General features: G+C 63.5%; 58 protein-coding genes, 1 tRNA gene and 2 pseudogenes (1 of these 61 running past the window's edge). 43 read left to right on the top strand and 18 right to left on the bottom strand.

Annotation, left to right across the window (positions count from 1 at the left end; genetic code table 11):
• The 4 genes from KVY23_RS06025 to KVY23_RS06010 form a co-directional block, all read left to right on the top strand.
• A protein-coding gene (locus KVY23_RS06025) for an ACP S-malonyltransferase (protein WP_230555697.1) crosses the window boundary here: on the top strand, positions 1-514 show its 3' portion. 395 nt of this gene lie to the left of the window's left edge; the window shows 514 of its 909 coding nt (coding positions 396-909); its start codon lies beyond the left edge, outside the window; it ends in the stop codon at positions 512-514.
• A gap of 175 nt (positions 515-689) precedes the next feature.
• Positions 690-992, top strand: a complete 303-nt coding sequence (gene acpM, locus KVY23_RS06020; protein ID WP_075840447.1) for a meromycolate extension acyl carrier protein AcpM — start codon at positions 690-692, stop codon at positions 990-992.
• 8 nt (positions 993-1,000) lie between these two features.
• Positions 1,001-2,251 (top strand): KasA/KasB family beta-ketoacyl-ACP synthase, encoded by a 1,251-nt coding sequence (locus KVY23_RS06015; protein ID WP_075840446.1) that lies wholly within the window; start codon positions 1,001-1,003, stop codon positions 2,249-2,251.
• Positions 2,252-2,363: 112 nt separating this feature from the next.
• Positions 2,364-3,797, top strand: a complete 1,434-nt coding sequence (locus KVY23_RS06010) for an acyl-CoA carboxylase subunit beta (RefSeq protein WP_230555696.1) — start codon at positions 2,364-2,366, stop codon at positions 3,795-3,797.
• Positions 3,798-3,861: 64 nt separating this feature from the next.
• Here the strand turns inward: KVY23_RS06010 and KVY23_RS06005 are convergent, their stop codons facing one another.
• The 4 genes and pseudogenes from KVY23_RS06005 to KVY23_RS05990 form a co-directional block, all read right to left on the bottom strand.
• A complete protein-coding gene (locus tag KVY23_RS06005) occupies positions 3,862-4,290 on the bottom strand; it encodes a cold-shock protein (RefSeq protein ID WP_230555695.1) in 429 nt (142 codons plus the stop codon).
• A gap of 69 nt (positions 4,291-4,359) precedes the next feature.
• Positions 4,360-4,872: a DUF3145 domain-containing protein gene (locus KVY23_RS06000; protein WP_230555694.1), complete on the bottom strand. Its 513-nt coding sequence runs from the start codon at positions 4,870-4,872 to the stop codon at positions 4,360-4,362.
• A gap of 147 nt (positions 4,873-5,019) precedes the next feature.
• Positions 5,020-5,832, bottom strand: a complete 813-nt coding sequence (locus KVY23_RS05995) for a serine hydrolase (RefSeq protein ID WP_230555693.1) — start codon at positions 5,830-5,832, stop codon at positions 5,020-5,022.
• A gap of 109 nt (positions 5,833-5,941) precedes the next feature.
• Positions 5,942-7,068 (bottom strand): annotated as a pseudogene (locus KVY23_RS05990) (NDMA-dependent alcohol dehydrogenase).
• A gap of 205 nt (positions 7,069-7,273) precedes the next feature.
• Between KVY23_RS05990 and KVY23_RS05985 the strand changes: the two are divergent.
• Together KVY23_RS05985 and KVY23_RS05980 are read left to right on the top strand one after the other, a co-directional pair.
• Positions 7,274-9,454 (top strand): molybdopterin-dependent oxidoreductase, encoded by a 2,181-nt coding sequence (locus KVY23_RS05985; protein ID WP_230555692.1) that lies wholly within the window; start codon positions 7,274-7,276, stop codon positions 9,452-9,454.
• Positions 9,455-9,482: 28 nt separating this feature from the next.
• Positions 9,483-9,556: transfer RNA gene (locus KVY23_RS05980), tRNA-Ile, on the top strand.
• 124 nt (positions 9,557-9,680) lie between these two features.
• On the opposite strand, the gene KVY23_RS05975 is transcribed toward KVY23_RS05980, so the two are convergent.
• Positions 9,681-10,964, bottom strand: a complete 1,284-nt coding sequence (locus KVY23_RS05975; RefSeq protein WP_230555691.1) for a site-specific integrase — start codon at positions 10,962-10,964, stop codon at positions 9,681-9,683.
• Positions 10,965-11,196: 232 nt separating this feature from the next.
• Here KVY23_RS05975 and KVY23_RS05970 point away from each other — a divergent pair, with 232 nt between their 5' ends.
• The 10 genes from KVY23_RS05970 to KVY23_RS05925 all read left to right on the top strand — a co-directional run bounded on the left by KVY23_RS05970 (position 11,197) and on the right by KVY23_RS05925 (position 17,074).
• Positions 11,197-11,391, top strand: coding sequence for a helix-turn-helix domain-containing protein (locus tag KVY23_RS05970; protein ID WP_094704636.1), 195 nt, complete (start codon positions 11,197-11,199; stop codon positions 11,389-11,391).
• A gap of 71 nt (positions 11,392-11,462) precedes the next feature.
• Positions 11,463-11,654, top strand: a complete 192-nt coding sequence (locus KVY23_RS05965) for a hypothetical protein (RefSeq protein WP_230555690.1) — start codon at positions 11,463-11,465, stop codon at positions 11,652-11,654.
• Positions 11,655-11,881: 227 nt separating this feature from the next.
• On the top strand, positions 11,882-12,187 hold the full coding sequence (locus KVY23_RS05960; RefSeq protein ID WP_230555689.1) for a hypothetical protein: 306 nt from the start codon (positions 11,882-11,884) through the stop codon (positions 12,185-12,187).
• Positions 12,187-13,560, top strand: a complete 1,374-nt coding sequence (locus tag KVY23_RS05955; RefSeq protein WP_230555688.1) for a phage/plasmid primase, P4 family — start codon at positions 12,187-12,189, stop codon at positions 13,558-13,560. The genes KVY23_RS05960 and KVY23_RS05955 overlap by 1 nt, the downstream gene beginning before the upstream one ends.
• A 371-nt stretch (positions 13,561-13,931) precedes the next feature.
• Complete coding sequence (locus tag KVY23_RS05950; protein WP_230555687.1) at positions 13,932-14,996, top strand: hypothetical protein; 1,065 nt, start codon at positions 13,932-13,934, stop codon at positions 14,994-14,996.
• Positions 14,993-15,286 carry a hypothetical protein gene (locus KVY23_RS05945; RefSeq protein ID WP_230555686.1) on the top strand — a complete coding sequence of 98 codons (294 nt, stop codon included), beginning with the start codon at positions 14,993-14,995 and terminating at the stop codon, positions 15,284-15,286. The genes KVY23_RS05950 and KVY23_RS05945 overlap by 4 nt, the downstream gene beginning before the upstream one ends.
• Before the next feature lie 381 nt (positions 15,287-15,667).
• Positions 15,668-15,835 (top strand): hypothetical protein, encoded by a 168-nt coding sequence (locus tag KVY23_RS05940; RefSeq protein ID WP_179278352.1) that lies wholly within the window; start codon positions 15,668-15,670, stop codon positions 15,833-15,835.
• Positions 15,836-15,840: 5 nt separating this feature from the next.
• Positions 15,841-16,221 carry a hypothetical protein gene (locus KVY23_RS05935; protein ID WP_230555685.1) on the top strand — a complete coding sequence of 127 codons (381 nt, stop codon included), beginning with the start codon at positions 15,841-15,843 and terminating at the stop codon, positions 16,219-16,221.
• Positions 16,221-16,511, top strand: coding sequence for a hypothetical protein (locus KVY23_RS05930; protein WP_230555684.1), 291 nt, complete (start codon positions 16,221-16,223; stop codon positions 16,509-16,511). The genes KVY23_RS05935 and KVY23_RS05930 overlap by 1 nt, the downstream gene beginning before the upstream one ends.
• Positions 16,508-17,074 (top strand): hypothetical protein, encoded by a 567-nt coding sequence (locus KVY23_RS05925; protein ID WP_230555683.1) that lies wholly within the window; start codon positions 16,508-16,510, stop codon positions 17,072-17,074. The genes KVY23_RS05930 and KVY23_RS05925 overlap by 4 nt, the downstream gene beginning before the upstream one ends.
• 200 nt (positions 17,075-17,274) lie before the next feature.
• On the opposite strand, the gene KVY23_RS05920 is transcribed toward KVY23_RS05925, so the two are convergent.
• On the bottom strand, positions 17,275-18,036 hold the full coding sequence (locus KVY23_RS05920; protein ID WP_230555682.1) for a zinc ribbon domain-containing protein: 762 nt from the start codon (positions 18,034-18,036) through the stop codon (positions 17,275-17,277).
• Positions 18,037-18,074: 38 nt separating this feature from the next.
• Here KVY23_RS05920 and KVY23_RS05915 point away from each other — a divergent pair, with 38 nt between their 5' ends.
• The 8 genes from KVY23_RS05915 (at position 18,075) to KVY23_RS05880 (ending at position 27,271) form a co-directional block, all read left to right on the top strand.
• Positions 18,075-18,479, top strand: a complete 405-nt coding sequence (locus KVY23_RS05915) for a hypothetical protein (RefSeq protein ID WP_230555681.1) — start codon at positions 18,075-18,077, stop codon at positions 18,477-18,479.
• A gap of 4 nt (positions 18,480-18,483) precedes the next feature.
• Positions 18,484-19,590: a CBASS cGAMP-activated phospholipase gene (locus KVY23_RS05910; RefSeq protein ID WP_230555680.1), complete on the top strand. Its 1,107-nt coding sequence runs from the start codon at positions 18,484-18,486 to the stop codon at positions 19,588-19,590.
• Positions 19,587-20,582, top strand: coding sequence for a cyclic GMP-AMP synthase DncV-like nucleotidyltransferase (locus tag KVY23_RS05905; RefSeq protein WP_230555679.1), 996 nt, complete (start codon positions 19,587-19,589; stop codon positions 20,580-20,582). The genes KVY23_RS05910 and KVY23_RS05905 overlap by 4 nt, the downstream gene beginning before the upstream one ends.
• Positions 20,579-22,333, top strand: a complete 1,755-nt coding sequence (locus KVY23_RS05900) for a ThiF family adenylyltransferase (protein WP_230555678.1) — start codon at positions 20,579-20,581, stop codon at positions 22,331-22,333. The genes KVY23_RS05905 and KVY23_RS05900 overlap by 4 nt, the downstream gene beginning before the upstream one ends.
• A 153-nt stretch (positions 22,334-22,486) precedes the next feature.
• Complete coding sequence (locus KVY23_RS05895) at positions 22,487-22,873, top strand: sulfate permease (RefSeq protein WP_230555677.1); 387 nt, start codon at positions 22,487-22,489, stop codon at positions 22,871-22,873.
• Positions 22,874-23,061: 188 nt separating this feature from the next.
• Complete coding sequence (locus KVY23_RS05890; protein ID WP_230555676.1) at positions 23,062-25,626, top strand: AAA family ATPase; 2,565 nt, start codon at positions 23,062-23,064, stop codon at positions 25,624-25,626.
• Positions 25,627-25,762: 136 nt separating this feature from the next.
• Positions 25,763-26,236 (top strand): hypothetical protein, encoded by a 474-nt coding sequence (locus tag KVY23_RS05885; RefSeq protein ID WP_230555675.1) that lies wholly within the window; start codon positions 25,763-25,765, stop codon positions 26,234-26,236.
• A 36-nt stretch (positions 26,237-26,272) separates the two neighbouring features.
• Positions 26,273-27,271: a hypothetical protein gene (locus KVY23_RS05880; RefSeq protein ID WP_230555674.1), complete on the top strand. Its 999-nt coding sequence runs from the start codon at positions 26,273-26,275 to the stop codon at positions 27,269-27,271.
• A gap of 229 nt (positions 27,272-27,500) precedes the next feature.
• Here KVY23_RS05880 and KVY23_RS05875 read toward each other — a convergent pair whose 3' ends face one another.
• Positions 27,501-27,653: a hypothetical protein gene (locus tag KVY23_RS05875; RefSeq protein ID WP_230555673.1), complete on the bottom strand. Its 153-nt coding sequence runs from the start codon at positions 27,651-27,653 to the stop codon at positions 27,501-27,503.
• Between the two features lie 525 nt (positions 27,654-28,178).
• Between KVY23_RS05875 and KVY23_RS05870 the strand changes: the two are divergent.
• The 5 genes and pseudogenes from KVY23_RS05870 to KVY23_RS05850 form a co-directional block, all read left to right on the top strand.
• Positions 28,179-28,376: pseudogene (locus KVY23_RS05870) on the top strand (TetR/AcrR family transcriptional regulator); the annotation flags it as partial.
• Positions 28,377-28,436: 60 nt separating this feature from the next.
• Positions 28,437-28,817 carry a TetR family transcriptional regulator C-terminal domain-containing protein gene (locus KVY23_RS05865; protein ID WP_230555723.1) on the top strand — a complete coding sequence of 127 codons (381 nt, stop codon included), beginning with the start codon at positions 28,437-28,439 and terminating at the stop codon, positions 28,815-28,817.
• Positions 28,818-28,989: 172 nt separating this feature from the next.
• Positions 28,990-30,198 carry an MFS transporter gene (locus KVY23_RS05860; RefSeq protein WP_230555672.1) on the top strand — a complete coding sequence of 403 codons (1,209 nt, stop codon included), beginning with the start codon at positions 28,990-28,992 and terminating at the stop codon, positions 30,196-30,198.
• A gap of 148 nt (positions 30,199-30,346) precedes the next feature.
• The gene (locus tag KVY23_RS05855; RefSeq protein ID WP_230555671.1) at positions 30,347-30,805 is read left to right on the top strand and encodes a cupin domain-containing protein; all 459 of its coding nucleotides are present in this window, start codon (positions 30,347-30,349) and stop codon (positions 30,803-30,805) included.
• A gap of 108 nt (positions 30,806-30,913) precedes the next feature.
• Positions 30,914-31,636 (top strand): GAF and ANTAR domain-containing protein, encoded by a 723-nt coding sequence (locus tag KVY23_RS05850; protein WP_230555670.1) that lies wholly within the window; start codon positions 30,914-30,916, stop codon positions 31,634-31,636.
• On the opposite strand, the gene KVY23_RS05845 is transcribed toward KVY23_RS05850, so the two are convergent.
• Complete coding sequence (locus KVY23_RS05845; RefSeq protein ID WP_230555669.1) at positions 31,629-33,125, bottom strand: MFS transporter; 1,497 nt, start codon at positions 33,123-33,125, stop codon at positions 31,629-31,631. The two genes, KVY23_RS05850 and KVY23_RS05845, sit on opposite strands and share 8 nt — an antisense overlap.
• Complete coding sequence (locus KVY23_RS05840) at positions 33,122-33,730, bottom strand: PadR family transcriptional regulator (RefSeq protein ID WP_230555668.1); 609 nt, start codon at positions 33,728-33,730, stop codon at positions 33,122-33,124. Before KVY23_RS05840 ends, KVY23_RS05845 begins: the two co-directional genes overlap by 4 nt.
• A gap of 208 nt (positions 33,731-33,938) precedes the next feature.
• Here KVY23_RS05840 and KVY23_RS05835 point away from each other — a divergent pair, with 208 nt between their 5' ends.
• The 5 genes from KVY23_RS05835 (at position 33,939) to ehuA (ending at position 41,452) form a co-directional block, all read left to right on the top strand.
• Positions 33,939-38,075, top strand: a complete 4,137-nt coding sequence (locus KVY23_RS05835; protein ID WP_230555667.1) for a bifunctional nitrate reductase/sulfite reductase flavoprotein subunit alpha — start codon at positions 33,939-33,941, stop codon at positions 38,073-38,075.
• Positions 38,076-38,358: 283 nt separating this feature from the next.
• Complete coding sequence (locus KVY23_RS05830) at positions 38,359-39,258, top strand: ectoine/hydroxyectoine ABC transporter substrate-binding protein EhuB (RefSeq protein WP_230555666.1); 900 nt, start codon at positions 38,359-38,361, stop codon at positions 39,256-39,258.
• Positions 39,259-39,298: 40 nt separating this feature from the next.
• Complete coding sequence (ehuC, locus tag KVY23_RS05825) at positions 39,299-40,030, top strand: ectoine/hydroxyectoine ABC transporter permease subunit EhuC (RefSeq protein ID WP_075840440.1); 732 nt, start codon at positions 39,299-39,301, stop codon at positions 40,028-40,030.
• Positions 40,027-40,671, top strand: a complete 645-nt coding sequence (gene ehuD, locus KVY23_RS05820; protein WP_075840439.1) for an ectoine/hydroxyectoine ABC transporter permease subunit EhuD — start codon at positions 40,027-40,029, stop codon at positions 40,669-40,671. Before ehuC ends, ehuD begins: the two co-directional genes overlap by 4 nt.
• Positions 40,672-40,690: 19 nt before the next feature.
• A complete protein-coding gene (gene ehuA / locus KVY23_RS05815; protein ID WP_206508675.1) occupies positions 40,691-41,452 on the top strand; it encodes an ectoine/hydroxyectoine ABC transporter ATP-binding protein EhuA in 762 nt (253 codons plus the stop codon).
• 16 nt (positions 41,453-41,468) lie between these two features.
• Here ehuA and KVY23_RS05810 read toward each other — a convergent pair whose 3' ends face one another.
• Both KVY23_RS05810 and KVY23_RS05805 read right to left on the bottom strand, forming a co-directional pair.
• Positions 41,469-41,858: a VOC family protein gene (locus tag KVY23_RS05810; protein ID WP_075840670.1), complete on the bottom strand. Its 390-nt coding sequence runs from the start codon at positions 41,856-41,858 to the stop codon at positions 41,469-41,471.
• Complete coding sequence (locus KVY23_RS05805; protein ID WP_075840669.1) at positions 41,855-42,163, bottom strand: helix-turn-helix transcriptional regulator; 309 nt, start codon at positions 42,161-42,163, stop codon at positions 41,855-41,857. The genes KVY23_RS05810 and KVY23_RS05805 overlap by 4 nt, the downstream gene beginning before the upstream one ends.
• 152 nt (positions 42,164-42,315) lie before the next feature.
• On the opposite strand from KVY23_RS05805, the gene KVY23_RS05800 reads away from it, so the two are divergent.
• From KVY23_RS05800 to KVY23_RS05790, 3 genes are all read left to right on the top strand, one after another.
• On the top strand, positions 42,316-43,362 hold the full coding sequence (locus KVY23_RS05800) for an ABC transporter substrate-binding protein (protein ID WP_230555665.1): 1,047 nt from the start codon (positions 42,316-42,318) through the stop codon (positions 43,360-43,362).
• 74 nt (positions 43,363-43,436) lie between these two features.
• Complete coding sequence (locus tag KVY23_RS05795; RefSeq protein ID WP_268994792.1) at positions 43,437-44,429, top strand: iron chelate uptake ABC transporter family permease subunit; 993 nt, start codon at positions 43,437-43,439, stop codon at positions 44,427-44,429.
• On the top strand, positions 44,426-45,238 hold the full coding sequence (locus tag KVY23_RS05790) for an ABC transporter ATP-binding protein (RefSeq protein ID WP_230555664.1): 813 nt from the start codon (positions 44,426-44,428) through the stop codon (positions 45,236-45,238). Before KVY23_RS05795 ends, KVY23_RS05790 begins: the two co-directional genes overlap by 4 nt.
• Here KVY23_RS05790 and KVY23_RS05785 read toward each other — a convergent pair.
• A complete protein-coding gene (locus KVY23_RS05785; RefSeq protein ID WP_075840668.1) occupies positions 45,212-45,778 on the bottom strand; it encodes a hypothetical protein in 567 nt (188 codons plus the stop codon). The genes KVY23_RS05790 and KVY23_RS05785 overlap by 27 nt on opposite strands.
• 235 nt (positions 45,779-46,013) lie before the next feature.
• Here KVY23_RS05785 and KVY23_RS05780 point away from each other — a divergent pair, with 235 nt between their 5' ends.
• The gene (locus KVY23_RS05780; protein WP_206508612.1) at positions 46,014-47,132 is read left to right on the top strand and encodes a class I SAM-dependent methyltransferase; all 1,119 of its coding nucleotides are present in this window, start codon (positions 46,014-46,016) and stop codon (positions 47,130-47,132) included.
• Between the two features lie 154 nt (positions 47,133-47,286).
• Here the strand turns inward: KVY23_RS05780 and KVY23_RS05775 are convergent, their stop codons facing one another.
• Both KVY23_RS05775 and KVY23_RS05770 read right to left on the bottom strand, forming a co-directional pair.
• The gene (locus tag KVY23_RS05775; protein WP_230555663.1) at positions 47,287-47,832 is read right to left on the bottom strand and encodes a hypothetical protein; all 546 of its coding nucleotides are present in this window, start codon (positions 47,830-47,832) and stop codon (positions 47,287-47,289) included.
• The gene (locus KVY23_RS05770; protein ID WP_230555662.1) at positions 47,829-48,431 is read right to left on the bottom strand and encodes a hypothetical protein; all 603 of its coding nucleotides are present in this window, start codon (positions 48,429-48,431) and stop codon (positions 47,829-47,831) included. Before KVY23_RS05770 ends, KVY23_RS05775 begins: the two co-directional genes overlap by 4 nt.
• 386 nt (positions 48,432-48,817) lie before the next feature.
• Between KVY23_RS05770 and KVY23_RS05765 the strand changes: the two genes are divergently transcribed.
• The 5 genes from KVY23_RS05765 (at position 48,818) to KVY23_RS05745 (ending at position 53,097) form a co-directional block, all read left to right on the top strand.
• Positions 48,818-49,426: a hypothetical protein gene (locus KVY23_RS05765; RefSeq protein WP_230555661.1), complete on the top strand. Its 609-nt coding sequence runs from the start codon at positions 48,818-48,820 to the stop codon at positions 49,424-49,426.
• 161 nt (positions 49,427-49,587) lie between these two features.
• On the top strand, positions 49,588-50,217 hold the full coding sequence (locus KVY23_RS05760) for a hypothetical protein (protein WP_230555660.1): 630 nt from the start codon (positions 49,588-49,590) through the stop codon (positions 50,215-50,217).
• A 193-nt stretch (positions 50,218-50,410) separates the two neighbouring features.
• Positions 50,411-51,703, top strand: a complete 1,293-nt coding sequence (locus KVY23_RS05755) for a competence/damage-inducible protein A (protein WP_230555659.1) — start codon at positions 50,411-50,413, stop codon at positions 51,701-51,703.
• A 72-nt stretch (positions 51,704-51,775) separates the two neighbouring features.
• Positions 51,776-52,327: a YceI family protein gene (locus KVY23_RS05750; protein ID WP_230555658.1), complete on the top strand. Its 552-nt coding sequence runs from the start codon at positions 51,776-51,778 to the stop codon at positions 52,325-52,327.
• 38 nt (positions 52,328-52,365) lie between these two features.
• Positions 52,366-53,097, top strand: coding sequence for an SIMPL domain-containing protein (locus KVY23_RS05745; protein ID WP_230555657.1), 732 nt, complete (start codon positions 52,366-52,368; stop codon positions 53,095-53,097).
• A gap of 211 nt (positions 53,098-53,308) precedes the next feature.
• On the opposite strand, the gene KVY23_RS05740 is transcribed toward KVY23_RS05745, so the two are convergent.
• The 4 genes from KVY23_RS05740 to KVY23_RS05725 all read right to left on the bottom strand — a co-directional run bounded on the left by KVY23_RS05740 (position 53,309) and on the right by KVY23_RS05725 (position 57,080).
• Positions 53,309-54,064, bottom strand: coding sequence for a trans-aconitate 2-methyltransferase (locus KVY23_RS05740; protein ID WP_230555656.1), 756 nt, complete (start codon positions 54,062-54,064; stop codon positions 53,309-53,311).
• 419 nt (positions 54,065-54,483) lie between these two features.
• The gene (locus KVY23_RS05735) at positions 54,484-55,215 is read right to left on the bottom strand and encodes a hypothetical protein (protein WP_230555655.1); all 732 of its coding nucleotides are present in this window, start codon (positions 55,213-55,215) and stop codon (positions 54,484-54,486) included.
• A 743-nt stretch (positions 55,216-55,958) separates the two neighbouring features.
• Positions 55,959-56,111: a hypothetical protein gene (locus KVY23_RS05730; RefSeq protein ID WP_230555654.1), complete on the bottom strand. Its 153-nt coding sequence runs from the start codon at positions 56,109-56,111 to the stop codon at positions 55,959-55,961.
• A 168-nt stretch (positions 56,112-56,279) separates the two neighbouring features.
• On the bottom strand, positions 56,280-57,080 hold the full coding sequence (locus KVY23_RS05725) for a hypothetical protein (protein WP_230555653.1): 801 nt from the start codon (positions 57,078-57,080) through the stop codon (positions 56,280-56,282).
• Between the last annotated feature and the right edge of the window lie 163 nt (positions 57,081-57,243).

Genomic DNA, 57,243 nt, shown 5'->3' with positions numbered 1-57,243 from the left:
GGTTCTCGGCGGCGACGAGGCTGTCGTGCTCGCCCGTCTCGAAGAACTCGGCCTCGAACCTGCCAACATCAACGCTGCCGGCCAGATCGTCGCCGCTGGTCTACTCACCGCACTGGCCGAGCTGGCCGCGAACCCGCCGGAGAAGGCTCGCGTGCGTGCACTTCCCGTTGCGGGCGCATTTCACACCCGCTTCATGGCGCCCGCCCAGGAAGCAGTCACTGCTGCCGCGGCATCGATCACGCCGAACGAACCCGTCCGGACTCTGCTCTCCAACTCCGACGGCAACGCTGTGGCATCCGGCGCAGACGCGCTTGCCAAGTTGGCAGCTCAGGTGACCAAGCCGGTCCGCTGGGATCTGTGCACCGCCTCGCTGCGCGAGCGCGCGGTCTCCGCTGTGGCAGAGCTGCCTCCGGCGGGAACACTGATCGGAATCGCCAAGCGCGAAATGCGTGGCACCCCGAACCTCGGGCTCAAGAAGCCCGAAGATATTGCAGCATTGGCCGAGCTGACCTAGCTTTACGAAACTCCCGTGACCACCTGCGTCACGGGCTCGACGTGCCCACCTCGCGGAATCGGTGGCGCACACGAAGGACCGTTCGTGGGATAGCGCAGTGGCAAAAGACTTCGGGGCGTCGATTCACGACGCACCGACCCGCAAAAGATCGACCGAAAAGAAGGGAGCCACTCAAGTGGCCAGCCAGGAAGACCTCATCGCCGGACTTGCAGAGATCATCGAGGAGGTCACGGGTATCGAGCCCTCCGAGGTGACCATCGAGAAGTCCTTCGTGGACGACCTCGACATCGACTCCCTGTCGATGGTGGAGATCGCTGTTCAGACCGAGGACAAGTACGGCGTCAAGATCCCCGACGAGGACCTCGCAAGCCTGCGCACCGTCGGTGACGCTGTCTCGTACATCCAGAAGCTCGAAGCCGAGAACCCCGAAGCTGCCGAGGCAATCAAGGCCAAGCTCGACGACTCCGCGAGCGAGTGAGTCCAACCGTGACCAACCCATCCACCAACAACGGACGCTTCCCGAGTGTCGTCGTCACCAGCCTTGCTGCGACCACGTCCATCGCCGGTGACGTGGACGCCACGTGGAAGGGTCTGCTGAACGGCGAGAGCGGCATCGGTGTGCTCGAGGACGACTTCGTCTCCGAGTACGGCCTGCCCGTTCGAATCGGCGGTCACCTCGCAGTGAGCCCGACGACTCTGCTCAGCCGAGTGGAGATTCGTCGCCTGAGCTATGTGGAGCAGTTGTCCACTGTGCTCGGCCGCGAGGTGTGGAAGAACGCCGGTAGCCCCGAGGTGGACCCGCTCCGTCTCGGAGTGTCCATCGGCACCGGTCTCGGTGGCGGCGATGCACTTATCGACGCCAACGACAAGATGAAGGCCGGCGGCTACCGCAAGGTGTCCCCGCTTGCCGTTCAGATGGTCATGCCCAACGGCCCCGCAGCGGTCGTCGGGCTGGAACTGAAGGCACAGGCCGGCGTCATCACGCCGGTGTCGGCCTGCTCCTCGGGATCGGAAGCCATCGCGCATGCGTGGCGGATGATCGTCATGGGTGACGCCGATATGGTCGTCACCGGTGGCGTCGAGGGATACATCGACGCGGTGCCGATCGCGAGCTTCTCCATGATGCGCGCGATGAGCACCAACAATGACGACCCGAAGGGTGCATCGCGTCCTTTCGACAAGGATCGCGACGGATTCGTCTTCGGCGAGGCAGGCGCGCTCATGGTCATCGAGACCGAGGAGCACGCGAAGGCTCGCGGAGCAACGATTCACGCACGTCTGCTCGGCGCCGGTATCACCTCCGACGGTTTCCACCTGGTGGCACCCGATCCGGAAGGCACCGGAGCTGCCCGCGCGATGTCGCGGGCCATCGAGACCGCAGGGTTGCAGAAGTCCGACATCACGCATGTGAACGCACACGCCACGGCCACACCGATCGGTGACACGGCCGAGGCGCTCGCGATCAACAAGGCGGTCGGCAACCACGCGGCTGTATATGCACCGAAGTCTGCACTGGGCCACTCGATCGGCGCTGTCGGCGCTCTCGAGTCGGTGTTGACGGTGCTTGCAGTGCGAGAGGGAATCATCCCTCCCACGCTGAATTTGGAGAACCAGGATCCGGAGATCGATCTCGACGTCGTCAAGGGTGAAGCCCGCGCCGGACAGATCGACTACGCGATCAACAACTCGTTCGGATTCGGTGGGCACAATGTGGCGCTCGCCTTCGGTCGGGCCTGATAGCCACCGTCAGGTGACTTTTCAGCCCTGAGCACTCGAACCCGGGTGGGGGTCTTCATCGACCTCCGCCCGGGGATCGCCCCGCATCCGGGGCACGCAGAAGGAGAAGGCGATGACCATTCTGTCCCCCCTCACCCGTTCGGGTAGTTCCACCGATCCTCGCGATCCGGTCGCGCGACTGGAAAAGCTCTTCGATGCCGGAACCATGGTTCCGCTGCACGACCGTGACAAGTCCGGTCTGCTCGCCGCCGCCGGTGATATCGACGGCGTGCACACCGTCGCCTATTGCTCCGACGCCACCGTCATGGGCGGCGCCATGGGAGTCGACGGGTGCAAACACATCGTCTCGGCCATCGACACCGCGCTCGACCGCGGCGCGCCCATTGTCGGAATCTGGCATTCCGGCGGAGCTCGGCTCGCCGAGGGTGTCGAAGCACTCCACGCCGTCGGCCTGGTGTTCGAGGCGATGGTTCGCGCTTCGGGTGTCGTCCCACAAATTTCTGTCGTTCTCGGTTTCGCAGCCGGTGGCGCCGCATACGGTCCTGCTTTGACCGATGTCGTCATCATGGCTCCCGAGGGACGTGTCTTCGTCACGGGTCCCGACGTCGTCCGCAGCGTCACCGGCGAGCAGGTCGACATGGCATCTCTCGGTGGACCCGATACGCACCACAAGAAGTCGGGCGTCTGCCACATCGTCGCGGACAGCGAACTCGACGCACTCACCCGTGCTCGCCGGTTGGTGTCGATGTTCAGTGAGCAGGGCACGTTCGATATCGCGGCCGCCGAGCATGGTGACACCGATCTCCGTGCTCTGCTGCCGGAGTCGAATCGCCGGGCCTACGACGTCCATCCGATCATCGACGAACTGCTCGACAACGTCGAGGGCGAATCGACCTTCGAGGAATTTCAGGGCGGCTGGGCGCGCAGCATCGTCGTCGGGCTCGGGCGGTTGAGCGGGCGGACCGTCGGCGTCATCGCCAACAACCCGATCCGTCTCGGTGGGTGCCTCAACTCGGAGAGTGCAGAGAAGGCGGCCCGCTTCGTTCGGCTGTGCGACGCCTTCGGTATCCCGCTCGTCGTTGTGGTCGACGTTCCCGGATACTTGCCGGGAGTCAGCATGGAATGGGAAGGCGTCGTTCGCCGCGGGGCGAAACTGCTGCACGCCTTCGCCGAAGCCAAGGTCCCCCGCGTCACCCTGGTCACACGCAAGATCTACGGCGGCGCCTACATCGCCATGAATGCCCGCGCTCTCGGAGCCACCGCGGTGTACGCGTGGCCGGGTTCAGAGGTCGCCGTGATGGGCGCCAAGGCTGCTGTGGGGATCCTGCACAAGAAGGCTCTGGCTGCGGCGCCCGAGGGTGAGCGCGAGGCCCTGCACGATCGTCTCACCGTCGAACACGAGACCATTGCCGGCGGGGTGGACCGGGCCGTGGCCATCGGCGTCGTCGATCAGGTCATCGAGCCGGCGAGCACACGCTCGACCATCGCAAAGGCTCTTGCCGGGGCGCCTGCGCTCCGCGGCAATCACAAGAACATTCCCCTCTGAGCAACTGAGACGACTGTGCCCCGGTGACTGGTCACCGGGGCACAGTCGTTTTCGAGCTACGCGGTCAGTTCTCGAGCCACCTGTGTGAGTGCGCGAGCCGGATGACCACTTGGCGCACGTCGAGAATCTGCTCGGCGGTGAGGCCACGATTCGCGCGCAGCAATGCCTCGGTCAGTTCGTTGGAGAACTCGTGCGGTGAAAGAACATCGCTGCCGACATCGTCGTAGTCGGCCGTCTCGGCGTCGGGAACGACAGCCGGCACCGCGGCGCGGGTAACCGGCTTCGGCGAATCGATGATCTGCACCTGGCCCGCTTTGAGTCCGCGGTCGCCCTCCTCGGCTACGTACTCGACGCGAACACCGGGAGCGAGAAGACGCTTGTCGAAATCCAGATCGTTGACGTGGATGAACACGTCCTCGCCGCCCTCGTCCGGAGCGACGAAACCATATCCCTTGAACTCGTCGAATCGAATGACCCTACCGGTCGACAACATGACACCACCCATTCCACACACCAGCCCACATGCCTACCCTGGCACGGGACCGACGATACTGGATGGCGCTCAACCTGCGTTGCGGCTGAGCCAGGAGGCGTCGAATTCTGCGCTGCAACTGCGGTACGGCTCGAGCGCTTCGTCCCAGGGGGCGCCGAGGGCGTAGTCGATCTCGGCCGCGAGCGAGGACGAGTTACCTGCCATCATCGCTTTGAGGCGCATTTCACCGAGGATGACATCACCGTTGGCGCTGGTGCAGCCGCGCCACAGGCCGAGTCCGGGCACGTGTGCGAAACGTTCACCGTCCACGCCCTCACTGGGATCCTCGGTGACCTCGAAACGCAGCATTCGCCACGGACGTAGCGCTTCGGCGAGTTTGGCACCCGTGCCCACCGGCCCCACCCAGTTGGTGGTTGCACGCACATGGCCGTCGGACGACGGCTGCGCCGACCAGGCGAGCTTCGCACGACTGTCGAGCACGTCGGACAGCGCCCATTCCACGTGCGGGCACAACGCAGTGGGCGACGAGTGGATGTACACAACACCCGCCGTCGCATCCGCGAATTGATTCGATGCGCGCATTCGATAACACCTCCAGCTTCGACGAGGGACGTCTTCCCCAACGACCTCGACATGCGCTGATTTTCAGATGCTGCCTTCACACGCGTACCTGTACTAGTGTGCCCCGAGTTACCCCTGTTACGCCAGTGCACTCCTGAATCTATCGGCTCACCTGGTGTTGTTGCCGATGATCTCGTCCGACAATTCGGGCCACAGGGGCTTGGCCCACTCACCGAACGCCATATCCGTCAGCACAACGGTGGCAAGACGAGCGTCGGGATCGACCCACAGAAACGTCCCCGACTGCCCGAAGTGACCGAAGGTGCGCGTCGAATTGCGGAGACCGGTCCAATGCGGCGATTTCGAGTCCCGCAGCTCGAAACCAAGCCCCCAGTCGTTCGGCTTCTGCGAGCCGTAACCGGGAAGAACGCCGGCCAACCCTTCGAATTGCACGGTGACGGCCGAGTTGACCGTATCGGCGGCCAGCAGCTGTGGGTCGAGCAGTTCGGCGGCGAACGCCGACAGGTCGTTCGCCGACGAGCGGGCGCCGTGCCCGGCCGGGCCGCCCAATACCGAGTTCGTCATCCCCAGCGGGTGGAACACCGCCTCGGCGAGGTAGTTCTCGAAAGCTATTCCGGTCTCCGCGGCGATCGTGTCCGCCAACACCTCGAACCCGGCACTCGAGTAGATCCGTCTGGTGCCGGGCTTTGCCTGCACCTGCTGATCGGCGAACGCGAGCCCGGAAGTGTGTGCGAGCAGGTGCCGCACCGTCGACCCTTCAGGGCCTGCGGGTTGATCGAGCGCGATGGCCTCTTCCTCGATGGCAACCAGCGCCGCATACGCGACGAGAAGTTTGGTCACCGATGCCAGCTCGTAGACGCGATCGAGGTCGCCGTACCGATCGACCACACCGGAATCGGACACCACCGTCGCCGACGCGTTCTCCACGGGCCAACCAGCGATCAAATCAAGACTGTGCACGTCGTCAACCCTAGTCGTGGCCCCCCTTCGCTTGAATGGTCCTCCCGCGTGCCATCTGATCGTATGGATGCGCCATTCAAGCGATAGTGGGCTACCGGAATTGCGTGAACTACCGGTCGGAGTCGGTGTACTTGATGACGCCGCGGATGTTCTTGCCGTCGAGCATGTCCTGATAGCCGGAGTTGATGTCGTCGAGGGTGTAGGTGTTGGTGATCATGTCGTCGAGATTGAGCTGCCCGCTCTTGTACATCGACAGCAGCAGAGGGATGTCGTGACGCGGGTTGCCGCCGCCGAAGATCGCGCCCTGCAGATCCTTCTGCAGCATGGTGAACAGGAACAAGTTCAGCTTGACGTCCATGTCCTCCATTCGGCCCATTCCGGTGACGACGCATCGTCCGGCTTTGGCCGTGAGGAGCAGCGCCTCCTCGATGTTTTCACCCTTGATCTCGCCGACCGTGATGATGGTCTTCTCCGCCATCCTTCCCTCGGTGAGTTCCATGATCGGCATCAATGCCTCTGTTGCGCTGGAGAATACGTGGGTCGCGCCGAACTTCAACGCCTGATCTCGTTTGAACGGAACAGGATCGATGGCAATGACCTTGGTGGCACCCGACTGGACAGCGCCCTGCAGTGCACTCAGGCCCACTCCCCCGACGCCGATGATCACGACGGTTTCACCCGGGGTCACCTTGGCGACATTGGTGGCGGACCCCCACCCGGTGGGCACGCCGCAGCCGACGAGTGAGGCCACATCGAAGGGGATGTCGTCGTCGATCTTGATGGCGGAGGTCTCATGCACCGTCATGTACGGAGAGAAGGTTCCCAGCAGGCACATCGGAATGACGTTCTGGCCTCGCGCCTGAATCCGAAAGGTGCCGTCGCTGATGGCCATTCCGCTGAGCAGTCCCATACCGAGATCGCACAGGTTCTGATGTCCGTTGGCGCAGGCGGGGCAGTGACCGCACGACGGAATGAAGGACAGGACGACGTGGTCGCCCTCTTTCAGGGTCTTCACTTCCGGTCCCACCTTGGTGATGACCCCGGAACCTTCGTGGCCACCCATGACCGGATACGACGGCATCGGTGTGGCACCGGTGACGATGTGGTGGTCGAGTGGCACATTCCTGCCGCCTCCATGCGGATCTGGACCTCACCGGCCACCGGATCCCCGACTTCGATTTCCTCGACCGACCACGGCTCGTTGAGACCCCACAGCACAGCGCCCTTGGTTTTCATCGCGACTCGCCTTTCGCACGCAGCTCGGCTCGCTGGTCGAGCCGATCGCAGTGCAACCGACGATAGTCACACAAGTCCAAAATTGGAACACGTTCTAGTAATTGATTGATGTGAATGCAACTCGACGCGATGAGACTCGTGCGGATCAGCGGGCAACGCACCCACCCCGCGCTACGCTCGGAGCAAATCGAGGGGAGATCTTCCAATGACGGTGGAATACGGATCGTGCAACCTGTGCGAGGCGATGTGTGGACTGGAATACACGGTCGAGAACAACACCGTCACAGCCATTCGCGGGGACAAGAAGGACCCACTTTCACGTGGGCACATCTGCCCCAAGGCGCTGTCGCTGATCGATCTGCATGCAGACCCGGATCGGCTGACTGCACCCGTGCGCCGAACGCCGACCGGCTGGAAAGAGATCGGATGGGACGAGGCCTACGATCTCGTCGTCGACGGCCTGGTCTCCACCCGCGAAAAGCACGGGGCCAACTCCGTCGGCATCTACCAGGGCAACCCCAACGTGCACAGCGTGGGAGCACTGACGCACGGCGTCCCCTTCACCTCCATGTTGCGGACCAAGAACAGATACTCGGCCACCTCGCTGGACCAACTGCCACATCAGTTGGTCAACTATCTCCTCTACGGCCACCAGCTGGCGCTGCCGATCCCCGACATCGACCACACCGACCTCTTTCTCGTCCTGGGCGGAAACCCGATGGTCTCCAACGGATCGATGATGACGGTCCCCGATTTCGCGCACCGTGTTCGTGACCTCCAAGCGCGCGGCGGCACCATGATCGTGGTCGACCCGCGCAAGACCGAAACCGCCGATGTCGCCAACGAGCATCACTTCGTCCGTCCGGGGACCGACGCACTGCTGCTGCTGGCGATGATCAACGTCGCCCTCGGCCTACCCACCCGAATCGCCGACTACGTCGACGGCGCGGATGACGTCGCCGCACTCGTGGCCGATTTCACCCCCGAGGCCGTCGCCCCTGCGGTCGGCATCTCCGCCGCCGACATCACCTCGCTCGCCGAGCGGTTCGCCGGGGCAAACTCCGCCGTCGCCTACGGACGCATGGGTGTGTCCACGCAACGCTTCGGCAGCGTGTGCCAGTGGGCGATCCAGGTACTGAACATCATCACCGGCAATCTCGACCGCGTGGGCGGGGCGATGCTGACCAGTCCCGCGATCGACCTCATCGGGAAGAAGGTGGTCGGAAGGGGTCATTTCGACGCCTGGCGATCCCGCGTTCGAGATCTTCCGGAGTTCTCCGGAGAGTTCCCGAGCTCGACGCTGGTCGACGAGATGACCACGCCGGGCGAGGGCCGAATTCGCGCCATGGCGGTGTTCTCGGGCAATCCCGTCCTGTCCATGCCTGGTGGTAAGAAACTGGACGAGGCGTTCGCGAATCTGGACTTCATGGTGTCGTTCGACTTCTACGTCAACGAGACCTCACGTCATGCCGACGTAATTCTGCCGCCGACCATGGCGCTCGAGCGCGATCACTACGACCTGATCTTTCAGGCTTTCGCGGTGCGGAACACCGCGAAGTTCATGCCGGCGATCCTGAAGCCGAAGCCGGGGACCAAAGCCGACTGGGAGATTTTCCGCGATCTCGCGCTGCGCTACCAGGCGCGCCGCGCCGGCTCCCGCCTCGACCAGTGGAAGTCGAGGCTCCAGCCCGCGTCGATAGTCCGGGAGGCGCGTCTTCGACTCTCTCCACGGCGCACCGTCGACCTACTGCTGCGCAGGCAACGCAACGGGCTGTCGGTGTCGCGGCTGGCGAAGTCTCCGCACGGCATCGACCTCGGTCCGCTCGAGCCCGGTCTGCCCGGGAAATTGCAGACTCGCAACAAGCGGATTCAGCTCGTCCACGACATCATCGTTGCCGATCTGCCCGCGTTGCACGATGCGATGCTCGGCGCCGAGCCACTTCGCGACGGGGAGCTCCTGATGATCGGACGACGTCATCTACGCAGCAACAACTCCTGGATGCACAACGCGACTCGGCTCACCAAAGGCAAGCCGCGGCACCAGCTCCTCGCGCATCCCGACGACCTCCTCGCCCGCGGGATCGACGACGGCGCCACCGTCTCGGTGACCTCGGCAGCGGGATCGGTGCACATCGAAGTCCACGCTTCCGACCGGATGATGCCGGGTGTGGTGAGCATGCCCCACGGATTCGGACATCAGCGCGACGGCGTCGAACTGTCGGTCGCCACCTCCGTCGCCGGCGTCAGCGCAAACGACGTCACCGATCCCCAGCAGGTGGATGCGGTATCGGCCAACGCGATACTCAACGGCGTGCCCGTAACCATCGCCGCGCTCGGAGATCGAACCGCCGACCCTGTGGGCTCCGGCAGCGGACGCCTTCTGTAGCATTCTGACCGCTCGCCCAGCGCGAGATGGGGCGGTAGCTCAGTCGGTTAGAGCCGTGGACTCATAATCCATTGGTCGCGGGTTCGAGCCCCGCCCGCCCCACTCACATTTGCCCAGCTCAGGGCGGGTCAAATCGTCAGTCGACGGTATAGCAAACCCGCTCAAACCGACTAGGGATAGCACAGGGATAGCAGTTCCCGAACTCCCCCGGCATTTCGACTGGTCGCTACTCGCCGTCGAGAGCGTCGGCTACGGCGTCGAGGCCGTCCTCGAACAGCCCCGAGTACACGTCCAGGGTCATTGCAGCGGAACTGTGGCCGAGCTGGCGCTGCACGTCCTTCACCGAGGCACCCTTACCAATGGCCAGTGAGGCGTACGTGTCGCGTAGATCGTGCGGTGTCAGCGGAGCGAGTTGCGCGAGCTCGACGGCAGGCTTGAACACTCGCTTGCTCCATGACGGATTGCGGACCGGTTCGCCCGATCGGGACGGGAACACAAGCTCGCCGCCCTTCCGACCGTCGATCTGCTCCCGGAGCGGTTCGACCAGCGACCGAGGGAAGGCCACCGAGCGGGCCGTGTGATTTTTCGTATCCGACCACGCGAGCTTGCCACCGACCTCGGAGACCGACCGCTCGATACGAAACCGCCGCTTGTCGAGATCGACACACTCGATCCGCAGACCCGCCAGCTCACCGAACCGGACACCCGTCAGCGCGAGCGTACGAATCATCAATCCATCGACCGAGGGTTCGGCGTCTGGGATGAGATTCCGCCCGTCGTCGTCTTGTCCGATCGGTGGCCCAGCGACCCGCTTACCGGCGCGCTGAGCCTTATCCCGCTGAATGACGAGATAGTCGGCAGCACCGACCAGTCGCGCAAGCTCGTCGCGGGAGAGGAACCGCTGCGACGCCCGACGCGCACGCGGGAGCTGTATTCCGTCGCACAGGTTGCGCGGCATCCGGCCGTCACGCACCGCAAGGTCGAGAATCATGCGGGTCACTACGTGGACATGACGCACGCTCGACGGTGAGAGCTCGCGATGGGTGGTGAGCGATGCGATCCACGTAGCGAGATCGCCGTGCTCGACGTCGACCAGGCGCACGCCCTCCCAGCGGGGCAGAACGTGCGTGTCGAGCACGCTCTCATACGAGCGCCGAGTGCTGGCCGTTCTCGACGCGAGACCGGCCCTCCAGACCTCGGCGAGCGCTCCGACCGTCATCTCCGCCCGAGCAGGTGCAACGTGGTCGCCCCGCACGACTGAGGCCATTTGTTCCGAAATCCACGCCTCGGCGCGCGCTTTCGTGTCGAAGCCCTTCGAGATCGGAGCGCCTCCGAAGGCGGGCACATATCGGGCCGTCCACCGTTTCCCGACGCCATGCCGTGACGACGGCTTCTTCTTCTCGGATCGGCATCCACATTTCACGTCATCGGGGCCGAGTAGGTCACGAGTGTGCCAGCGGTCGAAGACATTGGAACGCACACGTCGTGCAGCGGGGATTGCGGAGGGCATACCGGGAAGTCTAGGTCACCTATGACCAATGGAATATTTGCTATCCGTGTGATCTGCATCACATTCACTCGACGGGCATGACCAGCACTTTGGAACTTTGATCGCCAAAGCTGACACGGCCTCTGACCTGGTGATGTCCGATTCTTTCGTCAAAGTTGACATGTGGCACAACGGTTTTCGGCGTGATCTAGTGACGTCACAGCATGAACCAACCGAAACCCCGGAGGCACCAATGCAACCCACCGACCGACTCAACGCAAGCGGTGCGGCCGAATTTCTCGACCTTTCCACCAAGACGCTCGCCAACATGCGAGCACGCGGAATCGGCCCGCCGAGCTACCGGATCGGTGGCCGAGTCTGGTACGACCTGCGCGATTTGAACGTGTGGATTGCTCGCGAGAAGGCCGCAACGCTCGTAGGCGCGTAAACCGGGGGACCGTCGTCGCCATCCCAAGGCCGGCCAGCTCACAATCCGCCGACTGAAAGATGGTCCCCAGAATGCTTGACGCAAAAGAAAGCCCCGGCATCTCTGCCGGGGCCTCCCACCAAGTGACCCGCCTACCGCTAAGCGAGAACACACGCATTCTAGCGCGTGCCGCCGACATTCTCGAGTCTCCCGTTTTCTGGGGTTGCGTCGCGTTGCTCTCCAACGTCGTCGCGCTGGTCTCGATCGTCGGCGGTGGACGATGATCCGATTTGCCGAGTGCGAGCCCCACGAATACGACGAAAGTTGCCGGGTCTGCCGCGACGCTCACAGCTCGCGCTTCGACGGACCCAAGTATGCCGCCGACGAACGACGACTCGTGTTGCGCGCGATGGGAATCCGATCAATTCGTTTGCAGAACCGCCTACTTGCCGAGGGTGGAGACGCGCTTATCGACCTCGCTGTGCGGTGCCTTACGGATTTACCGTCGTCGGTGCTGGAAACGCAGCTCGACGCCACGGTCCCGGTCCGCAGCATGGGCAACGCACCGGTCACCGACCGAACCCACCGGATGCGCACAATCGACAAGCGGGACCCACGAAAAGCGCTCCCTAAAAGCACCGTGGACGTTCTGCGTGAGTTCTACCGCGCCGAGGGTCGACTGCCGGTCATCGTGCCGCTGGCCATCGGGGCCGAGGTCGCGGCCGAGGTGGGATTGCCGACGAGATTTCTGATGCCCCGGCCCCTGCGCGCAGAGCTTGTCGCGCGCTTCAAGCACGAACTGACGGAGATTTTCTAGTGACTACCGACGACACCCGCTGTCTGCGACTCTCACGCCAACACAGCGGACAAGCGCGGTGGGCATACCTGCTCGCCGAACATCATGCGAACGACGTCATGTTCGTTACCGGTCTCGGATGGTTCGCCTACGACGGGACCCGCTGGACCGAGGACCCGGACGGAGTGGTCGCTACTCGGCTACTGCTCGCACTGCTCCGAGCGGGTCGCTCGCAGGAGTCCGTGGACAAGGACGCTCTGTCCGAGATTGCGTCCTGTGAGCGTGCGAGCGGACTTGCTGGAGTGCTCAGCATCGCGGCGAAGCTGCCCGAGTTTCACTGCACCGTGGCCGACCTGGACGCCGACCCGAACGTTCTCAACGTGGCGAACGGGACCGTCGACCTACTCGACGGGACATTGCGAGCGCACGACCCAGACGACCGAATAACGAAGGTCACACGCGCGGCATACCGACCCGAATCCCGTTCCGTGGCGTGGGAGAGATTTCTGGAGTCCTCACTGCCCGACGCCGAGGTTCGCACATTCCTCCAGCGATACGCCGGCTACGCACTGAGCGGCCGAGTAACCGAGCACATTCTGACGATCCTGCACGGAGAGGGCCGGAACGGTAAGGGAGTGTTCTACGGCGCTCTGAATCACGCGCTCGGATCGTATGCTGGCATCGGCGAGTCCGAGTTGTTCCTCGATCGCAGAGGCGCGCACACCACCGGCGAGATGGACTTGCGCGGACTGCGACTGGTCACGGTCTCCGAGACCGGACAGGGTGCCCAGCTCGCCGCTGCGACGGTGAAACGACTTGTCGGCGGGGACAGGATCAAAGCGCGTCGGATGCACCGAGATTTCGTAGAGTTCGAGCCGAGCCACTCGCCGTTTCTCGTGACGAACCATCTGCCGAAAGTGCGCGGCGACGATCCGGCGTTATGGGCACGCCTGCGTGTGGTCCCGTTCGGCGTGGTGATCCCGGAGGCCGACCGAGTGAAGGACCTGCCGGTAAGCCTGGAACTGGACGCGGACGCCGTACTCGCGTGGATGCTCGCCGGCAGACGCGACTACCTGGACCGTGGAGACCTCGCAGCTCCCGAGGCCGTGAAGGTTGCTACGGCCGGCTATCGGCGCGCTCAGGACGCCGTCGAGCAATTCCTGGACCAGGCATGTGAGAAGACGATCGGGGGCCGAGCGCTCTTCTCGCAGATGTACTCGCGCTGGAGCGCATGGGCCGAGCGCGCCGGACACGAACCGCTCCAGAAGGGAGAGTTTCGGAAGGCGCTCGAATCTCGTGGGATTGCCGTTCGACTCAGCTCGAAACGCCAGAACGAGGTTCACGGCTACGTGCTTCCGACGCTTCGACTCAAGGTCTCGACGGAGCCCGAATAGCGCCGAGGCGGAAAAAGCGGAAAAGCTACATGGACTTTCTCATGTGTACGCGTAGGGGAATCAATGTGGGTTTTCCGCTTTTTCCGCAGAACACCTTATGACCAGCAGAAATGCCCAACCCACGGAGGTAGAGATGCCCAAGTTCACGGTCGATATGACCCCCGAAGAGATGGGACTGACTCGGACGTGCGGAACCTGCAAGGCCAAGCCTGGCGTCGCGTGCGTCATTCGTCGGCGCGGGGACGAACTCCGAATGCATGGCACCCGGCAAATGTTGGGAGTCGGGAGTTACAACCGCTGGCGCTACGGGCCGAACGGGCCGAGTTAAAACCCACCAATCAAAACCACACACTCACGAAAGCGAGCACCACATGACCCTCACCAACTCCACAGGATTCAACCCCAACACACCACCGACGAACGCGGACGACATCGCCCAGGAAATCGGTGAGGACGAGAGCCCCGATCTGCTCTCGGCTAGCGCAGTAGAGGCAGGGAACCGACTCGCAATGTCCGACGCCGGAGAACGCGACATGAGGGCCGTAGTCGGGACGACGCAAGTGGGAGCCCGAGAGCGCGACTTGCGACTCTCGGAAGACCGAGCAACAGCCGAACGTGCACGCGCCCAGATCGACGCACAGCGCGGTGGACCGACGATCTCGACCGCACTGCGCGGAGAGGCCGGCGAGGCCGTGAGCGAGCTTCTACGGCTCGATGACATCGCACGGCAGGCATCGGCCATCGAACACCGCGTAAACGCCGAGGTCGGCGAACTGGAGGCGGCGAAGGCCAAAGCGGCCGAGGATGCCCTACTGGACGGCCTTCTGGCGGAAGGGTGGGATGCCAGCGCGTCGAAGAGGGCCGTACCGCCGATCCTCACGCCCTTCATGGCGCACAACGAGCATCAGCGGCCCGTGGGTCGGCCGGAAGGCTTTGCCGTGGACGTGCGCACTCGACTCCGCCGGCAGCACACCGAACGCAACGCCAAGCGGGTTCGCAACAACCTTGAGAGCATCGAAAAGCTGCTCAGTTCTCGCACACTGTCGATTCTCGATAGCGCCGGTACGGCAGCGGACGCCCTTGAGGCAGCGGGCCTATCGGTCGACGCCAGCGCAGAAGACATCATCGAGCAAGACGACCCGGCGGTCTCGGCAGCCTGGCGAGCATGGCGGGAAGCCGTGGTCCGGTGGACCGAGGTCCAGTCGACGCGCCGTTGGCTCGCAGTGGCGCTGTCGAACGGGTTCGATCCGAAACGGCCTCTGGAGTTGCTGAACGACACAGACGCCGAACGGATTTCGTGGGAGCGGCAATTCGTGGGAGCCGAGGTAGGGGTCCGTGTAGAGGGGTCCCATATGACCCTTGTCTGGTGGCTCGCACATGGCAGGCCACCGGCCGCAGGGGTAGCGGCACTGGACGAAGTGGAGGCAGCACAGTGACCGCCAAGAACCGAGGGGTTGGTCGTTATCTGTCCGACGACCATCACGTTGCGTCCGTGTTGAGAGCCAAGAAAGCTCAGCTGGAACGGGATGAACGTAAACGGGAACACGAGAACTCGATGGCCATCAACAGAAGCAAGCGCGAAGCCGATCGGCAGGCCGAGGCCGACAAGTCGCACGGAGTCTCGCAGGTGGAGGCTGGTCGAGTCGAGAGCGGTGGGTCACCGATCAAGAATGCTCAGCGTCGCGAGAACGCCGGCAGAGGGTTCGGCCGGTACTTGGACAACTGACGGCAGCCGACGCCTCAGCGTGGCGTACAGCCCCGGCATTCCATCGCGGAGTGTCGGGGCATCGTCGTCTCGACCCCAGGGGGTCCACCTCCCCCCGCCCCCGTTCACGGAAGGCAGCCCCGTACTGCCAATCCTCACGCGAGCGGTGCTAACCGTATCGGCCCCAGGTGCCTGACCTGGCGTTTTACCCCCTCTAAGACCCTCCAGCTCGACCGTAGAGCGACGACCTCGGCGTCATAGACCCGAAACACATTGGCGCTTAGCCCTTCTCACTCGAACGAGCGGGTTGGACTCTCGCCGGCCGTGGACTTTTGACAGCGCCGATACCGTGGTCGCATACCCATAGGGGGTATGTTCCGTGACCGAAAGCGACGGCCGAACATGGCGATACCGCAACCCTCGGCGACCACCAGAGCCGAGCACATCACAGCAGCCGAGGACGCACTCGCGCGTGCCTACAAACTCGCCGACGCGAACGAGAACGTCGACCCCGAGTTCTGGCTGTCGCTCTCGGCACAGCACTCGATTCTCGCGCAACTGAAGGCGTGACCGACATGACCGACCTGACAGCGATTTTCACAGCGAAAGCGACCGAGCTAGGGCTCGCGCTGGACGCCGACGATCTCGCCGTGCTCCAGCGGGCTCAGCAGGCATCGGACGCGGCCGACCGCTGCGCGCGCGAACTGGAGTCACCCGGTATCGGCTCGACCGCCATGAAAACGTTCATGGCCGAGCAACGCGCGCAGTCTCTCGCGCAAGCGCGACTTATGGCCGACATGGACCGACGTCTCGGCGTCGCAGCCGCGCAAGGCGGTGCGAGAGGCATCCGAGGCACGTACACCGGCGACGGATCGCAGAACAGTGCGAGAGATGCCGAGCGTGCGAATCGGCGCGGTGAGACACGACAGAGCCGCACAGCACAGCGGAGGGCATGATGGCGCGCCCGATCGCAGCGCCCGCGAGGCCGGACACCAGCGACGACGACTCGACGCCCGCCGAGATGCACCCGGAGGCGTGGCGTCGTTGGCTTCCCGAGGTCCACGACGAGCCGACAACGGAGTTCGAGAAGGACATCGCCTACCCGAACGGCTGGACTGCGAATCCGTTCGGCTCGACGGCCGAGAAGCGGGCATTTACCCTACCGACGCCCGTCGACGGGTGGCGCGAAGAAGTGGCCGCACAGCTGCAATGGCGTGCCCGCGACGAGTGGAGGGCCGCGCAGTGACCACCGCCGACGTGTCTCTGATCGTGCCGGCGACGTGTCCACGCGGACACCGGCTGGAGCCTCGCACGGTCACGCTCGACGTGCGGGTCGTCCAGCACACGAAAACGTCGCGACGTCTCGACGCGACGTCGTGGACGTGCGTGCCCTGCCTGCGCGCCGAGTGCTACACCGCGCATACGGGCCAACCTGCGCCGGCCGAGATATTGCGCGCCGAGTGCTTCGCACGTCAGCACGGATGGTCCAGCTCCAGCGGGTGGCACCGACGCGTGCGATTCGGCAGCGGACGACAGTTCACCGACCGCGACGAAACGCCGGACAAGACCAAACGAGCACCGAGGAAAACCGAAATGACTCACTCTGACCCGACATCGAGCGCAGCACTCCGAGGAATCAACGTTCAACGGCGAGCGGCCGAGTCCACCACCTGGCGCGACTACCTCGACCCCTACGAAGTGCCGACCGAGGCCGACCGCGACGACGTCGAAGAACTGGGGCTCGAGGCGTGGAGGGACGCCCGCGCATATCGGCGCTACCGCCAGACGCGACACGGACGGGCCGCATGAAAGGCGGATACCTCCAGCGCCGGCGACGTCGTCCGCCGATCATCGCCGTCTCGGATAGCAATGGGATAGCAGTAGCGCCGAGACACGGCGGGAATCCAAGTGATGCACCGGGAACTCAGGACGTCGATTACCTGCGCTACAGTCGATTTGAGGGCACGTTCGGGAATCCTCAGGATCGGCCGTGAACGCCAAAATATAACTCATAATCCATTGGTCGCGGGTTCGAGCCCCGCCCGCCCCACCCCGCGCACAAAGCTCGAACCCTTGCCAGCAGAATCGTTGGCAGGGGTTCGGGCCTTGTCGGCGTTCTGAGCCCAGTTGAGGGCGTTGGCGTTGACCTCGTGGTCGAGCAGCATCTCGAGGGGCCCGTTGTTCTCGACCCGGAGTTCGTCGTCCTCCTCGATGTAGACCTTGGTGAAGAAGGCCTGGTTGCACAGGCGCCGGTTAGCGTCGTCGCACCGGTTGTAGATGTCGGCGCAGTTCTCCAGCAGGTTCAGGGCGTCGTCCAGGTGGGCGCGGGCGTCGACGTACTCGCCGTGGTGGGCGTCGATGCGGCGGTTGATGCTGTCGAGTTCGGTGAGGATGCGGTCTTGTTCTCGTTTGAGCAGGGACAGCGGGATCGCGTCGGCGTAGTGGGCTTGCAGCCGTCGTTCTTGTTCGTGCTGGAGGCTGTCGCGGCGGGTGGTGAGGCGGGCGAGTTCGTCGGTCTCGGCGGCCATGAGCTGGTCGAACTCGTGGTGCAGCATCCCGGCGAGGGCTTCGCGGTGGGTGGGGGTGATCTGGATGCACTGGTAGTAGTCCTCGATCAGCTTCTCCACGTCGGCGATCAGGATCGCCGCGCGGGCGCAGTCGGTGCGCTTGGAGTGCCGGCCGGAGCAGACGAAGTAACAGTAGACGTTGCCGTGCCGATTCTTGGCGTTGGAGACGATCAGCCGGGACCCACACAGCCCGCAAGGCGCCACGGCTCATCGCCGGCCTGATCCCGTCCGCCGATGGTCTGATGACCGGCGATATGCGCCGAGCGCTTGATGAGCGACGCGAGCTGATCGAAGCCCGTGCCGATGCGGTGCTCGACACCGCACGCCAGGCTGGCGAGCCCTGGACGGAACCACTCGGTGAGCCACCCCGCGATCCGCGCAAGGAAGCGGCGTGGCGACGGCACGCCCGCACCGTCGCGGCCTATCTCGACCGGTACGTCATCACCGATGACTCGCCCCTCGGCCCGGAACCGGAGAACGTGGCGCAGAAGATCGACGCGGCTCGCGCAAGAAGCGCACTTGCACGGGTAAAGAAGCCGCCCGCCGGTCCGCGTCCGTCACCGAGCGTCGCTCGAGCGAGCGAACTTCTCCCGGGCGGAGCATGTGATCTGAGCCCGAGGGAATGTCGGTGCGGCGGCGTAGAATAGTTACATGGGTGTAATTCCTGCAAGTTCGACCGATCACGGAGGCGAGATGCCGGCCGGACAGGCCGACGCGCCCGGACGGCAGGACCATCCATCCACGACGATCGAGCCAAGCACCCCATCCGTCGATCGTTTCCAGATTCTCGCCCTCGATGGCGGGGGAGCCAAGGCACTGTTCACTGCTCACGTGCTGGCGCGGCTGGAGCAGGACCTCGACGTCAGCATCAAGGACTCGTTCGACTTGATCGCTGGCACGTCGGCGGGTGGGATCGTCGCGCTCGGGTTGGGTGCCGGTCTCACCCCGAGCGAGATCGTGGGGCACTACGAAGAACTGGTCGAGGCGGTCTTCCCGGCCGTGCGCCGGCGACTGTGGCGGCGGCCTCGCCAACTCACTGCGCCCATCTACGACGGCGATGCGCTGCGCACCGCCTTGACGAAGGTACTCGGCGAAGGGCTGCTGGGAGACAGCGCGAAGCGGTTGGTCATCCCGGCGTGGGACGTGCAACGAGGCTCCGTGCACATCTTCAAGACGCCGCACCACACACGGCTCGCCCGAGACTGGCGCATCCCGATGGTGGACATCGCGATGGCGACCTCGGCGGCGCCGCTCTACTTCCCTGCCGCGCGTGTCGACGGGCACCGCCTCATCGACGGCGGCGTGTGGGCGAACAACCCCTCTGTCGTCGCGATCGCCGAGGCCGTGAGCATGCTCGATGTACCGCTCGCCTCGATCAGGGTGCTCAACGTCGGCACCATCGACCAGCTCACGAACCACCCCAAGCGCCTCGACCGCGGCGGGCTGTTCAATTGGGCGAAGCCGATCGCGCCACTGATCCTCACAGCCGGCAGCCGTGGCGGACAGGGCATCGCTGAGCATTTGATCGGCAAGGCCGCTTTCACCAGGTTCGATGCTCTCGTGCCGGGCGGACTGTACGCACTTGACTCGGCAGACCCGAGCGATGTCGCAGGCCTCGCCGCGTCCGTGAGCCGCGAGCTCAGCCCCATCTACACCGCGCGATTCGCAGATCATCGCGCGGCTGACTACACACCGTTGATCGGAGACCGACACCGCGGCGACCCGACCAGCACGTCGACCACGGAGGTCTCCCGATGAAGCTCACTGACTACTTCAACGTCCTGCTCAAGGACACCGTCAACCTCGGCCAGGTGAAGCTCGACTCGCTCGACTCTCGCGTCGAGACGGTCTACAAGGCGTTGAAGGCCGACGAGCAGATCGGGCACCTGATCCTCGGCAAGACGCCCCAGGGCTCGTGGGCGCACAAGACCATCATCAACCCGGTGGGCAGCAACGAGTTCGACGCGGACTTCATGCTCGACATGAGCGAGAACGCGGACTGGTCCGATGATCCCAAGAAGTACATCGAGGAGGTCTACGCGGCTCTGCACCGCCACAGCACCTACAGCAACATGCCGCACTCACGCAAGTGCCGTTGCGTCCGACTCGTCTACGCGAACTCCATGCACCTCGACATCGTGCCGCACCTCAACCTCGCCGATGGTCGCGAAGTCATCGTCAACCGCGACGACAACGCCTGGGAGTCGACCGACCCCCAGGGCTTCACCGACTGGATGAAGAACAAGGACGCGCTCGCAAAGGGCAACCTCCGCAAGGTCATCCGACTGATGAAGTACCTGCGCGACCACAAGAACTCCTTCACCGGCACACGGTCGATCCTCCTGACGACACTGCTCGGCGAGCAGGTCACCGAGCTGCGCGCGCTACTCGGCCCCGGCTACTACAGCGACGTCCCGACCACCCTCCTGCACCTCGTGAAGGACCTCGACGCCTGGCTCGAGGCGCGCCCGATCAAGCCCTCCATTCCAGACCCGGCCGGATCCGGGGTCACCTTCGACCATCGGTGGGAGCAGGCAACCTACAGCTACTTCCGAGACCGCATCCATGTCCACGCCGCCGAAATCGAGGAAGCGTACGAGGAGGAGAACAAGGAGCGCAGCATCGAGCTGTGGCAGGGCATCTTCGGTGACAGATTCAAGGCCCCGGCCACCTCGTCCAACAGCGCGAAGTTCCCGGCAGCAGCTCCCGCGGCCGCTTCCACCGTGGGGCGGTCTGGCCGCGCGGGATGAGCCGCCGCAACCGGGCCACGCTCTCGGCCTGGCAGAAGCATCTCGTTGACGAGCTGAGATCACTCGCCAGGGAGCACCCCCACGACGTGCGGATAGTCCAGCAGCCTCGGCTCGACTCCGACGGCGACGCCACCCTCCGACTCCGGCTCCACACCGCCGACATCCCTCACCGCCCCGGCGGGCTGGCACTTGGAGACGACGAGGAGTTCATCGTCAAGATTCGCCCCTCACTGTTCGCGCCCCCGAGCGCCGAGGTTGACCACACCCGCTTCCTCGATTTCCCGCACGTCCTCCAAGGGCAGCGGCTCTGCATCTATCTCGACCCCTCCCGCGAGTGGCGTCCGTCCGCCGGGATGGCCGGATTTCTCAGCCGACTGTGGGACTGGCTCACCGATGCCGCCGGCGGAGCATTCGATCCCTCGACCGCGATGTACCACGCTGTCGGAGGAGTGCTCCACCACGCCGAGGACACACCCACCATCGTCGTCCGCGAACCTGGGCCGCCGAAGCGGCAGCAGCTCGCTCGGCTCGTCGCCCGCTCACCGCACCGATACGACCTCACCTACTCGACCGACCGCGACGGACACCGCACACCCGTCTTTGTCCTCGCGAGCGACCTTCCATTCGGCGCGGCATCCACCTTCGCGCTGTTCCTGACGCTCCTGGACGACCCGCACCTTGACCGCGCCGAAGGACGACCACCAGAAGTCTCACTGCAGTCGCCCGCGTTCCTTACCTCGCTCCTTGCCAGTGCTCTACGAAACCCTGACGGTACCGAGCAGTACTTCGTGCTTGCTGTGCCGCACCCCGCAGGGGGACCGCACCATCTTCTCGGCGGACGCCTTCCCGCAACTACGGCCGACGCCCTGCGACGCCTCGCCAAGAAGCACGGCACCGCGGTCAACCTCGATCCCGCGATCATCAACGCCGACATCCCGATCGAATGGTGCAACATGTCCGACGAACGGCAAGAGGTCACGACCCGGCGCGACGACAACCGTCCCGTCAATGGCTTCCAAGGAAAGACCGTTCACATCTGGGGCTGCGGTGGCCTGGGCTCATGGCTCGCCGAGTTCATCGCACGCGCCGGAGCCAGTGCCATCACTGTCTGCGACCCCGGCACCGTCACCGGCGGACTGCTTGTGCGACAGAACTACACCGAAGCCGACATCGGCCAGACGAAGGCCGACGCCCTCGCCACACGCCTCCGCGCGATCCGCGACGACCTGACCGTCACCGTCGCAGAAGGAAGCGTCCCCGATCCAGCCGTCTCTCTCGCCGCGAACCTCATCATCGACGCCACCGTCAGTCACAGCATCGCTACCTACCTTGACACCCTCACAGGCGAAGCCCGCAAGGCCCTCATCGCCCAGGTCGCCACCGACGCCGGGACGGGATCGCTCGGTATCGCCAACATCTGCGCGCCCGGTGCCGCCTGTACGCCGTCTGAGCTTGACGACCAGGCAGGTCGCTCGGTAGTGGCCGATGGTGGGTTGGAGCTGTACCACCCGCTCTGGGAGGACGCAGCCGAAGGCGACGAACTGATCCCCACCAGAGGATGCTCCGTACCCACATTCCACGGCTCGGCCGCGGACCTCGCTGCCGTCGCCGCGACACTCGTCAACATGATCGGCCTGCACCTCCAACAGGCAGAGGCACCTGTTTCAGGAACCCACCTCATCGCCCTGCCGCACGCACCAGCCGGCCCACGGCATCGCTTCCTTCCCGCGGCGTCGGACCCCCGCGGATGAGATAGCACGGGGTTACGTGTGTCGTCGCGCGGGCGTACAGTGGCGGCCGAGGCAGGTCCTCCTCGATTGCAGGTCCTTCGGGACGGCCCAGCTTGGGCGCTCACACACGTACTGCCTCCTCGACGGAGAGACACGTGTGACGAGAGGCCCGCCATGATCCGCCTGATCTGGGCGCTCAGCGCCCACGCTCGCTACTATCCGCGCCGCTACATGCCCACCAACCGACTGCTCGACGCGATCCGCCGTCGACACAACTTGAAGTGGGGCATCCCCGCGATGCTCCTTGCCGTTCCCTACCTGCTGATAGCGAGCATCTGCACCAACGCGTTCGACCAGGGTGCCCCAGGCTGGCTGCATCTGGTCGCGCTCTGGTCGGTGTGGAACGCGATGAAGTTCATCATCATGGGGCCGATCAGCCTCGTCCTCCTGGTGCGCGCCCGTATCCGAGTGGCTGGTGCACGTCGCCGGGATCGAACACGCGAGACCCCGAAATGGACCACGCGCCAGAGGGAACCGACTGCCTACGTCGCGGCACGGTAGCCCTCGCCGGGACAGGCCTTACTCGATCGGCGAGCGTAGTCACGCTCGCGGCTGTCCGCGGCCGGCCGCGAACAGCACGCCCTATCGGTGCGCTGGTCGTTCCTTCGCGCGCCTGCCGGTCGCTCTAGAATTGAGCCTGAGTAGCACGGTCGATCCCGACCTCGCACTCGCGGCGAGGGAGGATGACGGTGACAGACACGACGCCACCTCAACGGGTAGACCCGCGCGACCTGCTCAGCGAGTGGGCGAACACCTCCGACGAGTGGGTGCGCTACATCGTGAGGCACGTCCTCAACGGCGGCGGGCCGCTCGGAAGCGAGGAGCAATCCGGAGCGTACGTCCTGTTTCGTCAGGAGAAAGCCTTCGATACCCGCGAAGTCCCCACGGAGGGGCCGCTCGTCACCCTCGAACGCGAGGATGAGGCGATCGAGCCGCTGACCCTTACCTCGCTCTCCGAAGTCGTTGGTGTCAACGCCTTGGTAGAAGGCGGAATCATCGAGCCACATGCCGGCCTGACGATCCTGTTCGGAGAGAACGGCACAGGCAAGACGGGGTACTCCCGCATCTTCAAAGCCCTCGCGGCGAGCCGCACTGCCGATGTGATCCTCGGCGACATCGAAGCGGCATCGCCGCAGCCCCAAGCAGCACTTGTCGGTTACACGCTCGGCACTGAGTCGAAGACCTACACCTGGACCGGACAACAGGGCGTCGCGCCCTTCACCAGGATGTCCATCTTCGACAGCCCTTCTGTCAGCTTCCACGTCGATGACGACCTTGAGTACGTCTACGTGCCAGCAGCCTTGGCACTGTTCAATCACGTCATCGCAGGCATCAAGTCGGTACAAGCCCACATCGACCGGGCCGTCGAAAGCCTACGATCTCGGTCCACAGGGCTTCTGTCTCGCTTCTCACGCACCGCCACGGTTTACCCGCTCATCGAGACGCTGGGAGCGTCCACTGATCTGGAACACCTGAGGTCGCTCGCCGACTCCGACCCCGACGTCGACACACGTATCGGCGACTTGCGCCGCACGGTCGCCGCGCTGGAGGCGGACGCCATCAGCGCTGAGATCAAGCTGCAACAGCGAGTCGAACGCGTCTTGACGCAAGCTTCCAACGCGGCCACCGTGATGGCTGACTTCAACGTGGAGGCATACGGCCGCGAACGCGACACCCTTCACGGACTTGAAGAGGACTACCGCGCATTCCGAACCGCCCTGTTCGAGGCAGCCGACCTACCGGCCGAGCCCGACGACACTTGGAGCACGTTCATCGAGGCCGGCGAGGCATACCAAGCACATCTCATTGCGGTCGGAGCACACGACGCCGATCGGTGTCTGTACTGCCGACAGCCACTGAACGAAGCGGCGCGATCGCTGATCGGCAAGTACTCCGAATACCTCGAAGACAAGATCACCGCTGACATCGCCGCTTCAAAGGCGCGGCTCCACGCACTTACAGAACCGGTCACCTCGATCCAGGTCAACGACGTCTCTACCTTCGCCGACGAGTACGCAGATGCCGAGGACAAGCCCCACTTCCACGTTGAACTCGACCGGACCCTGAACACCATCGCGGAGCTAACCGAGCAGCTTCTCGCCGCTTCCGCTGCGAACACAGCGCTGACCGAACACGCCGGTACAGATGCGATAGCGCTCGGCTCGGCGTTGGAGACCGCCAAGCAAGCCCTCGGCGAACTGAGGGCACAGGCAGCTACACGGGCTGACACCTTGGCCGAGAAGAAGAAGGAGGTTGTCGAGCTAGAAGCCGCAGCAGAACTGACGAAGTCGTGGACGCTCATCGAGTCACACGTCCGCGACGCCAAGCAGGCTGACCGGCTCACGCTGCTCGCCAAGCCCATGCCTGGGCTCCTGCGCGCTGTAACCGGGCTGGCCAAGACCGCAAGTGACCAGATGATCAACGAGAGCTTCGATGCGCTCTTCAACGAAGAGTGCGCGGCACTCCGCGCGCCCGCGCTGCACGTGGAGTTCGTCGGCCGTCAGGGGCGCGCACAACGCCGCAAGATCCTCAGCGGGAAACACAAACCGTCCAAGGTGCTCTCGGAGGGAGAGCAGAAGGTCCTCGCAATAGCGGACTTCCTCGCCGAAGCGCGCCTCGCCGGAATCACCGCGCCCGTCATTTTCGATGATCCTGTCTCAAGCCTCGACCATCGCCGCATCAACGAAGTCGCGCAGCGCGTCGCGTCGCTCGCTGACACGACACAGGTCATCGTCTTCACCCACGACATCTTTTTCGCCAGCACGCTGCTTACGCTCATGGAAGCAACTAAGCGCTGCTCCTACTTCCAGATCACCGATGAAGAGGGCAAAGGGAAGGTCACCCGAGCGACGGGTCCCCGCTGGGACAGCTTGAACAACATCAAGAAGAACATCAACGAGACCATCCAGGCAGCAAAGTCACAGGACGGCGATGCGCGGGCGGCGCTGGTCCGCACGGGTTATGGCTGGGTGCGCGCGTGGTGTGAGGTCTTCACCGAGACTGAACTACTCCAGGGCGTCACGCAGCGCTATCAACCCAACGTGCGCATGACCAACTTGCCCAAGATCAAGTCCGAAGCACTTCCTGCTGCGATCGATACCATCAACCGCATCTTCGAGGAAGCATGTCGGTACATCGACGGCCACTCACAACCCCTGCCTAGCCTCGGGGTCAGCCCCACACTCTCCGGACTCGAAGCCCACTGGGCCGAGCTGACCGAGGCGCGCACCGCCTACAACGCGGCGACCCCGTAGGGCTCCTCAACGCCACACCCGCCGCAGCGGACCCGAGTCCCAGCCATAGGCCCTCATGTCAGTCCTCGGGCTTGGCACGCTGCGCGCGACAACTGTTCACCCGTTGCACGTCGGAACCGTGAGGGAGAATGAAGCTGTGACTGAGCGCATCCCTGAGGCAGAGGCGTACGTCCGGTTTCGCCTGGACGAGCTCTCGTCGCGGAACGAGCATCATCGGTTCGAGGAGATCGCGACACGGGTTACTCAGAAGCGGATCAGCTCGAACATCATCGCGACCGGACCGGTCAGCTCGGGTGGCGATCAGCAGCGAGACGCGGAGACGTTCACAACCCGTCTCCCGAATAAACTGCCGCACTCGGCAGGCTTCGCGGCCGCTGCTTCGACCTCACCTGTGGTTCTGGCCTGCACCGTCCAAAGCGGGAGCTTGAAGCAGAAGGTCCTCAGTGACCTCGCCGGCATCTGCGCCGACGGTGCGGCTGACGTTGACCACGTCGCGTTCTTCAGCGTGCACCCCATCTCCGAGGGCGTGACCCACGACGTCCAGCAGACCGAGGGGCGGGCAGCACACTCGACCACCCTCAAGTGGCAGGGAGCACGCCCGTGGATGTGAGTTTGAGCATGCGCCCCGTTGTGAACTGAGGGTCCCGTGCTTCACGTCTACCTCGATCAGTTCGCATGGATCGGTCTCGCCAGAGCAGCACATGGCCGGCCGGACGGCGCGCGCTACCGCGATGCACTCGAGATGTGCCAGGCGGCAAGGGCGCACGAAGTGGCATCGTTCCCCCTCGATCTGTATCGGTACTGGGAGACAGCCAAGAACCACAACGACGGCTCCAGGAACCGCCTGGTCGACACGATGATCGAGTTGTCCGACTTCGACGCCATCATCACACCCAAGCAACTTCTCTATTACGAGATCGACATCGCCCTACGCGCCCGTTTCGCACGGCCAAACGATGTGACTGCGCCTCGCGTCTTCGGACGAGGCATCGCTCACCTGACTGCCGGCGGCGTCCACAACTCCATGAGGCGGACCGACCAACGGGCCGCCTCCGAAGACAAGAGCAGCGACCTCAGAACTCCGATCGACCGCCCGCTCGAAGAGCTACTGCTGCGCGCAGGTCCAAGCACTCACGCACGTGCGGGCCTACCACTCGACCTAGTCCGCTGGGGTGACTTGTTCGTGCGGCACGAAGTCAGCGTCGCTGAAGAGATCGCGCGGCGGAAGGTGCCGCGCGCTGAATTGCTCCCTGCGGTCGTCCACTCTGATTTCAACGATATCGCCCCGGCCATCCGTGAGCGGGTCACGGCCGCGGGCATCAGTGCCACGGAAGTGACCGAGACTTTGGGTGGAGTTGGCCTGCTCCAACTCGTTGAGTCCCTCCCCTCGCGCCGGGTGACGAACGCTCTGCGGGTGAGCAAGCACCTCCATCCGCGTTCGCACCAAGAGTGGAAGGCGAACGACTTCATCGACGTCGTCCAACTTCCCGTCCCCGCGGTCTACTGCGACGTGGTGTTCACCGAGAAACAGTGGGTCCGAGCCTTGACGCGCGAGAAGGACGACAGGCTCGATGAGCGGTTCGACACCAAGCTCATCTTCGAACCCGAACAGCTGGTCGAGGTGCTGGTCGCCGCGAGCCTGTGACGGCGAACGTGATGCCCCTGGTCCATCGACGGGAGCGACCAGTGACTACGGCGCCGAGCGCGCAGACTGGTTCACCGCGGGCTGACGGCGCCCGCTGGGGCGAATCTCGACACCTTTGGCGGCTAGCGCTCTTCTCACCGCCTGCTGGCTCACGCCGAAGCGCAGCCCAACCTCCATCAGCGTCAACCCACCCGCGTACAACTCGACCGCTTCGGGCAGGTGGCACTCGTCAAGACCGCGCCTGCGGATTGGGACCGAGCGACGGACGAGGTGCCGCTGCTATGCGGCGGTGCACGCTGAATCGCTCACCCAGCGTCGCGCCTGGCTCGTACAGGGCCACCAGCTCGTCCACCTGTGCCGGGCTCAGAAGGGTTTGAGCCATCCCAACTGCACGCACCATCCGACCCCGCGAGTCCACTACGGACTGCGCCAACGGCCTGCGGTCCCGCCGGTAGACCCCTCTTGAACTGCGGGAAGCCATCGTTTTCAGGCCGGACAGGGGTTCTCGAACTCTCTACGGAGGTCCACCAAGACGGTCTTGCTCGAACCCGGCACCAAAAACGTCGGCGAGAGAGGCCTCGAAGGCTTTCGACCAGTCGACGTGGTCGAAACATATTCAACGGACCCTTCGACGGGGTTCGTTTTGATTTCCGGATAAGGTTTGAGAAAACGCTGCTCAGCCGCGTAGTAGTCATCGAACGGCTGGTTGCGAACGTCACGCTCAACCCCTCGACATCTAGATGGAAGCGCTGATGGAACCCAGAACTGGCAATCCAGGTGGCCCCATCACCCTGGCAAAACCAGCTCACGGTGGCCCCAAGCTCATGGCAGACGACACTCTCCGAACGTTCCTCTGCTGGATTGTGTCACCGAAGGTGGTGACCCGGCGAAGAACAAGCTGCTATTTATGGACAGATCGATACACAATTGCTACCGTCTCCCCATGGGCAGAACGGCTGAGTTCGATCGACGGACTGCCGTTGACGCTGCGCTCGGCCAGTTCTGGACTCACGGGTTTCACGGAACCAGTACCGAAACATTGTGTCGCGTAACGGGACTGGGTCGCAGTAGCCTGTACAACGCTTTCCGCAGCAAGGTGGGTCTGTACGAAGAGTGCATGGCAACATATCTCGCGGAGGCAGACGACTCGGTCGATGCGGTTCTCATGTCCAGTTCGACGACCGTGTTTGAACGCATTTCGGTGCTGTTCAGCGACCTGATTGACAGCGAGATGGACCGGCGCGCGTCGGGCGGCCCATCAGGGTGCTTTTCGGTGAATACGGCGCTCGAAGCTACGGACGATCCTGAGCTCGCGGTGCCGCTTCAGCAATTGACAGCGAGTCTGCACCGACGACTCTCGATCATGGCGGACTATCTGCTGGCCGGACAGGCCAGCGGTGATATTTCCTGTAGGTTGCCACCTCGCGCGCAGGCCGAGATCATCAACGGTGCTGTCGTCGGCATGCGGGTGGCTGCACGAGTGGGATCGAGGCGCGAGTCCATGCGCGCCATCGCCGATGGTGCATTGATTGCCCTGAGGCCCTAAAAAACCGAGAAGTCCAGCAGTCGTGAGCAGGGACGCACGGACCGATTCTGTACGGATCTGTATAGAAAATGACTCGGGCGCGGTTTCTCCGACGAATTGCACTAGGCGAGGGCAACTTCGGCCATGCGCCAGGACCACACAACGGCTTTCCCCACGCTGAAAGGACCGCTACATGAGGAGCACCGAATTGGCCAGGCAACAGAGGTCCGTTGTCGATGGCATCACCCGAGTCCCTCTCCCGGTGTATGTACTTGCGTTCACCATTCTCGCGTTCACGACCAGCGAGTTTATGGTGGCTGGCTTGATGAACGACCTGTCACGGGATCTTCCTGCAACCATCCCCAGCGTCGGCTACTTGATCGCAATCTACGCCCTATCGATGGTGCTCGTGGCACCACCTGCCTCCATCTACCTCACCAGGTTCCGCCCCAAATCTGCCCTGATAGCCATTTCGATCGTGTTCATCATCGGCGAGCTGATCGCCGCTGCAGCGCCCAGCTACACCGTCATCGTGATCGGTCGCATTCTCACCGGAGCTGCCGCAGGCACCGCGTACGGCGTCACTCTGTCCATCGCAGCCCAGGCAGTACCCGAGAGGATCCGCGGCCGCGCAATCGGTATCGTCATGGGAGGCAACACGATCGGAACCGTCATCGGGCTCCCTCTCGCCAGCTTCCTCGGCAACGCGTTCGGTTGGCGACTGGCCTTCGGTTTCGTTGCAGTCCTGGCTGCCATTGCGCTAGTGGCGAGCTTCATGCTGGTCCCGGCAGTGGACGCCGGCCCCCGACCGAGAATTGTGGCTCAACTGTCGGAGTTGAGAAACGGCAGCCTCTGGCTCGCATACGCGACAAGCGGCTTGCTGATCGGCGCGGTCTTCTCTCTCTTCAGCTACTTCTCACCCATCCTCACCGAACGTGCCGGATTCGACCAAGGCTGGGTCCCCATCATTTTGGCCGCGTACGGTGTCGCGTGCGTCATCGGCATCACTGTTGTCAGCCGCGTCGCCGACAACTTCCCACTGACCGCGGCGGGCGTCGGCGCGGTCGTCATCTTCCTGTCCGGTCTACTGTTCATCTTCGGTGACACCAACTCACTGTTGGTCTTGTTCGGCGTCGCAGCTCTCGGGTTCGCCGGAGTCAGCCTCAATCCAGCATTCGCGGTGCGCGTCATGAAGTTGGGCGGCACATCATTTGTCGTCAACACCGTTCACACCTCGATCATCTGCTTCGGCATCTTCCTCGGTGCTTCGCTCGGCGGTGTGATCATAGACCTGTCCGGATCTATCCAATCGGTGTACTACCTGTCGCTCGCTTTCGCGGGCATCGGAATACTTTCGCTGCTACCGAAACTTGGTACCGCGCGAGTCGAGCTGACGAAGTGACCTCGACCCAGCGGCCAAGCTGCGGGGACTGCTCACCCTGGCGGATCGCGACACGGTCGCAATCGCAAACGAGCCGAATACGTAATCTGCTCCACCGGAAGCCGCCTGACCCTATTCTGAAACGGGTCGGGAGCCCTGAGGAGGTTGCATGTCGAAGACCATCGTTCGCTCTGCCACCGCGTTTCTGTCCTGCATCGCCCTGGTGGGTCTCGCGCCCGCGGTCGCTGGAGCCACCCCGCCGTCCGGGGTGACGGCGGAGACTCTCGCGCACGCATCGTTCCCACTGTTGCCCGGCAGCGCCGAGATCGCGGGTACCGATTTCACGGTCCGGAAGATCGTCATCGCTCCGGGCGGAACCACCGGTTGGCACTATCACGACGGCCCGGTGTACGCGTATGTCGAGTCGGGTGTTCTCACCCGCGTCGTGAACGAGTGTGCACACGTTTCCTCGCCCGCCGGCGCCTTCGTCGTCGAGGACGTCGGTGCAAACCACGTGCACGAGGGCATCAATGCCGGGGACGTTCCCGTCGTTCTGTACGCGGCATACATCGAACCTCCTGGCAAGCCGTTCGCCGAGGATGCACCCGCTCCCCCGTGCGCCGGGTGAGCCCCCACTTCCGGGCACTGGGTAACCTGGTAGGTCGTATGCAGATACGCGTGTTCGGTGGATAGCGCCAGCGACCACCGGATTCGTCACGACCCGATCGGAGACTCCATGGACGACGACAAGATTTCGACCGAAGTTGCGTCGACCGACCCGGCAACGGTCTTTGCTGCACTCGCCGACATCGTCTACCGCGGCACCAGCGCCGATGAGGTCTACTCGGCGATCTGCGTCGCCGCCACGCTCCTCGTTCCCGGGTGTGACCATGCCAGCCTCATGCTCGTCGACCGCGGCCGAAACGTCACCGTGGCGGCCTCTGATCGGATAGCCCGCACCGTCGACGACATCGAGCGGGCAACGGGCGAAGGCCCGTGCCTCGACGCCATCGACAACGAAGCCGCCCAGATCGAAACGGACTTCCTGACGCCCACCGCATGGCCGGCGCTGGCCAAGGGGGTCTTGGCGCGCACCCCAGTTCGCGGAGCGATGGGCTTTCGCTTGTTGCTCGATCATCAGAAGGTCGGGGCGCTGAACCTGTTCAGTGACACTGCAGGTGCGTTCACCAGTGAAACGGCGGATCGGGCCATCATTCTGACGGCGTTCGCGTCGGTGACGGTCTCCTCGATCCTGCACGGCGAGGAAGCTCAGACTCTCAGGATGGGGCTGCGCAGCAACCGGGAAATCGGCAAGGCCGTCGGTTTGCTGATGGTCTCTCACGAGGTCACCGACGACCAGGCCTTCGACATGCTGCGCAAGACCTCTCAGGACATGAACGTCAAGATCGCGGCGCTGGCGCAGTCCGTGGTGAAAGCCCACAAGCAGAGCATCAACTAGCGGACGTCTGCTTCGGGGTCGGCGCACCAGGTGCCTCGACGCGCTTCGGAAGCGCGAACACGAGCAGCAACGCGAGCACTGCGAAGCAGGCGCTGACCGACATCGCCATCGACGCGGCATGGGTGAAGCCGGTCGCCACGGTGTCCGGGCCGGTGATCTCGAGCGATCCGAACAGGACGCTGCCGATCACCGCGATGCCGACCGCGCTGCCGATTCGCTGCATCGTCGAGATCACGCCGCTGGCGGCACCCGCATCCGCTCGGTCGACGGTCGCGACGATGAACTGGGCGTTGGGGGCGATGAACGCTCCGTTGCCGAGGCCGCCGATGAGCAGCGGCACCAGCAGCTTCCAATTGGTCAGGTCTGCGGCTTCGGTCGTCGCGAGCACGATCCACACCCAGATCAAACCGACAGCGACAAAGGATGTGCCCAGCAGTAGGACGGTACGTCCTAGTCGCTGGGTGAGTCTGTTGCTCTGCGAGGCCCCGATGATGCTGCCGATCGCGAACGGCAGCATCACTGCGCCCGTCGAGAGCGCAGAGTTTCCGAGACCGGACTGCCACAGCAGCGACAGTGTGAAGAAGATACTGGTGAAGGACGCGAAATACACGAGCGCCAGGATCGTGCCTCCGGTGAAAGCGGGATGCGCAAACAGCTTCGGAGGTACCAGCGGGTTGTGTCCACGCCTGCTGTAGCGAACCTCCCACGCACCGAACGCGGCTACCAGCGCAACGCCCGCAGCCAGCGTGAAGTAGGTCCACAGCGGCCAGCCCTGTTCTTGGCCCTCGATGAGCGGAACGAGCAGCGCGACTAGACCTGCGGAGATCAGCACGAGTCCGATCCAATCGATGCCCGATTCCGATCCCGTCCGCTCCTCGGTCTTGTTCGGCAGTAGGACGGCCGCAGCGACGAGCGCAAGAATTCCGATGGGCAAGTTGACCCAGAAGACGCCCCGCCAACCGTTCTCGTCACCGAAGGCCTCGATGATGAGTCCGCCGGCGATAGGTCCGAGCGCGGTCGAGACCCCGATGACTGCACCCATGATCGCGAACGCTTTGCCGCGGACCGGCCCAGGAAAGAGAAGTTGAATGAACGCGGTGACCGCGGGTACGAAGATGCCGCCCGACAAACCTTGAACGATGCGCGCGAGCACCAACTGCAGGTCGTTCTGCGCGAATCCACAGGCGAAGCTGGCGACCGTGAACAGCGCTAGACCGGTGAAGAAGACCCATTTGTGGCCGATCCGATCGCCGACCTTGCCGGCCGGGATCAGCGCCAGACCGAAGGCCAGCGCGTAGCCAGAGATGATCCACGACAGGGTTGCCTCCGACGCACCGAGACTGGTTTCGATCGTGGGAAGTGCCACGTTGACGATCGTCGTGTCGAGCAGCGCCATGAACATGCCGAGCAGCAGCACCACCAGTGCCTGCCAAGCCCGGCGAGGCACATCCACCGTCGGGGCGGACGCACGTGAGTTGGTCTCGGTCATTGTTGTGAACAATCCTTCGAATGCGGGGGCGGTTGATGCGGTGGTAGATGGGTCCGTGCCGTCTCGTCGGCGACGATGTCCGGTAGTGCTTCGCGCAGATTCTCGTGCCAGTCGATCTCGGCGAGGAGGCGTTGCTCGCGGTGTTCGAGCGCGAACACCTCCGCGAGGGAGAGATACGGCCTGGCTCTACGTGTCGATGTCACCGTTGTCTCCAGCAACTCGCGCAGCATCGCCACCCGGGCGTTGATGACCTCGGGCAAGGAGTCGAGACGGTCGGGGTCGAGTCGCGTGAGAGCCAGATCGAATGGGTCGGGCCGTAGTGTGAATTCCGACAGCCCCTCCCTGCGCAGGGTGGTCAGCGCCCCGCGGCCGAGGTCGGTGATGGCGTAGACCTGCCGGGCAGGGAAATTCCCGGCCTGCTCGGTGCGGACATCGGCGATCAACCCTTCGGCGTGCAGACGCTTGAGAGCGCCGTACAGACCACCCACGGAAATGTCGGTCCACATGTGTACGTGCTCTTGTTCCGCGAGTAACTTCAATTGATGACCGTGCATCTCTCCCCGCTGAGCCAGCGAGCCGAGGATGAACAACCGAATCGAAGACACGAAACTACTCTTGCACGAGTACTCGATGCTCGTCAAAGTAACTCAGCTCACTGACCTGCGAGAATGACCGAAATGTCCAGCCACCGCGCCTTCCGAGTGCATCACCGAACCGAGTTCACCATCGCGGGTGAGCAACGGTGAGGACAACGTCACGTCGGGCTAACTGATGTGTCATAGTCCGGAATCCTCGACCGAGCAGGGTGATCTCGTGGCAACAGAAACAGTCGACCGTGCTGCGGACACCGTCAAGACGGTCTGCGCGTATTGCGGCGTCGGGTGCGGAATCACGCTGCAGATCGGACGTCGCCCGGACGGCACGGCAACAATCGAGAAGTCGGTGGGCGACCCGTCACACCCCGCCAGTCGCGGCCGTCTCTGCACCAAGGGTTCGACCACCGCGGACATGCTGGCCGCCCCAGGTCGACTCGCCACCGCTCTGACCCGTACCGCGCGGGGCGACGATCCCGTACCCACACCGACCTCCGCCGCCATCGAACACACTGCGCGCACACTTCGGGCCATCCTCGACGAGCATGGCCCGGACGCTCTGGGCATCTACGTCTCGGGACAGATGTCGATAGAGGCGCAGTACCTCTCCAACAAACTCGCCAAGGGGTTCATCGGGACCAACCAGATCGAGTCGAACTCGCGGCTATGCATGGCCAGCGCCGGCACGGGTTACAAGCAGTCCCTCGGCGCCGACGGTCCCCCCGGTTCGTACGAGGATTTCGACCACGCGGACGTCTTCCTCGTCACCGGCGCCAACATGGCGGACTGCCACCCGATTCTCTTCTTGCGGATGATGGATCGGGTGAAGCAGGGCGCGAAGCTCATCGTCGTCGATCCGCGACGCAATGCGACGGCCGACAAAGCGAACCTGCATCTCCAGATCTCACCCGGCGCCGACTTGGACCTGTTGAACGGCCTCCTCCATCTACTGGTCGCCGGCGAACACATCGACCGCGAGTTCATCGCGGAGTTCACCGACGGCTGGGATGCCATGGAGGAATTCCTCGCTGACTACACTCCTGCCCGCGTCAGCGAGAAAACCGGTATCGCGGAGAGCGACCTGCGGACCGCAGCCAGGTGGATTGGCGAGTCCGGCAATTGGATGAGTTGCTGGACAATGGGTCTCAACCAATCCACGCACGGCACGTGGAACACCAACGCGCTCGTCAACCTCCATCTCGCGACGGGTGCGATATGCCGCACCGGCAGTGGGCCGTTCTCGCTCACCGGGCAACCGAACGCCATGGGCGGCCGCGAGATGGGATACATGGGCCCCGGTTTGCCCGGTCAACGCGCGGTTCTCTCCGAGGAAGACAGGACGTTCGTCGAGCAGCAGTGGAAACTGCCCACGGGCACACTGCGCACCGACACCGGCGGCGGCACGATCGACATGTTCTCCCGGATGGCCGACGGCGACATCAAGGTATGTTGGATCATCTGCACCAACCCCGTTGCCTCCGTTGCCAATCGCAAGACCGTCATCGCTGGACTCGAACGCGCGGAACTGGTGATCACGCAGGACGCATTCGCTGATACCGAAACGAATGGCTATGCCGACGTGGTGCTTCCAGCATCGCTGTGGACGGAGTCCGAGGGCGTGATGGTCAACTCGGAGCGAAACCTCACGCTGTTCCGCAAGGCCGTCGACGCCCCGGGCGAAGCCATGCCGGACTGGCAGATCATCGCGTCCATGGCCTGTGCGTTGGGTTACGCGGACGCGTTCACCTATTCCTGCGCCGAAGAGATCTTCGAGGAGATCAAGCAGTTCTCCAACCCTCGAACCGGCTACGACCTGCGCGGAGTGACCTACGCGAGGCTGCGCGAGAGCCCACTGCAGTGGCCGTGCCCGCCAGATGATCCAGACGACCGACACCCCATCCGGTACATCAACGACGGCGTGAGCCAGACGCAACAGGTTCGCGAGGACGGCAGTGTCCCGGCGTTGTCCTTCCCAACCCCGACCGGCCGCGCACAGTTCTTCGCCAGGCCTTCGATGGCGCCCGCGGAAATGCCCGATGACGACTACCCGTTCCTGCTCAACACCGGCCGCCTGCAGCACCAGTGGCACACCATGACCAAGACCGGCAAAGTCGCGAAACTCAACAAGCTCAATCCCGGCCCGTTCGTCGAGATCCACCCTCTGGACGCCGAGCGGCTCGGATGCAAAGCGGGTGACCGCGTGGAGGTCGCATCGCGGCGCGGCCGTGCGGTACTCCCGGCCGTGGTCAGCGACCGGGTGCGGCCAGGAGATTGCTTCGCACCGTTCCACTGGAACGACTCCTTCGGGGAATACCTCTCGATCAATGCCGTGACCAACGACGCCATCGATCCTTACTCGCAGCAACCGGAATTCAAGGTCTGCGCAGTGACTTTGACCAAGGTCAGTTCGGAAAGCACACCCGATCTACCGGACTCGGTATCGACGCGATCCCCCGTCGATACGCTCGCCGAGCTGGTGGGGCCATGCGCGGGGCCCACTCTCCCCCTCCCACCTGTCGAACAACACTTCGTCGCCGGATATCTGGCCGCGCTTCGCACCGACGCCGCGCGTGAGGCGTCGGGCATCCCCACACTCCCGCCGGTGACACCGCTCTCGCCCGATACCCGAGCATGGTTCGAAGGGCTGCTCGCCGGACTGTTTTCACGAACCGATGCAACACCGGTCGCCGACGGCGCGGCGGCGCCTGAGGAAGAGTCGGGCGATACCGTGCTCGTGCTGTGGGCCTCGCAAACAGGCACCGCCGAGGAGTTTGCATTTGCGTGTGTCGACACGCTCAGGTCATCCGGCCTCGACGTTCGGGAACACGTCATGGACGACTTTCTTCCGGCGAATCTGACCGACTACAACAGTGTTCTGGTGATCAGCAGCACCACCGGAGACGGGGATGCACCGGACAACGGCCTGACCTTCCTCGACGGACTCTCCGGCGAATCGGCGCCCGATCTTCGGGGGGTTCGCTTTTCCGTTCTCGCTTTCGGGGACTCGAACTACGACGACTTCTGCGGCAACGGCCGCCGCCTCGACAGCCGGTTGGCCGATCTGGGAGCCGAGCGGCTGGTGGGTCGTGTCGACTGCGAACCCGATCACGAGGAGGCGTCCTCGGTCTGGCTGGAACGTGTGCTCGCCAAACTCACCGCGCAAATCAGCACCCCGACGAGCACCAAGCCGAGCACGATTCCTAGCACGACGTCCGGATCGCGTGGAACGTCATCGACGGGGTACGGCAAGAAGTCGCCCTTGCCTACCTCCTTGGTCCGCAACACCCCCCTGTGCGCTGCCGGCTCGGCCAAGGACGTTCGTCAATTCGGCTTTCACCTCCCCGAGGGGACGTTGAGCTACGAGGCCGGCGACGCCCTCGGCGTGTGGCCCCGAAACAGTGACGCGCTCGTCGAAGAATGGTTGACGGCAACGAGACTCGACGGCGACACGGTCGTCGACATCGCGGGCCACGATGCGATGCCACTGCGAACGGCGCTGCGCGAACGACTCGAAATCGCGAAGGCGTCTCCGGACCTGTTGGCGTTCGTGGGAACTCGCACACGCGACGCCGATCTGGAGCGGTTGCTGATGCCGGAGAACAGAAGCGCATTGGCCGACTGGATGTGGGGCCGTCAGTCGATCGACGTGTTGACCCACGCACCGGTTCAGGCAAGCGTCGACGAGTGGCTGAGCGTACTGAAACCGCTTCAGCCACGGCTGTATTCGATCTCGTCGAGCCCGAAAGAGAATCCCAATGAAGTTCAGCTGACGGTGTCCACGGTGCGCTACAACGTGCACGGCATCCCCCGCCGCGGTGTGTGTTCAACGTACTTGGCAGATCATGCGGACGGCGAGGACGTGCCCATCTTCGTGCAGAAGTCTGCCCATTTCAAACCCCCGGAGGACCCGAACGCGCCGATGATCATGGTCGGCCCGGGGACGGGCGTCGCCCCGTTCCGCGCTTTCCTGCACGAGCGCAGAGCACTGGGACACACCGGTCCGAACTGGCTTTTCTTCGGCGAGCAGCACGCCGCGACGGAGTTCTACTATCGCGACGAGTTGACGACGATGATGGACGACGGCACTCTCACGCGACTGGATCTGGCGTTCTCCCGCGATCAGTCGTCCAAGGTGTACGTCCAGGACCGGATGACCGAGCATGGCGCTCAGTTGTGGAAGTGGCTACAGGAGGGTGCGCACTTCTACGTATGCGGCGACGCAACCCGCATGGCAAAGGATGTGGACAACGCATTGAAAGGCGTTGTTGCCCAGCACGGGAAATTAGCGCCGTCGAGCGCCGAGGCATACGTGCGGGCCCTTTCTGCGGAGAAGCGATATGTGCGCGACGTCTACTGACTTGGTGCACAACATCGATCGTTACCGTTTTGTGTCCGTCCTTGTCGACGACACTGATGGGCAGGCGTTGCGACCTATCGAAACGCGATAGGCACACGCGAAGAGCGCAATCCGACTCCCCGGCTACGGTTTGCCGTGTTAGGTTCATTTGGATCCGAACAATCGTACAAAGTGTCGAGAAAGGCATCCGAAAGTAGCCACGGCGCTTGCCGGCCGGGGCCAACGCGGTATGCGGAACTTTCGTTCTGCGCCTCCATCGAACAGTGACCGGAAGGCATCGCCCATGGCACTCTCAGTGCTGCTCAACGTTTCGAACAAGAAGATCGCCGCTTCGCTTGCAGGTGCGTCCCTCGTGGCCGCCTCCCTCGCCGGATGCACGTCCACGGACGACACAGACAGCGGACAAACCCAGCTGCAGGCATTGCAGGACGCCGGAACCATCACCGTGGGATTCGCAGGCGAAGCGCCCTACAGCTTCGAAGAGAACGGTGAATTGACCGGCGCAACAGTCGCTTTGCATCGCGAGATTTTCGGCAACCTCGGCATCGACACGATCGAGGGCGTCAATGCGGACTTCGGCGCACTGATTCCCGGCCTGCAAGCCAACAGATTCGACGTGGTCAGTGCGGGCATGTCGATTCTTCCGCAGCGCTGCGAGCAGGCCGCGTTCGGCGACCCGGAGTTCAACTACACGACCGCCCTGATGGTGCCGACGGGCAATCCCGCCAACCTGACCGACATGCAGTCCGTCGCCGACAGCGGCCTGCGGCTGGCAACGATGACCGGCGCAATCGAATCGGACTACGCCACTTCGCTCGGCATCGACTCGACGCAGGTGTCGACCCCGCAGGACGGAATGGACGCTGTCACCTCGGGCCGCGCCGACGTCTTCGCACTGACGGCGATCTCGCTCAACTGGATGAAAGCCAACAATCCTGAGGCGCCCGTCGACGTCACCGAGTCCTTCGTCGCAGTGATCGACGGGAAGCCACAGGTCGGGGCAGGCGCAACGGTGTTCCGCACCGACGATGCAGAACTGCTCGAGGCTTACAACGAGGAACTGGCGAAGATTACCGCAGACACCGACACCTACCTCTCGATCGTGGGCGAGTTCGGTTTCACCGCCGAGGAGCTTCCCGACCCCTCGCTCACCACCGCTCAGCTCTGCGAAGGCGACGCTTGATCATCTGGGCGACTGAACCGAGAGCGACTGAACCGACACTGTGAACGACAATATCGAGGCCTTCCTGGATTCGTGGCCGCGGATCCAGGAAGGCATTCTCACCACTGTTTACCTAACTCTTGGCGGCGCGCTACTTGCGTTGGTGCTTGCGCTCACCCTCGGGCTGGCAGCGGGTAATCGACACATGTACGTGCGGGCACCCGCCCGCGTTGTGGTCGAGTTCTTCCGCGGCACATCGCTGTTGGTACAGCTGTTCTGGCTGTTCTACGTTCTTCCTCTGTTTGGCTATCAACTGGACCCGACGTTCTGCGCGATCCTTGCACTCGGACTGAATTACGGCGCCTACGGGGCCGAGGTCGTGCGCGGATCGATCAGCGCAGTACCGGCCCCGCAGTGGGAAGCTGCACTGGCACTGAACTTCTCACCTTGGCAGCGGCTGCATCGGGTGGTGTTTCCCCAGGCCTGGGTGCAGATGATCCCGCCTTTGACGAACCTGCTGATTCAGCTGCTCAAGGGCAGCGCACTCGCGAGTTTCGTTCTCCTCCAAGACCTCACATATCAGATCGAACAACTGCGACGCGGCACGGGTGACACGCTGTTCGCGTTCGGAATCGGACTCGTTCTGTACTTCATCATCGCCTACGTGCTGACCCTGTTCATGAATGTCGTCGAGGTACGCGCCAAGAGCAAGCTCGGTAGCGGACCGTCACTTCGGCAGGTTCTGAGTCTGCGGCCCGAACGCGTCGACCAGAATGTGGGAGTGGGCCGATGAGCGTCGACTGGAGCTGGGAGCGCGCATTCGATTCCATTCCGTTCCTCCTCGAGGGATTCAAGATCACCCTGCTCGCCACGGTTCTCGGCTTCATTCTGGCCGCGACATTGGGTCTGGTCATCGCGGTCCTGCGCCATGCGGGCCCGAAGTTCGTCACCATCCCGCTCAGGATGGCGAGCGAGTTCATCCGGCTCACGCCGTTGGTGGTGCAGCTACTCTTCGCGTACTACCTGTTGCCGCAGTTCTCCGCCTTGCAGATCGGTATCGCGGTCCTCGGTATCCACTATTCGACCTACATGGCCGAGGTCTACCGCGCAGGTATCGACGCTGTCCCACCGGGTCAGTGGGAAGCAGCGCGGGCACTGTCGCTTCCCACCACACGAACGTGGCGCGGGGTCGTACTGCCTCAGGCGATCCGCAATACCGTGCCAGCGCTGGGAAATTACGCGATCTCGATGTTCAAGGACACGCCGTTCCTGTTCGCCATCACCGTCGTCGAGATGGTGACCGCGGCGCAGCAGTACGGGGCTCGCACGTTCCAGTATTTGGAGCCCATCACCATGGCGGGCGTCATCTTCCTGCTTGCGAGCTACCCGACGTCGATTCTTATCAGAAGACTGGAGAAGAACCTTGCCTACTGACGGTTCGGCGAACAAGCCGATGATCGTGTTCGACAAGGTGGTCAAGCAGTTCGGCGACCACGTCGTGCTGGACCATCTCGACTTTCGAGTCGATCGCGGTGAACGCGTTGCGCTCATCGGCCCGAGTGGTTCCGGTAAGACCACCATTCTGCGCCTGCTGATGACCATCGAGAAGGTGAACGGTGGCGTCATCTGGGTCGAGGACGAGCCTCTGAGCCATCAGTACAAGGGCGACAAGCTCGTCGTCGCGTCCGAGAAGCATCTTCGGGCGGTTCGCACGAAGATCGGGATGGTCTTTCAGCAGTTCAACCTCTTTCCCAACATGACTGTCATCGAGAACATCACCGAGGCACCGGTCCACGTGCTCGGCAAGAGCAAGGCCGAGGCCACCGCGCGTGCCCGCGAGCTACTGCAGACGGTCGGGCTCGCGGACAAGGAGAACGCTCACCCCACCAAGTTGTCGGGTGGCCAGCAACAACGTGTCGCCATCGCGCGCGCACTGGCAATGGACCCGGACATCCTGCTGCTCGACGAGGTGACGTCGGCGCTGGACCCCGAACTCGTTGCCGACGTGCTCGATGTTCTGCGCAAGATCGCCGAGACCACTGACATCACGATGCTGATCGTCACCCACGAGATGGGGTTCGCCCGCGACGTCGCAGACAGGGTTCTCGTGTTCGACAACGGCCGCATCCTCGAGGAGGGCACTCCGGAGGACATCTTCACCCGTCCGCAGAAGGAACGTACCCAGGCGTTCCTGAAAGCAGTCCTGACGAACTGACTCTGCTCGAGCTCGCTCAGCCCGAGTAGCTGGAGATTTGAATCAGGTTTCCGCAGGTGTCGTCGAAGGTCGCGACCGATACCGGGCCCATGTCCGTCGGCTTCTGAGTGAATACGACGCCGCGGCCCACCAGGCGTTCGTATTCGGTCTTCACATCGTCGACTGCAAAGGATGTGGCCGGTATGCCGTCGGCCATCAGGGCGTCACGGAACGGCTTGACGGCAGGGTGCTCAGCGGGTTCGAGTCCGAGTTCGGGTCCGTCCTCGTTTCCCGGACTCACGAGGGTGAGCCACTTGTGTTCTCCCAGTGGAATTTCGTGCTTCTTCACGAACCCTAGGACACTTGTGTAGAAGTCGAGGGCTTTGTCCTGGTCGTCGACGAAAAGGCTGGTGATGTAGATCTTCATGGGTGCTCCTTGCCCGAGTCCGGTGTCGGCCACCGCTCGACGATGCGAGCCAGTGGTCCGGTGTCGATGAAGTGAAACTTGTAGCGCCCCCTGCGTTCTGCGCGGACGAGCCCTGCGGCCTCGAGCACGTCCAGATGCTGCGACACCGCTTGCCGCGAGGATGACAAGCCGTGTTTGGTAGCGAGCCGGGAGCAGAGTTCGAACAATGTCTGCTCGTCTCGCTCGACCAACTCGTCCAGAATCACCCGACGGGTCGGATCCGACAACGCCTTGAACAGTTCGGCAGCTCCAGGTTGCTCTGCCATGGTTTTCAACCATAGGCAAGCACACGCTTGCATGTCAAGACTCTGGTACAGCACATGATTTAGTAGGTAAGCCTGCACTGAGTTACGATTCACGTCTTTGCGCCTCCGTGCGCAGGCTTGCTCTCCATCCGCTTTCGAAGAAGGACACCTCCGTGCGTCGTACTCGCAATCGAGCAGCACTGATTGCTCTCACTGCCGTCACAACCGCCTCACTCGTGGCCTGCGGTGCATCCGAGACCGTCACCGACGAGGTGGTGGCCACCACCGACGGCGGCACAACCTACCCGCTCACGATCGACAACTGTGGCGAGTCGGTCACAGTCGATGCCCCACCTCAGCGCGTGGTGTCCCTCGATCAGAACTCCACCGAGATTCTGCTGTCACTGGGACTCGAGGACAGGCTTATCGGTAGCGCGTCATGGACGGATCCGGTACGCGAGAATCTCGCCGACGCCAACGAGACGGTGCCGCGCCTGGCCGACAACGCACCCACCTACGAGGTCGTGCTGGGCAGCGACCCGGACTTCGTCACGGCATCGTTCGGTCGGCATTTCAAGCAGGGTGGTGTCGCAGACCGTGCCCGGTTCGCCGAGACCGGAACCGGTAGCTACCTATCCCCCACCGACTGCGACAACGGGGTCAGTGTCAACGGTGGAAACAAGCGCACCACCGCGCTGACCATGGACGAGCTGTACCGGGAGATCAGCGAGCTCGCCGCGATCTTCGACGTCAACGACCGGGGCGCGGAGTTCGTCGAAGAACTGAAGGCTCGAATGGATTCGGCCACTGCCGATCTCGAAAACTCGGATGTATCGATGGCATTCTGGTTCGCCGATACCAAGAGCCCTTATGTGGCAGGCGGACTCGGATCCGCCAACCTGCTCGCGACCACCGTCGGCGCCACCAACGTCTTCTCCGACACCGTCGAAGACTGGCCGGCAGTGGGATGGGAAACGCTCGTCGATCGTGACCCGGACGTCCTCGTGCTGGGCGATCTGGCCCGCAACAGGTTCCCCGGCGACCTTCTGGCGGACAAGATCGCGTTTCTCGAATCCGACCCCGTCACCAGCATGATGGCCGCGGTTCGCGGAAACCGATACATCGCGCTGCACGGCGCCGAGATGAACCCGTCGATCCGGTCGGTCGATGGCGTCGAAAAGCTGTCCGACGCTCTCCGCGAGATGGGTCCGGTCTCCTGACGGGCACACTCGTCGGCGAGGAGCGCCCACTTCACGCCACGAACGAGAGAGCACGCTGGGTACGGGGAACCGTACTGACCGTGGCCGGATTCGCGGCTCTTCTCGTCTCGGTGCTCGTGGCGATGACACTCGGGCCGGCCGACATCTCACTCGTCAACGTGCGCGACATCGTGCTCAACCACCTTGGGTTGGCAGACATCCCGGTTCGGGTGTCCAAGAACGCCATCGTGTGGCAGGAACGACTCCCCCGGGCGCTGGTCGCCGCGACCTGCGGCGTGGGACTCGGAATTTGCGGAGCGATCATGCAATCACTACTGCGAAACCCGTTGGCCGACCCGTTCGTGCTCGGAATCTCGTCCGGCGCATCGACGGGCGCCGTCGTCGTCGGCGTTCTGGGCGTCGGGGGCGCAGCGCTGGGTCTGTCCGGCGGCGCATTCATCGGAGCCCTCGTCGCCTTCGGGCTTGTGCTACTGCTCGCGCACCTGTCCGGCGGCACCAACGACCGGGTCATTCTGGCCGGCGTCGCCAGCACACAGTTGTTTTCGGCGCTGACCTCATTCGTCATCTTCGCCTTCGCAGATTCCGACGAGACCCGAGGCGTGATGTTCTGGCTTCTCGGCTCGCTCGAAGGCGTTCGATGGGACGACGTGATGCTGTGTGCAACCGTCGTCGGAATCGGTGCTCTTGTCTGCTTCCACTACGCCTTCGTGCTCGACTCCTTTTCGTTCGGGAGCGATGTCGCCTCCTCGCTCGGAATCGATGTCCGCAAGGTGCGCATAGCGCTACTGATGATCACGGCACTGATCACAGCGACGCTGGTCAGTGTCGCGGGCGCAATCGGTTTCGTCGGACTGGTACTCCCCCACGCCGCACGCTTCCTGGTCGGATCGAGGCACAGTCGACTCATTCCGACGACAGCGATCATCGGAGCGATCTTCATGGTGTGGGTCGACGCGGTGTCCCGCGTCGCGTTCGCACCGACGCCGCTACCGGTCGGTGTCGGAACGGCACTGGTCGGTGTTCCGGCGTTCATCGTGATCATGGCACGCAGGAGGAACGTCCGATGACGTTGAGCGCGAACAGTGTTCGGTGGAACCGCGGCGGTTCACTCGTGGTCGACGGTGTCACCCTCGACCCTCGTCCTGGCGACATGGTCGGCCTACTCGGACCCAACGGCTCCGGCAAATCCTCGCTGCTACATCTGATGTGCGGCGCTGTGAAACCCACGTCCGGGATGGTGTCCCTGGACGGGGAGGACCTGACCTCCCTGCGAAGACGAGACATCGCCCGCGCCGTCGCTGTGGTCAGCCAGCACGCCGATACCGATATCGACATCAGCGTGCACGACGTCGTACGACTCGGCCGCATTCCTCACCGAGGCACCTTCGGCGGCGACCCGACACGCGATGCCTCGGCCGTCGATGCGGCTCTTGCGCACACGGGGTTGTCGACGAAGGCGGAGCGCAAGTGGCACATGCTCTCCGGCGGTGAACGCCAGCGTGTGCAGATAGCCCGAGCGCTGGCTCAGGAGCCACGCGAGTTACTCCTCGACGAGCCGACCAACCACCTCGATATTCACCACCAGCTCGAAATTCTCGCGCTGGTGGCGCGACTACCCATCACGAGCGTCGTCGCGCTGCACGATCTCAATCTCGCGGCGATGTTCTGCGATCAACTGCTGGTGATGAAGCAGGGCCGAGTGGTCGCAGCTGGGCGGCCGACGGACGTGTTGACCGAGGAACTGATCGCGAACGTCTACGACGTGAGGGCCCGGGTCTCCACCGACGAAACAAGTGGGCGTCTGTTCGTACGATTCGAGCCCGGGCCGGTCACCGATCTGCGGGTCGACTCAGTTTGCGCTTCCGGTGTTCAGTAGCCGCAGCAGATCCGACAGGAGCTCGTCCACAGTCGGCAGGGCAGCGAAGCCGGTAGCGGTCTCGTCGACCGCGGCCTCGTCCTGACCTGGCACGACGATGACCGGCGATGCCTGCTCGACGGCGAAGGACTCGTTCGGGAAGAGTTCCAGCACCTCGCCTACGTTGGGGTAGTTCGAGACCCACAGCGCCGAACCCGGATCCACCCCGACGCAGGTCGCCAACGCGACGTAGGTGCCGTCGGGCAAGTCCGTCAGCGTCTGCGTGCTCACGCCTGGCTGTATCTCGCCGCGGTCGGCAAGGGTCTGGTCACTGAGCTCTTCGATAGGTGGCAACTCCCCACCGGGTGCGAGGGCAACGGTCGTCGTGCACGTCAATGCGCCGCCGGAGTTGTTGGTGATGGTGTTGGTGAGCGCCCGGCCCTCGAGATCGAATGCGTACGAGACGTCGGTTGCCTCGGCGGCGGACGCGGGGCCCGCGGTTGCGAGAACGAGCGGAATCGACGCCGCGGTGACGAAAGCGGCCCGGGTGATCAAACGCATGCAGTGTCCTGTTCGTAGAGCGGATCGGGAACGAAGTTCCAGTGTGCCCCGAATGTCGCTGGTTGACACCCTTCGCAAGCACATTCGATGGCGATCACGGGCCTGAACTGCACAAACGCAGGCCGAACTCGTTGATTGTGGTTGACTGATTCGAAGCGAAGGGACGCCTGCAAGGGCCCTTCTTCCGAAGACACGTCGTGCTGGAGCAAACCGAAAGAGAACCTGGGAAGAGCTGATGGGCACGACTGTCAAGTGGGCCGAGAACGGCCAGGAACGCTCGGCGCTGTGGCGTTCGGAGAACAACGCTCCGGCTCCGAAAACCATTCATATCGTCGGTGACGACATCACCGCCGACGTCGCCTACAAGCGCGCGTCGACCGGTGAGTACTTGCTGTGGCGGGGTGATTTCAATAATGCACGCCAACTGTTGACCGCGCTGACCCGGCGAGCTCAGCCGAAGGTGCGCCGGCCGTCGGACTCTCCTGCAGAGGACTTTCACCTGCACCGCCAGGATCAGGCCCGGCGAGCGCGCACCCTCGGGATGCTGCTCGTCGAACTCGATGCGAACCACGTTCTGGATTACGGCCGAGCTCCCGACGTCCGACTCGCGGCCACCGAGGTCTACGGCGAGACCTCCATGCCGTCATTGCTGTCGCTTCGAGAGCTGCTCAGTCTCATCGGCGCTCACGAATGGCGACGCAAAGGTGTTCACATTCCCGCCCTGGGCGCCAGCATCGAACCGCATTTCGGTGTCTTCTCGCCGCTGCGTGGCGAGTACGTGCAACTCGTCGCCGATGCTCCTCTTCCCACGGGAATCACCACCGCGTTCGACATCGGTACCGGCACAGGGGTTCTGGCTGCCATCCTCGCGCAGCGCGGTGTCTCCCACGTCGTCGCGACGGACCGTGACCCTCGGGCGGTTGCGTGCGCCACCGCAAATCTCGAGCGCTTGGGTTTCGCCGACCGGGTCGACGTGCAGCTCACGGACATCTTTCCTGCCGGACGCGCTTCGCTGGTGGTGTGCAATCCGCCGTGGATTCCCACCAAGCCGACCTCGGGTATCGAACACGCCATCTACGACCCAGGAAGCCGCATGCTGCGAGCCTTCCTCGATCGGCTCAGCAAACACCTCGAACCCGGCGGCGAGGCCTGGTTGGTGATCTCCGATCTGGCTGAACTCCTCGGGCTCGCCACGCGAGAGGATCTACTCGACTCGATCGACCGCGCGGGCCTCGAGGTTCTCGGCCGAACGGACACATCGCCGACGCATGCCCGCGCCCGCGACTCCGACGACCTCTTCCACGCCGCGCGATCACGCGAAACCACCTCGTTGTGGCGGCTGGCTCCACGCTGAGACGTACACACAAAAGCTACTGGGATTGCAGGGCGCCTTCGCTTCCGCGACCAATTGCGTTTGGGTGCTGCTATACCAATGAGTCGAGAACGTGTTGCTCAGCTCTACGTTGAAGAGTACGAGTACAAGTCGGTGTGGCGCGGCTGACCTACTCTCACAGCTTGCCTGCGAGCCACCTCCACCCATGCTTCATCGCCATTCCGCGGATCAGCATCAGCACGCTCAGGCTGAACCCCCATCCGATCACACACAGCAACACGCCGACCCCTGACTGGCCGGTGACGTCCGTACTCGCCTCGACACAGAACGCCGTCGAGAACCCGGCCGTAGTGCCCAATGCTGCCGCGTACCCTCCGGTCTTGGCCCAGCGCGACAAATAGGCGGCGAGGAAGCACAGCAGCACCACCGTCGCACCACACGCGACCACCTGCCACGTCGGGAACTGATTCGGCGCGGGCAGCCCGGGTCCGCGGAACTCGCCGCTCTGGTTGGCCGACCAGCTCAACCACCCGGCGCACGAGGCGAATCCGAACACGAATGCGAGGGTGCCAGTGGCCCACAAACCGAGACAACCGGTGCCCGTGCCTTGTTCCCGCTGCGAGGACATACCCCAGAGAAGGAGTGCACAGAATATCGTGGGCACGCCGACGAAAATGAAGACGATCCAGAGAAATTGCGACCACGAAAAGTCGACTGTCATGGCCACAGCGCCGGTTCATCATCGATGTCGACCACATCAGGATTCAGCCAGAACGTGGCATCGGGATCCCACCCACCCAGCAACGTCGATCCTTCGTTGTCGGACAACGAAATTGCGATGGACCACCATTCGCCGGCCACCTCGCTGTCGGGGTCAGCAGTTCGACGCTCCCTGAACTGCGTTTCGTTCGCCAGAATGCCCTTTCGCCACTCGACGGGTGACATCGCATGTACCACGAGGCGAGGATTGTCGACGTCCACGGGCTCGCCCCACCGTGTGGTGTGCTCCGACGACAGGACGGCGGCAGCGATGGGACGTAGAGCTGCAACGACGTGCGGGTCAGCGAACTTCACGTCGTCGTTCGGTGGCTGCCAGGCCCGCACGAGGTCGGCGTCGTACGCGAGCGCTTCGAGCAGGTCCATCTCGGACAGCTCCCAGATCGCGCTGATGTCGACCCCCTCGATCACTTCACGAGCATCAGCGGTCGTCTGTGGACGGTTGAAGCCCGCCGCACGTGCGTCGGTGCTGCACTTGTAGGCGACGTTCGCGCAGAAGAAACGCCCGTGGGGTGACCCGAGAGCAAGTGTCACCAGTTCCATGCGGTTGACGCTATCCGACGGCGAAATTGCACCTTCTTGCCTGGATCTTTGACAAAGCTCGCCGAGCGGTCAGAGCCTGATGATGGTGCTGGCCGCCATTTGTTCCGCTTGGGTGTACAAACCACACGACACGGACAGACCGCACGAGCCGGATCCGGCGCAGACCACGTCCCGGCGCGCAATACTTCCGGCCCCTTCCGCGCGCGGCTGTCCGAGTCGGCGATTCGTCTGTATGTGCCCCTTGCGCCGCGAGCAGGGGCGGCGAAAGATCGGTCCTGCAGTGGTTGCGGCCGCGGGCCGTCGGCGGGTCTGGCGGTGGACCGCGACGGGTCGTCCACTGGCGAGTTCGCTGCGGGGACGACGTCCCTGCGGGAGGAGAAAAGGCCATGTTTGTTCAAGTCATTCAAGGGAAGGTTTCCGACGAGCGGCAGCTACGCCGATGTATGGACCGTTGGGCCGAGGAATTGCAGCCGGGGGCCACCGGCTATCTGGGATCGACCTCCGGTATTCGCGAGGACGGGACGTTCATCCTTTTGGTGCGGTTCGAGTCGCACGAGGACGCCGTGCGCAACAGCGAGCGTCCCGAGCAAGGGGCGTGGTGGGCCGAGACGGAGCAATGCTTCGACGGCCCGGTGTCCTTCATGGACTGCCCGGATCCCATGGAGTGGCTCGGCGGAGGCTCCGACGACGCGGGGTTCGTACAGATCATGGAGGGGCACACCACTGACTCGGACCGGCTGCGTGAGCTACTGACCCAGTCCGGCGACCGCCTGCACAGCGTGCGACCGGAGATCATCGGCGGCATGTTCGCCTCCAACGGCGACGGCGACTACGTCGAGGCCGTGTACTTCACCAACGAGTCCGAGGCCCGCGAGCACGAGAAAGTCACGGTGCCAGACGATCTGCGCTCACTGTTCGAGGAAGAAGGTCGACTGATGGGCGAGATTGACTACTTCGACCTGCACGAGCCGATGCTGGTCTCCGCGCAGCGGTAGCGACCACACCGACATCCCGCGCAGCGGTGAAAGCTCCGCCGCTGCGCGGAACGGTGGTCACCGATTCCTGGCGACCGTTGACTCGCCGCTGCCCGGTGGAGGAGTGTGAGTGAGGAAGGGTTTGACCCGTCGGCGCCGCCGGGCGCCGCCCGAGCTGAAGGGTGTCGACCGTGTATGCACGCTCTACAACCATTGATGCGCATCCGTCGTTCATCGACGTCGGGATTACGCACATCCGCGATACCGTAATGCCCGCGCTCGCCGGCATCGACGGCTGCGCCGGATTGTCCCTGCTGGTCGACCGCGGCTCCGGCCGGTGCATTGCCACCAGCTCCTGGCTGGACGAGGATTCTCTTCGCGCGAGCGAAAGCCACGTCCTGCAGCTCCGCGACAGCACGGCCGACGTCTTCCACGGCACCATCACCGTTGCGCGGTGGGACATCGCCGTTCTGCACCGCGACCACCACTCGCACCGTGGCGCCGGTGTGCGGGTCACGTGGCTCGAGGTCGAGCCCGGCCACCTGGACCGCGCCATCGACGTGTACAAGACGGCGTCCCTGCCCGCGATGGCGGAGCTCGACGGGTTCTGCAGTGCCAGCCTGCTAGTCGATCCTGCCGCCGGTCGCGCCGTGGCGTCGATGACCTTCGACACCGCCCTGGCGATGAGCGGCAACAGGGACAAGTCCGAGACCATCACAACTTCGGAATTACGCGCGTCTGGTGCGCAGCTGCTCGAGGTGGAAGAGTTCGAGTTGGCGATCGCTCATCTGCACGTACCTGAAATGGCCTGAAAGGCCAGTACTTGTGACAACCGTGTGACAGGATCCGCCGATTCCGCATGCGGAATCGTGGAGCTTTTTGCTGGGCTTGAAGCAATGCCGCTGGATAGTGCAGCTGTTCAAGCGGCAGGGTCGAGCAGAAATCACATTGCCGGATACCGGTGCGACTCCGCAGCGATCTATCGGTCGCCAGTATGGTCGCAGCATGACTGTGCGAGCGGGTGTGGTGGTCACTGGAACAGAAGTTCTGGCTGGTCGGGTCACCGACAGGAACGGCCCGTGGGTGGCCCAGCGACTACTGGAGATGGGAGTTGACGTTGCGCACATCACGATCTGCGCTGACCGGCCCGATGACCTGACCGCACAACTACAATTTCTCGCGGATCAGCGCGTCGACTTGATCGTCACGACCGGAGGCTTGGGCCCGACCGCTGACGATCTCACCGTGGCGACCGTTGCCGCTCTGTACGGCCGGGAACTGCACCTCGACCAAGAACTCGAGCAGCAAATCCACGCAATCGTGCAGCGATGGCGAAGCCGGCTCAGTTCTGCAACCGACTTCGAGCCGCTGCGGGCAGGTATTCGCAAGCAAGCAATGGTTCCGGCAGGTGCCCATTCCATTCCGCCGACCGGAACCGCCCCCGGTATCGCGATACCTGCCAACGGCTCCGGGACGCTGCCCGCGGTTCTGATATTGCCCGGCCCGCCTCGCGAACTGCAGGCAATGTGGCCGGAGGCACTCGACAGCGCGCCGGTCGCCGAAGTCGTGGCCCGACGCGCACAGATCCGTCAGAACACCATTCGCGCATACGGGCTGTCCGAGGCCGACATCGCCGCAACGCTGCGGACGGCAGAGCGCCAGATCACGGGATTCGACGATCTCGAGATCACCACGTGCGTGCGACTCGGGGAGCTCGAAATGGTGACCCGATACGCAGAGTCCGCGGCAACCGCGTACAGCGATCTCGCAACTCTCATCGACAAACATCATGGCTCGCAGGTCTTTTCGACGGACGGATCCACCATCGACGACATCGTCGCGACTCGGCTGGCGGGCCATCGAATCGCCACTGCGGAATCGTGCACAGGTGGCATGATCGCCGCACGTCTCACCGATCGCGCGGGCTCGTCGGCGTATGTCATCGGCGCGGTGGTGTCCTACGCGAACGAGGCGAAGACTGGCCTTCTCGATGTCGCGGCCGAGGTCATCAAAGAACACGGCGCCGTCAGCGAGCCGGTGGCAGCACTGATGGCAGAGGGTGCGTTGAGCAGACTGGGCGTCGATATCGCGGTATCGACCAGCGGCATCGCAGGACCTGGGGGTGGCACCGACCTCAAACCAGTCGGCACTGTCTGCTTCGCAATCGCCGCCGCCGACCGACCGACCGTCACCCGTACACTCCGACTCCCCGGCGACCGAGCAAGCGTGCGTACGCTTTCCACCACCGCGGCAATGCACATGATCGCCGACGCAGCTCCAACCGAGTCCAAACAGTAGTTACTGTGGTGCAGATATGCCGAATCCGTTCACTCGAGCTCCGCTTCTGGTCGGAACGAATACAGTCGAGGCATGACTACCGAGACCTGGACGCTCGACGCAACGGACGGCGGGCAGTTGGCTGTTCGGACGGATGTCGCAGGAAAAGCATCCAAGATGGGGCATCGCCTCACGATTGCGATGACCTCCTGGACTGCGAGCGTCGAGTGGTCGGGGGACACACCTACCGCGGTCACCCTGACCGCCGAGGTGAGCTCACTCGAAGTGGTACATGGCGAGGGTGGACTGACACCGTTGATCGGACCGGAGAAAATCGTCGTGAAAGCCAACGCGCTCAAGAGCTTCGACGCCGACAGATTTCCATCGATTCGATTCCGTTCGGCGGAGATCACCGCCGTCGACGCTGGATTTCAGCTGGCAGGCACGGCTGAGATACACGGCGTGTCGAGGGAGATCACCGTGGATGTCAACGTCACCGACCTCGGCGATCGGTGGCATATCGGGTCGGAAACCACTGTGCGTCAATCGGATTACAAGATCACTCCGTATTCGCAGATGTTCGGAGCCATGAAGGTGGTGGACGATGTCACAGTGACGTTCGACGCCGACTATCGCAAGTCCTGAGCCTTTCCAATTCACCTGCAATGGTGGACACTACGACGGTGAGTCGAAACAGATGGATGGTCGGATCCTGCGCATCAGCCCTGGTACTGGCCGTAGCCCTGACTGCGGGTTGCAGCAGTCCAGCTACCACGTCCCCCGAGGGGCCTCCAGGAGTGCACGTCAACGGCGTCGGAGAAGTTCAGGGCGCACCGGACACGTTGACGACCCGAATCGGCGTTCAGGCCACGGCCGAGGACGTCACCGCCGCCATCGAAGAGGCGAATGCTGCGGTCGCTGAGGTGACGGACGCGGTCATCGCAGCCGGCGTCGCTCGCGAGGACATCCAAACTCAACAGGTGTCGATCGACCCGCAGTACTCCGGCGCACTGCCGGGCGGCACCTCGACCATCTCCGGATATCAGGCCACCAACACCCTGCAGGTCACGGTTCGCGACCTGGCGAAGGCGTCCGCGGTCTTGGGCGATGCCACATCAGCTGGTGGCAACGCGACCCGAATCTCCGGGGTCTCGTTCAAGATCGACGACGATTCCGAGCTGATCACCGATGCTCGGTCCAGAGCGTTCGCCGATGCGCGCGATCGCGCAGAGCAGTACGCGACGCTCGCGGGCGGCGAACTCGGTGGCGTTCTGTCGATCACCGAGTCGATCACCGGCCAAGAGCAGCCGAGGGCCCTCGGCGAGTCCGCCAGTTCGTTCGACATGGCGGTGCCCATCGAACCTGGCCAGCAGACGGTCAGCGTGTCCGTATCGGTGAAGTGGGCGTTGAACTAGATGTAGCGGGCCGGCGGTGGCACGCTCCGTCGACCACTGAACCCGGAACCTGCACTCGCGGTTCGAGACCGAGCGACTCCGCGAACGCGAAGGCCTCCGCGAAGAGCAACGAAGTCGACGCCGGCTTCGTGCTCACCTGCCAGACCTTCCCCGTCAGCGACACCGTCACCGTCGACTTCGACGCCTGATCCGACCTGGTTTGCCGACCGTTTTACGCGCTCCGTTCGATTCGAAGTAGCCCGAGCTGCTCGTCACCGATCGCAGTGACGCGTAAATCATGTTGCGTGAGTTCGGATTCGATAGCGATGGGGTCGACCACGTTCCATAGGTATTCGACTTCAGCCGCATCGATCTCGGTTCCGTCCTCGCTCGTCCGGTAGGTCATGTGCCATTTCATGGTCGTGTCGTCGATGCGTTCCGCCCATGCGGACCCGTGGTAGGTGCGGTGTCCGACGCGCTCTTCTGCCATCTCGAATTCGGGGACGGCGGAGGCGGTGGTTGGTTGCTGGACGTTGATCACGGCGTAGCCCTGCGGCCGTAGTCCCGCGGCGATCAACTGCCATAGTTCTTCTCGTGCTTCGCGGTTCAGGTGGCCGAGCGTGTTCATCACGACGAATGCGTCGAAGGATTCAGGCAGCCGCGACGCCGGGAAAGGCCGGTTCTCGATCGTCACCCGTGAACGCAGGTCGGGGTCGGACGCGACACGGTGCAACAGAACGGCGCGGAGGTGACTGGACGGTTCGACCGCCACGATGCACGCGGTCGGCGCGGCACGTGCGATGACATCGGTTCCGAGCCCGGTGCCCGCCCCGAGTTCGACGACAGTGCTGTGTTCGGCGAGGTCTGCCAATGCCTCCGTGACAGCGGGCGTCAGGTGCTCCCACATCCCCGCGCTGAGCAGATCGAGGTGGTCGGCGGATCGGGCGTACGGATCTGCATACGCGTGCACGTGGGTCCTCTCGGTCAAGCGGTCCGACCCGGCGAGGGTCGGCTACCATCATCGACAACGACAATCACTTCCAATAGTAGCGGCGCATGTATTCGTCCGCTGATCGGAGCTCGCTGTTATGTACGACGTTGTCATCGTGGGCGCAGGCGTTGCCGGACTCAGTGCAGCACTGGTGCTCGGCCGTCAGAAGAGGGCTGACCCTGGCGCATGAACGCCGGTCTGAGTGCCTACGTCGCAGACAATTACTCGGACCAGTAGCATGACGCGCACGCTCTACCAGTCCCGCAATTGCACGATCACCTCCGATCAGCGCTATCCAATCGGATCCCTTGCATCGAGTGAGCCGACCTTCCATATCCATACCTTCAGCAAGTTGGCGGTCCTCTTACCCTGGCAAGCCGCACAAGACATGGTTCATCGTCCCTGGAGCAGCAAAATCACCAAAAGTCCCACTCGGGAACGACCGCGTGGGGAAGGTCATTGAAACGACGCCCCTGCTGAATGTCGACCTGTCCCAATCCGGAGGTCGTCCCAGTAGCAGTTCCGGACCAGACCGCGAAGCGCATCAGAGTCTGGAACCACAGCACTGTCGTGATCGAGTCAGCCGCACAACGTACGACTGCATCGACCTCAATAGCCGGTCTCGTTCGCGCCTGCCCTCGCTTCGTGTCAAACCCCAGTTGCTGCTCGCTGACAGTCAATCGCGAGACACTCACAGCGAAGGTGCATTCGAGCAATTGCTCGATCACGTCTTGGGGGACGGACTCTTCAAAAGTAAGACCACGATCATCGGGGGTCGAATGCGGCCGCCACACCAGCATTTCGTTCCAGCGGCGAGCAAGGCGCGACAATAGTCGTCCCGGATGAAACTCGAATACAGGGTCTCTGGTCGCGAACACCCATGGTGACGCGCTACGGATTCTGAACTCGGCAACCGGGTCGTCGATACTGTCTACCGGATCGGGCAGCCACGGATCTGTGAACGCATCACCCAATAGGGCTCGTTGACGGACGTCTGCGACGAGGCGTGCGGCAACGCATCGCAGGAATACACCGCCGATTTCGAACTGTCGCCCAGGAAGAACCGTTGGATCGATAGGAGGGACGTAGCGGTCCGAGAGCCAGCAGACGGTCGCAGTCAGCGTCGATGCCTGCTGGTCGATTGCCACCGACCGAACGGTGTGTGGCTTGACCACACCGTGATGAGATCTCTCGTACTCGCCTACCACATTCAGCCCCAAAGGGAGGTACTGCGACCAACGCAACCTGGGCTGGAGCCGAGCGCCGTCACCACTGAACTCGATCTCCCAACGCTGCACGGCGACCACGATAACCCACGGAACCCGCCGCTTGATCAGAAGCGGTATGCATTCACATCAGGTCGCAGCCATCCATCGTTTCGGTCTGCGACATGCGACTGTCAGCCAGCACGACACGGGCAGCGATTCTGTGCCCGTAGGCGTTCGTGCTGTCGGTGACTATGAGTCACGATGCAGAGTTGGGACATCAACCGCTTCTGTGCCCGTAGGCGTTCGTGCTGTCGGTGACAAACTCTTCGGAGTTGAACCTCCACAATTCAGTTTCTGTGCCCGTAGGCGTTCGTGCTGTCGGTGACCCTACCTGATTTTCGAGTGCTGTGACCTGGCACTACTCGGTCGCGTTGCATGCACCCTGGTCCGGAATTACTCGCTACCGACACTTGCCCCACCGCCATGGCTTCACCTGCGGAAATGACTGCACGCGCCTCGACACTGTTGAGCGCTCCGTCGACGGTGGCACTTGGGAAGTCCGATCGAGGCTGCCCACCGACGCTTGATGCCGCTGAGGCGATCTCCGCGAATTGTGATGCACGCTTTTTGTCTACGACACGTTCTGGGGCGGGTTTGTACCCGCCCCAGAACGCACCCGACGTCTACTTCTTCTGCTTGGTCTCCTGCGCCTTGCGCCGAAGCTCGGCGGCGAGATTGCGCTTGCGGATTTCCTCGGCCTTCTTGCGGATCTTGAGTTGTTCTTTGGCGTAGCGCACTTCGCTCACGTTCCCGGCTGTGGGCTGCTGGTAGTCCATGATGTCTCCTTTGTGCTGGGCGTTGTTGGTACACGATGCATGTCGCGGACAGCTCGGCATTGTCTGCCGCCGCCGCTGACGCTGCATACGGGTGCATACCGAGGCGTGTGGGCACGAACACGTGCGTAATCCGGGTGGGCAGCCAGGTCGCCCACCCGGATGACAGCGTCACGAAAGGTGCTGTTGGGCGCGAGTTCCGAGGCTCTGCTCGACCTGGAGTTCGATGAGCAATGCCCGTGATCGAGTCACCACCACGCGGAGCGCCTCGGGGTCTGGATCGGCAGCCGCAGCACGAAGCAACTTCGCCGAATTAGACTCGCCGACAGTTCGTTTCGCGATCTGGCCGCCACGCAGCCACCGCGCGAACACTGCATCAGCTGCGACGGTTCCACCGCCGCCGAGAACCCACTCGGTGATCCACTGAATTACTTCGGGGGTGCCGGTCTCGATGTGTCGTTCGAAAAGGCGAAAAAGTGCGCGGTAAGGGTGGCTGCCTCCGGTGTCGATGTCGATCAACGAGCGGACGAGCTGCTGTTCAGGTTCGATCGCCGCTGAGGCCGTGGAAGCCCATTTGATCCCCGCCACCGGGCTGGTGGCTATTGGATCCGCGTCGATATACCGGCCGTCATCGCTGAAGCACGCTGCTTCAAGAGATTCAGTCAACATCGCGCGGCACTCAGATTCAAACTCCAACCACAGTCCAGGATCTGCGTCTTGGATGGCATTGCGTGCTTCGACGATGAGGTCAGCGACCACTGACAAATCGGTGACGAGAAGTTCGAGGACGGCATCCGAAGGTGTCGAGTCGCGGTTTTGGCGCCGAGAGGCGGCCACGTTGATCCTCACGGTGTCCTGCAGGTAGAGCGCTAAACCCAGCGTGTCCGGCGAGGGTGCGCCGAAGTGAGCAGCGCTCCGGTAGTGGCGCCCGTAAACTGCGCCGATAAGCCGCGAACCGACTTCGGCAAGCATCGGGGTCAAACCAAGACTGAGCAGCTTCCGGAGGGGTCGTGCGGTGGCAGCTGTTTCGGCGGCGTCGAAACGCGGCCTAACGCGAATCAAGTCACGCAAGACCTGGGCGAGATCAAATTCTGCCGTTCGAGTTTCCGGACTCAGTTCGTCGCGTCGGCGGAGG

Source organism: Rhodococcus sp. I2R (assembly GCF_020889545.1).
Taxonomy (GTDB): Bacteria; Actinomycetota; Actinomycetes; order Mycobacteriales; family Mycobacteriaceae; genus Rhodococcoides.
Note: the sequence above shows the minus strand (reverse complement) of the source record. Positions and strands in the feature narration are given on the sequence as shown.

Coding starts and splice junctions, on each gene's coding strand:
- KVY23_RS06010 (WP_230555696.1), top strand. CDS start 2,364: ATGACCATTCTGTCCCCCCTCACCCGTTCGGGTAGTTCCACCGATCCT.
- KVY23_RS06005 (WP_230555695.1), bottom strand. CDS start 4,290: ATGTTGTCGACCGGTAGGGTCATTCGATTCGACGAGTTCAAGGGATAT.
- KVY23_RS06000 (WP_230555694.1), bottom strand. CDS start 4,872: ATGCGCGCATCGAATCAATTCGCGGATGCGACGGCGGGTGTTGTGTAC.
- KVY23_RS05985 (WP_230555692.1), top strand. CDS start 7,274: ATGACGGTGGAATACGGATCGTGCAACCTGTGCGAGGCGATGTGTGGA.
- KVY23_RS05975 (WP_230555691.1), bottom strand. CDS start 10,964: ATGCCCTCCGCAATCCCCGCTGCACGACGTGTGCGTTCCAATGTCTTC.
- KVY23_RS05970 (WP_094704636.1), top strand. CDS start 11,197: ATGCAACCCACCGACCGACTCAACGCAAGCGGTGCGGCCGAATTTCTC.
- KVY23_RS05965 (WP_230555690.1), top strand. CDS start 11,463: ATGCTTGACGCAAAAGAAAGCCCCGGCATCTCTGCCGGGGCCTCCCAC.
- KVY23_RS05950 (WP_230555687.1), top strand. CDS start 13,932: ATGACCCTCACCAACTCCACAGGATTCAACCCCAACACACCACCGACG.
- KVY23_RS05940 (WP_179278352.1), top strand. CDS start 15,668: ATGGCGATACCGCAACCCTCGGCGACCACCAGAGCCGAGCACATCACA.
- KVY23_RS05935 (WP_230555685.1), top strand. CDS start 15,841: ATGACCGACCTGACAGCGATTTTCACAGCGAAAGCGACCGAGCTAGGG.
- KVY23_RS05930 (WP_230555684.1), top strand. CDS start 16,221: ATGGCGCGCCCGATCGCAGCGCCCGCGAGGCCGGACACCAGCGACGAC.
- KVY23_RS05915 (WP_230555681.1), top strand. CDS start 18,075: ATGACCGGCGATATGCGCCGAGCGCTTGATGAGCGACGCGAGCTGATC.
- KVY23_RS05910 (WP_230555680.1), top strand. CDS start 18,484: ATGGGTGTAATTCCTGCAAGTTCGACCGATCACGGAGGCGAGATGCCG.
- KVY23_RS05905 (WP_230555679.1), top strand. CDS start 19,587: ATGAAGCTCACTGACTACTTCAACGTCCTGCTCAAGGACACCGTCAAC.
- KVY23_RS05900 (WP_230555678.1), top strand. CDS start 20,579: ATGAGCCGCCGCAACCGGGCCACGCTCTCGGCCTGGCAGAAGCATCTC.
- KVY23_RS05895 (WP_230555677.1), top strand. CDS start 22,487: ATGATCCGCCTGATCTGGGCGCTCAGCGCCCACGCTCGCTACTATCCG.
- KVY23_RS05875 (WP_230555673.1), bottom strand. CDS start 27,653: ATGGCTCAAACCCTTCTGAGCCCGGCACAGGTGGACGAGCTGGTGGCC.
- KVY23_RS05865 (WP_230555723.1), top strand. CDS start 28,437: ATGTCCAGTTCGACGACCGTGTTTGAACGCATTTCGGTGCTGTTCAGC.
- KVY23_RS05860 (WP_230555672.1), top strand. CDS start 28,990: ATGAGGAGCACCGAATTGGCCAGGCAACAGAGGTCCGTTGTCGATGGC.
- KVY23_RS05855 (WP_230555671.1), top strand. CDS start 30,347: ATGTCGAAGACCATCGTTCGCTCTGCCACCGCGTTTCTGTCCTGCATC.
- KVY23_RS05850 (WP_230555670.1), top strand. CDS start 30,914: ATGGACGACGACAAGATTTCGACCGAAGTTGCGTCGACCGACCCGGCA.
- KVY23_RS05845 (WP_230555669.1), bottom strand. CDS start 33,125: ATGACCGAGACCAACTCACGTGCGTCCGCCCCGACGGTGGATGTGCCT.
- KVY23_RS05830 (WP_230555666.1), top strand. CDS start 38,359: ATGGCACTCTCAGTGCTGCTCAACGTTTCGAACAAGAAGATCGCCGCT.
- ehuD (WP_075840439.1), top strand. CDS start 40,027: ATGAGCGTCGACTGGAGCTGGGAGCGCGCATTCGATTCCATTCCGTTC.
- ehuA (WP_206508675.1), top strand. CDS start 40,691: ATGATCGTGTTCGACAAGGTGGTCAAGCAGTTCGGCGACCACGTCGTG.
- KVY23_RS05810 (WP_075840670.1), bottom strand. CDS start 41,858: ATGAAGATCTACATCACCAGCCTTTTCGTCGACGACCAGGACAAAGCC.
- KVY23_RS05805 (WP_075840669.1), bottom strand. CDS start 42,163: ATGGCAGAGCAACCTGGAGCTGCCGAACTGTTCAAGGCGTTGTCGGAT.
- KVY23_RS05790 (WP_230555664.1), top strand. CDS start 44,426: ATGACGTTGAGCGCGAACAGTGTTCGGTGGAACCGCGGCGGTTCACTC.
- KVY23_RS05785 (WP_075840668.1), bottom strand. CDS start 45,778: ATGCGTTTGATCACCCGGGCCGCTTTCGTCACCGCGGCGTCGATTCCG.
- KVY23_RS05780 (WP_206508612.1), top strand. CDS start 46,014: ATGGGCACGACTGTCAAGTGGGCCGAGAACGGCCAGGAACGCTCGGCG.
- KVY23_RS05775 (WP_230555663.1), bottom strand. CDS start 47,832: ATGACAGTCGACTTTTCGTGGTCGCAATTTCTCTGGATCGTCTTCATT.
- KVY23_RS05770 (WP_230555662.1), bottom strand. CDS start 48,431: ATGGAACTGGTGACACTTGCTCTCGGGTCACCCCACGGGCGTTTCTTC.
- KVY23_RS05765 (WP_230555661.1), top strand. CDS start 48,818: ATGTTTGTTCAAGTCATTCAAGGGAAGGTTTCCGACGAGCGGCAGCTA.
- KVY23_RS05755 (WP_230555659.1), top strand. CDS start 50,411: ATGACTGTGCGAGCGGGTGTGGTGGTCACTGGAACAGAAGTTCTGGCT.
- KVY23_RS05750 (WP_230555658.1), top strand. CDS start 51,776: ATGACTACCGAGACCTGGACGCTCGACGCAACGGACGGCGGGCAGTTG.
- KVY23_RS05730 (WP_230555654.1), bottom strand. CDS start 56,111: ATGGACTACCAGCAGCCCACAGCCGGGAACGTGAGCGAAGTGCGCTAC.
- KVY23_RS05725 (WP_230555653.1), bottom strand. CDS start 57,080: ATGCTTGCCGAAGTCGGTTCGCGGCTTATCGGCGCAGTTTACGGGCGC.